This window comes from Algoriphagus marincola DSM 16067, assembly GCF_000429405.1.
GTDB lineage: Bacteria > Bacteroidota > Bacteroidia > Cytophagales > Cyclobacteriaceae > Algoriphagus > Algoriphagus marincola.
Genome location: NZ_AUBU01000003.1, coordinates 230,687 through 288,357 on the forward strand (window position 1 = coordinate 230,687; position 57,671 = coordinate 288,357).

The 57,671-nt window shown below is 42.1% G+C and carries 47 protein-coding genes (2 of these 47 running past the window's edge); 14 read left to right on the forward strand and 33 right to left on the reverse strand.

What is annotated here, in order from left to right:
• The 5 genes from G457_RS0106695 to G457_RS0106720 form a co-directional block, all read right to left on the reverse strand.
• Positions 1-2,133 carry the 5' portion of a UvrD-helicase domain-containing protein gene (locus tag G457_RS0106695; protein WP_026945783.1) on the reverse strand. The gene continues 342 nt to the left of window position 1, outside the view, so the window shows 2,133 of its 2,475 coding nt (coding positions 1-2,133); it begins with the start codon at positions 2,131-2,133; its stop codon lies beyond the left edge, outside the window.
• A gap of 6 nt (positions 2,134-2,139) precedes the next feature.
• Entirely contained in the window at positions 2,140-3,003 is an 864-nt protein-coding gene (locus G457_RS0106700; protein ID WP_051260736.1) for an SPL family radical SAM protein, read from the reverse strand.
• Positions 3,004-4,388: 1,385 nt separating this feature from the next.
• Positions 4,389-5,438, reverse strand: a complete 1,050-nt coding sequence (locus G457_RS0106710; RefSeq protein ID WP_051260737.1) for an acyloxyacyl hydrolase — start codon at positions 5,436-5,438, stop codon at positions 4,389-4,391.
• Positions 5,439-5,495: 57 nt separating this feature from the next.
• Positions 5,496-9,983 carry a T9SS type A sorting domain-containing protein gene (locus tag G457_RS22205; RefSeq protein WP_051260738.1) on the reverse strand — a complete coding sequence of 1,496 codons (4,488 nt, stop codon included), beginning with the start codon at positions 9,981-9,983 and terminating at the stop codon, positions 5,496-5,498.
• Between the two features lie 46 nt (positions 9,984-10,029).
• Complete coding sequence (locus G457_RS0106720; RefSeq protein ID WP_051260739.1) at positions 10,030-11,121, reverse strand: DUF1573 domain-containing protein; 1,092 nt, start codon at positions 11,119-11,121, stop codon at positions 10,030-10,032.
• Between the two features lie 70 nt (positions 11,122-11,191).
• Here G457_RS0106720 and trpS point away from each other — a divergent pair, with 70 nt between their 5' ends.
• From trpS to G457_RS0106745, 4 genes are all read left to right on the forward strand, one after another.
• On the forward strand, positions 11,192-12,166 hold the full coding sequence (gene trpS, locus G457_RS0106725) for a tryptophan--tRNA ligase (RefSeq protein ID WP_026945787.1): 975 nt from the start codon (positions 11,192-11,194) through the stop codon (positions 12,164-12,166).
• Positions 12,167-12,452: 286 nt separating this feature from the next.
• Positions 12,453-12,947 carry a hypothetical protein gene (locus G457_RS0106735; RefSeq protein WP_026945788.1) on the forward strand — a complete coding sequence of 165 codons (495 nt, stop codon included), beginning with the start codon at positions 12,453-12,455 and terminating at the stop codon, positions 12,945-12,947.
• A gap of 107 nt (positions 12,948-13,054) precedes the next feature.
• Complete coding sequence (locus G457_RS0106740) at positions 13,055-13,717, forward strand: DUF6090 family protein (RefSeq protein WP_155847098.1); 663 nt, start codon at positions 13,055-13,057, stop codon at positions 13,715-13,717.
• A gap of 49 nt (positions 13,718-13,766) precedes the next feature.
• Positions 13,767-14,558, forward strand: coding sequence for a hypothetical protein (locus G457_RS0106745; protein WP_026945790.1), 792 nt, complete (start codon positions 13,767-13,769; stop codon positions 14,556-14,558).
• Positions 14,559-14,634: 76 nt separating this feature from the next.
• On the opposite strand, the gene G457_RS0106750 is transcribed toward G457_RS0106745, so the two are convergent.
• Together G457_RS0106750 and G457_RS0106755 are read right to left on the reverse strand one after the other, a co-directional pair.
• Entirely contained in the window at positions 14,635-15,057 is a 423-nt protein-coding gene (locus G457_RS0106750) for a hypothetical protein (protein WP_026945791.1), read from the reverse strand.
• A gap of 83 nt (positions 15,058-15,140) precedes the next feature.
• Entirely contained in the window at positions 15,141-16,109 is a 969-nt protein-coding gene (locus tag G457_RS0106755) for a zinc-dependent alcohol dehydrogenase family protein (protein ID WP_026945792.1), read from the reverse strand.
• Between the two features lie 106 nt (positions 16,110-16,215).
• Between G457_RS0106755 and G457_RS0106765 the strand changes: the two genes are divergently transcribed.
• The 4 genes from G457_RS0106765 to G457_RS0106780 are packed head-to-tail and all read left to right on the forward strand — an operon-like array spanning position 16,216 to position 20,095.
• Positions 16,216-16,983, forward strand: a complete 768-nt coding sequence (locus tag G457_RS0106765; RefSeq protein ID WP_026945793.1) for an SDR family NAD(P)-dependent oxidoreductase — start codon at positions 16,216-16,218, stop codon at positions 16,981-16,983.
• 4 nt (positions 16,984-16,987) lie between these two features.
• Complete coding sequence (locus G457_RS0106770) at positions 16,988-18,196, forward strand: acyl-CoA dehydrogenase family protein (RefSeq protein ID WP_026945794.1); 1,209 nt, start codon at positions 16,988-16,990, stop codon at positions 18,194-18,196.
• Positions 18,193-19,218: a phosphotransferase family protein gene (locus G457_RS0106775; protein ID WP_026945795.1), complete on the forward strand. Its 1,026-nt coding sequence runs from the start codon at positions 18,193-18,195 to the stop codon at positions 19,216-19,218. The genes G457_RS0106770 and G457_RS0106775 overlap by 4 nt, the downstream gene beginning before the upstream one ends.
• A 1-nt stretch (position 19,219) precedes the next feature.
• A complete protein-coding gene (locus G457_RS0106780) occupies positions 19,220-20,095 on the forward strand; it encodes a 3-hydroxyacyl-CoA dehydrogenase (protein ID WP_026945796.1) in 876 nt (291 codons plus the stop codon).
• Here the strand turns inward: G457_RS0106780 and trmB are convergent.
• Positions 20,085-20,747, reverse strand: a complete 663-nt coding sequence (trmB, locus tag G457_RS0106785; RefSeq protein ID WP_026945797.1) for a tRNA (guanosine(46)-N7)-methyltransferase TrmB — start codon at positions 20,745-20,747, stop codon at positions 20,085-20,087. The genes G457_RS0106780 and trmB overlap by 11 nt on opposite strands.
• 278 nt (positions 20,748-21,025) lie before the next feature.
• Here trmB and G457_RS0106795 point away from each other — a divergent pair, with 278 nt between their 5' ends.
• Together G457_RS0106795 and G457_RS23150 are read left to right on the forward strand one after the other, a co-directional pair.
• Positions 21,026-21,220: a hypothetical protein gene (locus G457_RS0106795; protein ID WP_248602827.1), complete on the forward strand. Its 195-nt coding sequence runs from the start codon at positions 21,026-21,028 to the stop codon at positions 21,218-21,220.
• 2 nt (positions 21,221-21,222) lie between these two features.
• Positions 21,223-21,513, forward strand: coding sequence for a type II toxin-antitoxin system RelE/ParE family toxin (locus G457_RS23150; RefSeq protein ID WP_051260740.1), 291 nt, complete (start codon positions 21,223-21,225; stop codon positions 21,511-21,513).
• Positions 21,514-21,526: 13 nt separating this feature from the next.
• On the opposite strand, the gene G457_RS0106805 is transcribed toward G457_RS23150, so the two are convergent.
• From G457_RS0106805 to holA, 8 genes are all read right to left on the reverse strand, one after another.
• Positions 21,527-22,831 (reverse strand): bifunctional folylpolyglutamate synthase/dihydrofolate synthase, encoded by a 1,305-nt coding sequence (locus G457_RS0106805; protein ID WP_026945800.1) that lies wholly within the window; start codon positions 22,829-22,831, stop codon positions 21,527-21,529.
• Positions 22,832-22,835: 4 nt separating this feature from the next.
• Positions 22,836-23,795 (reverse strand): ribonuclease E domain-containing protein, encoded by a 960-nt coding sequence (locus G457_RS0106810; protein ID WP_026945801.1) that lies wholly within the window; start codon positions 23,793-23,795, stop codon positions 22,836-22,838.
• 1 nt (position 23,796) lies between these two features.
• Positions 23,797-24,186: an ExbD/TolR family protein gene (locus G457_RS0106815; protein WP_026945802.1), complete on the reverse strand. Its 390-nt coding sequence runs from the start codon at positions 24,184-24,186 to the stop codon at positions 23,797-23,799.
• Between the two features lie 2 nt (positions 24,187-24,188).
• Positions 24,189-24,878, reverse strand: coding sequence for a MotA/TolQ/ExbB proton channel family protein (locus tag G457_RS0106820; protein ID WP_026945803.1), 690 nt, complete (start codon positions 24,876-24,878; stop codon positions 24,189-24,191).
• A gap of 1 nt (position 24,879) precedes the next feature.
• Positions 24,880-25,767 carry an SPOR domain-containing protein gene (locus G457_RS0106825; protein ID WP_026945804.1) on the reverse strand — a complete coding sequence of 296 codons (888 nt, stop codon included), beginning with the start codon at positions 25,765-25,767 and terminating at the stop codon, positions 24,880-24,882.
• Positions 25,768-25,826: 59 nt separating this feature from the next.
• Entirely contained in the window at positions 25,827-27,509 is a 1,683-nt protein-coding gene (locus tag G457_RS0106830; protein ID WP_026945805.1) for a TonB-dependent receptor, read from the reverse strand.
• Between the two features lie 2 nt (positions 27,510-27,511).
• A complete protein-coding gene (locus tag G457_RS0106835; protein ID WP_026945806.1) occupies positions 27,512-30,499 on the reverse strand; it encodes a tetratricopeptide repeat protein in 2,988 nt (995 codons plus the stop codon).
• Positions 30,500-30,579: 80 nt separating this feature from the next.
• Positions 30,580-31,602 carry a DNA polymerase III subunit delta gene (gene holA / locus G457_RS0106840; RefSeq protein ID WP_026945807.1) on the reverse strand — a complete coding sequence of 341 codons (1,023 nt, stop codon included), beginning with the start codon at positions 31,600-31,602 and terminating at the stop codon, positions 30,580-30,582.
• 114 nt (positions 31,603-31,716) lie between these two features.
• On the opposite strand from holA, the gene G457_RS0106845 reads away from it, so the two are divergent.
• Positions 31,717-32,409: a tetratricopeptide repeat protein gene (locus tag G457_RS0106845; protein ID WP_035483348.1), complete on the forward strand. Its 693-nt coding sequence runs from the start codon at positions 31,717-31,719 to the stop codon at positions 32,407-32,409.
• 1 nt (position 32,410) lies between these two features.
• Here the strand turns inward: G457_RS0106845 and G457_RS0106850 are convergent, their stop codons facing one another.
• Together G457_RS0106850 and G457_RS0106855 are read right to left on the reverse strand one after the other, a co-directional pair.
• Positions 32,411-33,253 carry a universal stress protein gene (locus tag G457_RS0106850; RefSeq protein WP_026945809.1) on the reverse strand — a complete coding sequence of 281 codons (843 nt, stop codon included), beginning with the start codon at positions 33,251-33,253 and terminating at the stop codon, positions 32,411-32,413.
• 2 nt (positions 33,254-33,255) lie between these two features.
• A complete protein-coding gene (locus G457_RS0106855; protein WP_026945810.1) occupies positions 33,256-34,176 on the reverse strand; it encodes a 2-hydroxyacid dehydrogenase in 921 nt (306 codons plus the stop codon).
• Between the two features lie 142 nt (positions 34,177-34,318).
• On the opposite strand from G457_RS0106855, the gene G457_RS0106860 reads away from it, so the two are divergent.
• Complete coding sequence (locus G457_RS0106860) at positions 34,319-35,167, forward strand: DUF2911 domain-containing protein (RefSeq protein ID WP_026945811.1); 849 nt, start codon at positions 34,319-34,321, stop codon at positions 35,165-35,167.
• Positions 35,168-35,353: 186 nt separating this feature from the next.
• Here G457_RS0106860 and G457_RS0106865 read toward each other — a convergent pair whose 3' ends face one another.
• The 10 genes from G457_RS0106865 to G457_RS0106915 all read right to left on the reverse strand — a co-directional run bounded on the left by G457_RS0106865 (position 35,354) and on the right by G457_RS0106915 (position 49,623).
• Positions 35,354-37,054, reverse strand: a complete 1,701-nt coding sequence (locus G457_RS0106865; protein WP_026945812.1) for a sodium:solute symporter — start codon at positions 37,052-37,054, stop codon at positions 35,354-35,356.
• 107 nt (positions 37,055-37,161) lie between these two features.
• Positions 37,162-39,618 (reverse strand): PIG-L family deacetylase, encoded by a 2,457-nt coding sequence (locus G457_RS0106875; RefSeq protein WP_026945813.1) that lies wholly within the window; start codon positions 39,616-39,618, stop codon positions 37,162-37,164.
• A 177-nt stretch (positions 39,619-39,795) separates the two neighbouring features.
• The gene (locus tag G457_RS0106880) at positions 39,796-40,956 is read right to left on the reverse strand and encodes an acyloxyacyl hydrolase (protein WP_081701389.1); all 1,161 of its coding nucleotides are present in this window, start codon (positions 40,954-40,956) and stop codon (positions 39,796-39,798) included.
• A 101-nt stretch (positions 40,957-41,057) separates the two neighbouring features.
• On the reverse strand, positions 41,058-42,266 hold the full coding sequence (locus G457_RS0106885; protein ID WP_026945815.1) for a tetratricopeptide repeat protein: 1,209 nt from the start codon (positions 42,264-42,266) through the stop codon (positions 41,058-41,060).
• 27 nt (positions 42,267-42,293) lie between these two features.
• Positions 42,294-44,816, reverse strand: a complete 2,523-nt coding sequence (gene gyrA, locus G457_RS0106890; RefSeq protein ID WP_026945816.1) for a DNA gyrase subunit A — start codon at positions 44,814-44,816, stop codon at positions 42,294-42,296.
• A gap of 94 nt (positions 44,817-44,910) precedes the next feature.
• Entirely contained in the window at positions 44,911-45,927 is a 1,017-nt protein-coding gene (locus G457_RS0106895; protein WP_026945817.1) for a hypothetical protein, read from the reverse strand.
• An 88-nt stretch (positions 45,928-46,015) separates the two neighbouring features.
• Positions 46,016-46,531 carry a hypothetical protein gene (locus tag G457_RS21145; RefSeq protein WP_035483352.1) on the reverse strand — a complete coding sequence of 172 codons (516 nt, stop codon included), beginning with the start codon at positions 46,529-46,531 and terminating at the stop codon, positions 46,016-46,018.
• 104 nt (positions 46,532-46,635) lie between these two features.
• Positions 46,636-47,286 (reverse strand): ribulose-phosphate 3-epimerase, encoded by a 651-nt coding sequence (gene rpe / locus G457_RS0106905; RefSeq protein WP_026945818.1) that lies wholly within the window; start codon positions 47,284-47,286, stop codon positions 46,636-46,638.
• A 17-nt stretch (positions 47,287-47,303) separates the two neighbouring features.
• Entirely contained in the window at positions 47,304-48,962 is a 1,659-nt protein-coding gene (locus G457_RS0106910) for a S8 family serine peptidase (protein WP_026945819.1), read from the reverse strand.
• A complete protein-coding gene (locus G457_RS0106915; RefSeq protein ID WP_026945820.1) occupies positions 48,955-49,623 on the reverse strand; it encodes a hypothetical protein in 669 nt (222 codons plus the stop codon). Before G457_RS0106915 ends, G457_RS0106910 begins: the two co-directional genes overlap by 8 nt.
• A gap of 114 nt (positions 49,624-49,737) precedes the next feature.
• Between G457_RS0106915 and trpF the strand changes: the two genes are divergently transcribed.
• A complete protein-coding gene (gene trpF, locus G457_RS0106920) occupies positions 49,738-50,358 on the forward strand; it encodes a phosphoribosylanthranilate isomerase (RefSeq protein WP_026945821.1) in 621 nt (206 codons plus the stop codon).
• A gap of 9 nt (positions 50,359-50,367) precedes the next feature.
• Here the strand turns inward: trpF and G457_RS0106925 are convergent, their stop codons facing one another.
• From G457_RS0106925 to G457_RS0106950, 5 genes are all read right to left on the reverse strand, one after another.
• Positions 50,368-51,315, reverse strand: coding sequence for an aldo/keto reductase (locus G457_RS0106925; RefSeq protein ID WP_026945822.1), 948 nt, complete (start codon positions 51,313-51,315; stop codon positions 50,368-50,370).
• A gap of 60 nt (positions 51,316-51,375) precedes the next feature.
• Positions 51,376-52,779 (reverse strand): NAD-dependent epimerase/dehydratase family protein, encoded by a 1,404-nt coding sequence (locus G457_RS0106930; RefSeq protein WP_035483356.1) that lies wholly within the window; start codon positions 52,777-52,779, stop codon positions 51,376-51,378.
• A 53-nt stretch (positions 52,780-52,832) separates the two neighbouring features.
• Entirely contained in the window at positions 52,833-54,209 is a 1,377-nt protein-coding gene (locus tag G457_RS0106935) for a putative oxidoreductase C-terminal domain-containing protein (RefSeq protein WP_026945824.1), read from the reverse strand.
• 245 nt (positions 54,210-54,454) lie between these two features.
• A complete protein-coding gene (locus tag G457_RS0106945) occupies positions 54,455-55,825 on the reverse strand; it encodes a Gfo/Idh/MocA family protein (protein WP_026945825.1) in 1,371 nt (456 codons plus the stop codon).
• Between the two features lie 25 nt (positions 55,826-55,850).
• Positions 55,851-56,819, reverse strand: a complete 969-nt coding sequence (locus tag G457_RS0106950; protein ID WP_026945826.1) for a DUF6807 domain-containing protein — start codon at positions 56,817-56,819, stop codon at positions 55,851-55,853.
• A gap of 82 nt (positions 56,820-56,901) precedes the next feature.
• On the opposite strand from G457_RS0106950, the gene G457_RS0106955 reads away from it, so the two are divergent.
• Positions 56,902-57,671: the 5' portion of a ThuA domain-containing protein gene (locus G457_RS0106955; RefSeq protein ID WP_026945827.1), read on the forward strand. 166 nt of this gene lie beyond the right edge of the window; the window shows 770 of its 936 coding nt (coding positions 1-770); it begins with the start codon at positions 56,902-56,904; its stop codon lies off the right edge, out of view.

The following is a 57,671-nucleotide window of genomic DNA, read 5'->3' on the forward strand; positions in this document are numbered from 1 at the left end:
AAGTATTGTAACTCTCTCAAGGTCGTAAATTTTATAATGCTTAAAGACTTCTTTAACTTTTTCTGCCACTTCAATGTAAGTTTCACCGTAGACTACTATTGGTCTTGAACCTGGCGGAGAACCTTTGTATGGAGTTATATCTGTTACTCCTTCATCATTTCCAAATCTTTCAACTATCGCTGTAGAAAGCTGTTTAATGCACTCACTAATTCTTACAGGCAATCGATAAGAACCATCTAATCTATAGAATTGTCTTCGGGTCATTCTCTCGTCTCTCGGAATTCTTGCGGCAGTTCCCAAGTGAATTGATTGAGCCAAATCACCTGCGATTGTGAAATTGTTAGGGTCTTTAATCATTGAGTAGAAAATTTCAAAATCTGCTTCCGTACAGTCTTGAAACTCGTCAACTAATATGTAGTCATAATTTGGCTTAACTTCTCCTGACTTTAATTTTGAATATAAATATTGTCTCCTAAGGGTAAAGCTTTGAATGCCTTCATTATGCATCCTTTGAGCATATTCAGTTAAACACTTCCAAGCAAGTTTTCTTCTCTCACTATTTTTTTGCAATGAAGGGTTATTACCACGCCCTTTTCTAGTAAGATTCAAATATGTTTCTTCTCCTTTCGTTATTCCGACTTGCAATCCATAAATTACTCTGTGATATTCCTCAAATAGAAAATCAGGATTCAGAATATTATCAAATCGGTCGTTGTTTATTTTTTCCTCTCGTTTTACTTTTTCGATAATTTCTCTTAGCAAAGAAAAGTGTTGTTCGTGGTTTACAAGCCCCCTATATCTTACACCACCGAGTAATTTTGGTAGCATATCAAAGTGCAAAAGACGAATATTCGTGTGTGAAGAATTTTTAAAAGTAAAGTGACTTGATTTATCGTTAAAACCGTGGAAATTTGTATCGTACCTAATTGAATATTTTGTTGGGTCGAGTAAATCCTTAAGCCATTCTGCCAATTTTCCAATCAGTCCTTTGTTGAAAGTAGTTACAAGTATTTTTAGGTCAGGAGAATAATTTGATTCCTCGACAATGTTTTTTATTTTTTCAGTTATAACGATACTTTTACCACAACCCGCTGGTCCCACAATAATTGAAGGGGTTTCAGTATTCTTTGCCGCTCTTTTTTGCTTCTCGTTAAGGGTTACTTCTCTGCGGACTGTTATTGGTGGGTTGTAAATATCCAATGACCCTATAGACTTGGTACCAAATGTAAAAGTGATTTCTGATTGAGGTTTCTTTAAAACTAAGCCCGAATGACTTCTGTCTGTCCAAGAAGAACCTCTTTGTAGTTCTGAAATATTAAGGTTTGTGCCTAAAGCTGTTCTTATTTTATTTATGTGGGTAAGTGGCTGATTAAAAATAAGGTTTGATTCTAGGACATTAAAAGTGTCATATCCTTGTTGTTTAAACTCCCTTTCAAGTTCTTTTAAGAATTGGACTTTTTCAGGTTGGCTTGAAGTTAACAGTAAAACTGTATTTGGTTTGTATTTGTTAACCAAGGACTTAAAGTCATTTGCTATTTCAGCTTTATTATCGGAAGCATCAAATAAATAACTCGCTGCTAAAATTGGATTCGAAGTTTTTAAATCTCTTTCATTATTCCAAGAGTTCACTTCATATTCTACAATGAAGTTATTGTCAATCTCAGGGTAAACCTTAAGAAACTCTTTCCATAAATACTCTTTGTTGTAGTTGAGCATAAATGGACTTGTATCTATATTGATAACTGTAATTCTTGGCGGATTTTTACCCAATCTTTTAAGACCTGCATAAATTAATCCTAAACCCCATTGAATTGCACCTGCCCCTGCACCTAAGTCAAAAACTTCAATATGCTGTCCTTGGTGTTCAAGTACTTTGTCTAAAAAAAAGGAAAGAAATGTATTGATTCTTCGTGGGTGATACCAAAGAGAATAGGCAAAGGCGGTGTTTGGTCGGTCGTAACACAAATCCTTTCCACGAATCAAATTGTAACTTTCTATATGGCATTTTTTTAAATCATACTGAAAATTTGGTTCATTTTTATGCTCGTTATAATATTTGATTCCGGCACTTGCAATTGCTTTATCAATATTTTGTTGTTCTGATTTTAACCAATCTGTAAGTTGATTTTTCATATGCGATTAAATTGGTGCAAATCCTTGTTTTCCTTCGCCTAGCCAAGGAAGTTTTTTTCTAAATATTTCTACAACTTCAGTGTATTTTGAATCATCCCAATTCATTTTTTTCATTTGCTCAAATGCAATTTCCCTTGTACTTGCAACAAACTTTCCTTTGTCTGGGTGAAATGGCTGTACAATGAATTTTTGGACGCCTGTGCTTAACAATTCATCTGTGAATTTTTCAGCGTTTTGAATCGGTAAAAGAGGTGTCATAGTTATACAAGTTTGAATGCCTGCATCAGTAACATCTTTTATAGCCTTAAGCCTTGATTTATTAGAAGGACAAAGTGGCTCAAATGCTTTTCTCACGTCTTCACTATCAGTGGTTACGGTCATATTTACTTGTGCTACCTCAAACTGTTTAAGCAAGTCAATATCTCTTGTAACAAATGGGCTTCTTGTCTGAATGACTAGTCTAGGTTTGTGATATGTCAAAAGCTCTTTTAATATGCTTCTAGTAAGTTCTAGTTGTTTTTCTATTGGTTGATATGGGTCTGTTACACTACTAATGTAAATGGTCTTATTTAGAAGGGGCTTCTTTCGCCATTTAATTAAAAGTTGCAAGGCATTCTCTTTTACTTTCAACCAATTTCCCCAATTATCCTTTTCATCATTCGACCGTGCAAAAAATGCAGCATAGCAGTAGTTACATCCAAAAGAACAACCTGAATATGGGTTTAATGTATAGTCATATGCCCCCATAAATCCTTTCGCCTCTGTCAAAATACTTGCAGATTTTATGTACTGTATATCCGTCTGACCGATTTTTTCTTTTCGGTTTTTTGATTGCTCGTCTTCTATATTGCTAAATAAATCCAATGTCATTTTTTTAGAGCGTTGGCAAAAATTCAGGCTCTTTTGCTTGCGAAGCGGTCGCCCGTGTATTGGGGCAAGCAAATGTGCCTGAATGTGCGGTTGGCATTTTATTTCTGTCGTTCATTTTGTTCAATGTCGTTGTCTTTTTTACACTGAGCGATAACTAGTAAACACCCTCAATGATATGTAACTTTTTATCAGTTTATCCCAGGGTCTCAACTCTAAAAATCTACCTTCTTCCCCTTCCCTCTTCCCTCTTCCCAAAGAAAAGCATTTCAAACTAAGAATCTATACCATAAACAGAGTATTTTTTGATTTTTTGGGACAAGAATTGGGAAAATTTGGAAGGAATGTGGGTTTGCGGAACCTATGGTTAATCGGATTTAGACCATTAGCTATTTTTTCTATCTGAGTTTAAGTGGGAAGTTGGAAGTTGGGAGCTGGAAGAAGGAAGATGGAAGAAGGAAGTCAATTATAGCTTGATTTTAGGTTGGGTGGTTCTATTTCTTTGATTGATCCTTGGGTGGGGAGAGGAAAGGGGGAATGGAAGAGCGTGGATATGTCTAAAGGCTTTACTAGATATCGGTAGTGCCGGTTGGAAGCTGGAAGCTGGCAGCTGGAAGAAGGAAGTCGATTATGGATTGATTTTAGGCTGGGTGGTTCTATTTCTTTGATTGATCCTTGGGTGGGGAGAGGTAAGGGGAGGGAAAAAAGATGACGACTTGTGAGATTGCCTTCCCTCAATGAGGCGGGCAGTCTCACGGAAAAAAATACGACCTGTGAGATTGCTTCGGGCTTTAAAAGAAATTGGAAGGCTTGAGGTCTTCAGGTGTTTGCCCTCGCAATGACGCGGCTACCGTCACTGCGAGTGAAACGAAGCCTGCCCTCCGGGAGGCGGGCAGTCTCATTAAAAAGAAAACGACCTATGAGATTGCCTGCTCTCCGGGAAACGGGCCTGCCCTCCGATAGGTGGGCCTGCCCTCCGGTAGGCGGGCCTGCCCTCCGGGAGGCGGGCTTCGGGCTCTAAAAGGAATAGGAAGGCTTGAGGTCTTCAGGTGTTTGCCCTCGCAATGACGTCTGGACCGTCACTGCGAGGAGGAACGACGAAGCAGTCTCAAGGAAAGTTAGGAGAAGTATGAGATTGCCTGCCCTACGGGAGGCGGGCAGTCTCAAGAAAAAGAAGACAACTTGGGAGATTGCTTCGGGCTCTAAAAGAATTAGGAAGGCTTGAGGTCTTTAGGTTTTTGCCCTCGCAATGACGAGGGGACCGTCACTGCGAGTGAAGCGAAGCCTGCCCTCCGGGAGGCGGGCCTGCCCTCCGGAAGGAGGGCTTCGGGTATTGGAGGAAGCAGAATAGCTTGTAGATTTTTCGTGTTTGCCCTCGCAATGACGGACTAAAACCTCCACCCTACTCTCAAATCCATATTCTCAGCTACATGCCCGTGGGCTTTCATGCCTACGCCTAACCGGAAATTCCTTCCCAGTTGGTAGCTCAAGGTGTATCGCTGGTAGAAATTCCGATCGGCTTGATAGGTATCCGGCTTCGACGCATACCAGGCAAAGCGCTGCTGGAAATCAAAGCGCCCAAACAAAAAATGATTGGCAATAAAGGGTGCGGGCATCAGGGATTTCAGGCGGCTTTCCTTCACTGCCAAGGAAAAATCCTTGTTGAGGTCCAAGCCTGCACCTAAGCCCCATACACTCGCCAGTTTCCGATAAACTCCCGCCCCAATCGTAAAATTGGGGGATCTCCCTCCTTGACCATTCGATCGGGAGTTGATTCCCAAATCCAGGTAGAATTGAAATTCCTTCGGGATTTCGGGTTTGTCATAGTCCGGCAAGCTTTCCTTTTTTAGAAAGTAGGTTCCTCCCAGGGCAAACAGGGGGTAATTCATCCCCCGGTTCGGTTGGCGCTGTCCCCCATTGGAAATATGGTTGTAATTGAAGGAGGCGGTCAAGTCAAACTGGGAACTCAGGCTGTAAGAAATGACAGGACGAACATAGAGCAAAAAGCTTAAAGGGGCGGAAAAGAAGGTGTTTCTGGGATTTTCTACAGGATCATAGACCCTCGTCAGGTAGCTGGCACCTATGCCCATATCCAAGGCTAGTTCCAGTTTGTTTTTTCTCCATAAAATCGGCTGAAAGCTTCCATAGAAAGTCCAAGCCTGACCCAATTCCTCGGGATTCTGAAAATCCTGCACCTGCAATCCCAAACCCAAATAATGAAAACAGTTGCAAGCCTCCCAGTTTTCACGCTTGGATTTCAAAACTTGATAGCGAAAACTTAGGCCTATGGGATTGGACTGGGAAATGGGAATCAGTTCTTCATTGTGGGGAATAATCCAGCCAGTCTGAGCAGAAAAATCCAAGGCTTTCCGCGCACTTTGCCCAAAAGTCGAGGTACACAGGATTCCAAAAAAAAGAAAAGGCAAAAGTGATTTCATATTTCAATCGCTTCTGCCTTTTTTAACTGATGGGATGGCTATTGGTTACAAATCCCGCTAGTCATTTTTGATAAATCGGGCCTGGTAAACGGTCTTTTTCTCACCCAAAACCTGAATCCAATAGACTCCGGCTGCAAGTTGACTGATATCCAAATCAGCGGAACTGTTGGTTGACTGAATGAGCTGAACCTGCCCTCCTACTTCTTTTCCATCCGTCGCAAATACTTGAAGGGTTGGTTGGCTTTGTCCTATTCCCTCCGGAAATTCCAAACGGATTCGGTTAGTAGCCGGATTGGGATAAACCTTGATGACTTTCACCACAAAATCAGGTTTAGCACCCAAGCCTGAAATCGTAAGAGTCACAGATGGAAGCAGGCTGCTACATCCTGCCGAGCTCGTCAGGGAAACGGCATACTCGCCCATTAGATTGACCTGATAGCTTTGAGCGGTGGCTCCCGCGATAAGTTCCCCGTTTCGATACCACTGATAGCTAAAGTCTCCCGCCGGGGCAGTTAATAGGTCCCCATCTACCTCGATCTCGCCCGATGGAAGTGGGTTGACGATCACTTCGAGTTCGTTGGATACAGCGGTACAGGCTCCTTGATAGCGGATTCTTGCCTGATAAATTCCACTTTCGCTTACTTCCAGGGAAGCCGCATTCTCATTCGGTATCACAGTACCGTTTCTAGTCCAAGAGATCACCTCAAAATCACCTGTGGCATTGAGGCTAAGCGTAGCGCTTTCCCCTTCGCAAAAATCCGAATCCCCACTTAAAGTCACCGGATCACCCTCCAGTGAAACAATGCTGACTGTGGCATTGGCTTCGCTAACATTTCCCGCGAGATCCTCGGCCCGAACTGTAACAACGATTTCCTTTCCGATATCCTCACAGCCAAATTGACTTTGACTCAGAGAAATTTCCAGTTCGCTACAATTATCAGTGGCTGAGATGATCAGGTCATCTGCCGAAATCGATGCTTCACCTATTCGCAGATCCAACTCAAGTTCCAAATCCCGGACTTCAAGCACCGGTGCGATTTTATCCTCTACCAACACCAAGACCTCAAAGACCCAATCTGCAGCACCTTCTCCGATGATAAGCAACTGAACGGTATTTTCTCCCAAATCGGCACAGTCAAATTCAGATTTTGACAGCTCAATACTCAAACCCGAACTATCAAATGGCCAGGTTTCAAAGAGGGATTCTAGAGTCAAAGTGGCCGAACCTTGCGCATTCAATTCTAGACTCACCGCTTCCTTTACTGATGGGAAAGGAACTTCCTCTACTTCCACTACCAAGGACTCCGAACTGACCAGACAGCCATTTTCTAAGGCCAAGACAGCGGTATATCTTCCCGGACTGTCCACGATAATGGAATTCCCCTTCTCTCCCGGAAGCTGCTCCAAATCCTTTCTCCACTCCCAGACATCAAAATTCAATTCCTCTCCCAAGCGTAATTCTACAGTTCGCCCTTCGTAGAGCGGGCCTTGGGCAGTCAAGGAAACCTTGCGGGATTCGAAAAATGTCAGTTGGGCATAAGTGGGATAAATCGAGGTATTTCCAGAAGCATCCGTCACGATTACATCCAGGTCAATGGGGTAGTTTGGCCGCTCGGAATCGATATCCGCGCAGGTCACGGATGTTTTGCTCAAACTAACTTGGATCCCTTCCGAGCCACAATTATCGGTAGGTGGTGAAACGATGAAATCTTCCACATCGAAGGTGAGTTCACCAAGACTTAGATCAAAGTCATATTCAGCTGATTTCCATTCTAATACAGGCGGGATTTCATCGATTACTTGAATAAGTATTTCCAACTCTTTTTTCGCACCATTCGGTTTGGACAAGCTGACAAGTACGGTGTTCTCTCCAAGATCATTACAAGAGAATTGGCTTTGACTAAGGCTAACCTCAATGTCCTCGGCAATTGGCCATTCCGTAAAAACTTGATCATTAGTCAACTCAGCTTGGCCATTTTGGTCCAAGCCTAAGCTTAGAGAGGCTTTGACCTCTGGAAAATCATCCGCTACCTGAGTGACTTCAATGGTTTCGGATTGGACAATACAGCCTGTACTGAGTAATAATTTTGCAAAGTAAACTCCAGGCTGATCGATCGTTAATGTTTTTCCGGTTTCTCCCTCAATTGGATTGGAAGACTGGAAGAACCAGCCAACTACCTCATAATCCAATTCATCACCCAGTATCAGATCTATGCTTTGTCCTGAAACAAGCACTCCTGAGGGCTCAAGACTTACCTTAGTTGATTCTACGCTGTTTAAAATCTGAACTTTTACTTCCCGGATAAACTGATTGCCTGATGCATCTTCGACGATCAAACGAACCGGGAATTCTCCAAAAAACACTTCCGGATCCTCAAAGCTGCTACAGGTGATTTCAGGTCCTTCTACCTTGATCGGAATTGTTGAACAATTATCTGAGAAATCCACCGGGTCAAAGTCGGCGATGGAATACTCTGCTCTTCCAATGCTCGGATCAAACACGACGATAGCGTTTGCTGCATCAAAGTATGGCGCGATGGTATCCAATACGATCAAGCGAGTGGTATCCTTGAAAACCTCCCCATCAAACTGACGGGTGGAAGTGACGATCAATTCCTGCTCTCCGATTGCATCACAATTCAACTGAAAGCCTGTAGAATATTCAAAAGAAAATTCTTCATCAGGCTGCTCAACGAGTACCGCCTCAGGTGATAGAAAGGCCCTTCCTCCTTCATCGAGGAAGAGTTGCACCGAGTCCTTCAATACAGGTTCAAAGGCTTCAGATTTTAGCAAAACCTTCAGGGAGACTTCATCATTATAAACCCTTCGTTCTACATTCTGAAGGTTATAATTCTGATCCAAAACCGGAAATACATAAACCGGTGAAAAGTCGATTTTTGCGAATTCCTGCCCGTTTTCAACCACCCGGTTGATATTCACTTCCAAGTGTCCATAGTGCTTGCCGCCATCGGTGAGCAGGGGATTTCCACCTGAAGTATTCCATTGCTCGGGTTCGTTTTGATCTGCTGTCCATTGTTTGAAAGAATTGTAATTGAGAAGTTGAAGTGGATTACTGATCCAATTTCGTTTTTCGCCCCGCATACCATCTCCAGCGACTCCCACATCATAGTAAAGAACACCCGTTCCATCATTATTCAGATCTACAAAAGATCGTTCGAAAAGCTCATCATGTCCTGCCAGAACTGCGATAACGCCAAATTCCTCAAAAAGCGGATGCAGCACCCGCATCGGAACACCACCCTGTCCGGTCGCCAATTCATGGTTGATCGGTACCCCATGCTCGCCGGAACTGTAAGGAATATGATGAAACTGCACAAAAATCAATTGTCCTGAGTCTTTTGCTTCCTGCAGATTGGCCTCCAGCCACTGATACTGCGGACTGCCGGGGCCGAAACTACTCAAGTCCGTACCACCTGCGGCCTGATAGTCAGACTGCGTATAATTTTCCTGCGTATCGGTTCCATTGACGGTAAAATCCTGATTCTTGAGTTTTTGATCATCCGGAAAATCCGAACGCTTTTGATCAGGCGTACCATTGGATGAATCCAAGGTCAAAACCGTAACCGGCCCATAATCTACCCGATAGTAGCTTTGCCTGTGAAGCTGCAGGGGGTCTGAAGTAGGCGTCTCGAAATATTCATGAAAGCGCTCTCTTCCCAATTTAGGCAGAAAATCCCCCCGCTCATTCGTTCCATAGCCCCCATTTTTGGCTCCAAAGTTTTCCCAATTTCCCAATGCAGGAATGATGGGATAGTTGGATAAGCCCTGATCATATTCTCCGGCATTATGCCTCCAAAATTCATCCCAGGCGGGTTGATAGCCCGAACCCTGCACCAAATCCCCTGGCATCAGCAAGAAGTCAGGTAGGCGGGAATTTATTATTCGAAGATTATACTCATAGCCTTCCTTTTCGGTCAGGGCATAGTTGATGATATCAAAGCCCTGTTCTTGGGTGGTTCCGAATTTGGCTATCCATGCATCGAAGCCACTGCTAGGCCTGGAAGTAAGCCCAGCCGGATACCAAGCTCTGCGATTGACCCGGCCCAGTGGTTCGGTCTCACTATCGGAAAGGGCTATAAATCGGATCGAAGACCAGTTGGTAGGATCTGGGCCTGTTTGAAATCCGGAAGAGAAAGTTTCTCCTCCCATACTTACCTGATAAAAATAGGCTGCATCAGGGTCCAAACCTTCCAGAGAGATCCTAAATCGTCTTGTTTGATCAGGAAAAAGCCAAGAAGCGGGGCTTAATCCAGGGATACTTTCATTTTTTTCTATGGAAGTGTAATAAATCTCAGCTACCTCCTCCCCTGTTAGATTTTCGGTTCTGACAGGATTTCCCTGTTCATCGAAAAGCGTAAAGACCGAGCTATTTTCTCCTGTTGACCACCAGGTAAGTTGAAAATTCCCCTCACCATAGGTCTGCAAATAAGGCTTTACACGAAAAGTTGAATTTTCGCTTGCAGGCTGAAATGACAAAAAAGCCACAGCCAGCAAAAAAATCAAAGAGAAAGCGATTCTATTCATATCCAAAATTAATCGATTGCTAGAATCTAAGTTATAAAAATTAACTTTATTCGATCCTCGATTTTAAAATTACCGATTGCACCGGATTCAAAGGATCATTGGTGAAAATGTAAATATTCCGCTGATCGATTCCTCTCCTACCTTTTGGATCAAAAGTCACGATCAAATCCATGCTTTCCCCGGGTGCTAATTCGGTTTTGGGAAGCGTTAGGGAAAGACAGCCACAGTTTCCCTGCACTTTCTTAATTTCCAAAAGCTCTCTTCCCCGATTGGTCAAAGTATAAGTTAGCTCTTGGATTTCATCGGCGGAAATTTCTTTCAAATCGATTTCTGTTGGACTTATTCTCAAAGCAGGTACTGATCCAAGCTCACCCTTTGCAAAGCCCGGATAAAACTCAAAAATATTTGCAATCACATCTGTATCTGCCAGTAAGGAATCTGACCAAAAGAATTGAATAGGATCTTCAGAATATCCCAAGTCGTTTTTGGCAGCCCCGTCATAGCTGATCTCTAGAATCCCCCTTTTTCCCGGAGCAATGGAGTCTTGCATCTGTCGAATTTGAATATGGCCAGGACCAAAATATCGTAGACTATCAGCTCGAAGCACCGAGTCTGAGAAGTTGAATATTTCCAAAGCCTTGAAAGCCGGTTCGTTTGTGAACACATCTCCCATATTGGTCTTTTCCTGACGCATCCCAACCGGTCCACTGACAAAAGGATATTCAACCTCAGGGTTTCTAGGTTTGGGAACCGCCTTTCCTTCCAGATAGAGCGTGTCCATCATATTGGCAAGGTTACCTTTTACCACTACCAACCGAGAAAAATTACCTACTGCCGAACCGGGATCAAAGGCCACTTTCAACATCCCAACTTCACCTGCTACCAAGGAATCCTGAGTATATTCCACTGTAGTACATCCACAGTCTGTCCACACTTTCTCTATCCAAACGGCTGAATCCTGAGAATGGCTGAATTCAAAGGTTGCCACCTGTATTCCCTCTTCCTCCAAAATGGCTCCTAGGTCAAGTTTGTTCACTTTCCAGATAAGTCGAGAATCCTGAGTCCCTTGAGCATGAAGTACTTGCGCCTGTAGGCAACACAGAAGGATGAAAAAAGCCGAAAATCCAAATCTTTGCATAGACACAAATAACGGATAAATCCGGACGAATTATAGGTTGATTTACTTAATTTGCGCTAAAATTAGATTGATGGCAAGAGTACTGACAGGCATACAAAGCAGTGGAAGACCACACTTAGGGAATATTTTGGGAGCAATCGTTCCAGCAATTCAACTGGCTAAAGAAAACTCCGAAGAGTCCTATATTTTCATAGCAGATTTTCATTCACTCACCAGTTCTAAGGATGGAGAGCTTCGCAAAGAAAACACTCTGGCAGTGGCTGCCGCTTGGTTAGCCTTTGGCCTGGATATAGACAAAACGGTCTTTTATCGCCAAAGCCGCAGACCCGAAGTGGCTGAGTTGACTTGGTACCTCAATTGCTTCACTCCATTTCCCATGCTTGCCAATGCGCATAGTTTTAAGGATAAATCCGAACGCTTGGCCGATGTGAATGCCGGACTTTTCACCTATCCAGTCCTGATGGCTGCGGATATTTTATTGTACTCTGCGGATTTGGTGCCCGTCGGCAAGGATCAGATGCAGCACTTGGAGATGACCCGTGATATCGCTACCGCCTTTAACAGGATCGTGGAAGAGGATATTCTTACAATCCCTGAAGCCAGAATAGCAGAGTCAGTCAAGACCATTCCGGGAACTGACGGCCAAAAAATGAGCAAGTCCTACAATAATTACATTGATATCTTCCTTCCGGAAAAGCAGCTCAAGAAGAATGTCAACAGCATTGTCACTGACAGCACCCCTCTTGAGGAGCCCAAAGATCCGGATACCTGCAATGTCTTCAAGCTTTACAGTCTGATCGCAGAGGAAAGCCAAACAGCCGAACTTCGCAAAAAGTACCTAGGGGGCAATTTTGGCTACGGACATGCCAAGAAGGAGTTTTTGGAATTGATCTTGGAAAAATATGCTGAAGAGCGAAAAGCTTTTGATTTCTACATGAACAATCCGGAGGAAATTGAGAAAAAATTAGCTGCCGGAGAAGAAAAGGCTAAATTAGAAGGAGAAAAGATTCTTAACCGAGTAAGAGATAAGTTGGGTTTTAGATAATGCTTATAGGATAATGCAATTTGGATCTCAGGAAAAAAAGTACCTTAAAATTTATCCTGATTATCCGCAATGATACCAGTAGATCAAAATGGCCTCGACTTCGCTCGGCCTCCGGGTTTGGAGTTAGTTATGGGAGGGGAGAAAAAAGGTGCGCAGCCCCTTTTTTCTCCCCTCCCCAACCTAGAAAACAAACGATCACCGAGCGAAGTCGAGGTGAAACCATATAAAATTCGGTAACTGGCAGGAATGCGAATAATCATAAAATTTATTACTAAAAGAGAACCAAATGCAGCACTTCGATTTCAAAGAACGTAATTTAATATCCGGCCCCCACCTACTTGGTCTCTTACTGGTCATCACAGGTATTTTTGTGTTAATCAGTCCGGCTTTTCTTTCAAGCGGAAGTTCGATAGAAAAAGTGTTGGCCGTAGGTATAGTGTCGATAATTATAGGGCTTTTGATTATCCTCACTTACAAAGGGACCCTAATAGACTTTGAGGAGAAGAGATTCAAAAAGTATTCTTCCATTGCAGGATTCAAGTTTGGAGAGTGGAAACCCTTGCCACATTTATCCAAAATCAAAGTAGCATCCAAAACTTATATCAGTAGAAACACCCCAAACGGAATAAGTCCAACACTATCTGGCAAGGTGACCGAATTCAATACCCTTATTTATTCCATCGATTCCGAACCTATTTTTTTATTCACCTATCCAAATCAGAAAGAGTCACTTAAGCAAGCCAAGCGCCTAGCCAAGGGTTTGGAGATTGATCTGGATTAAGCCTTCCCTTTTTGGCTTCTCTTTTTTCTTGGAAAATTGCTTCTAACCAATCCTTTAGATATATTCAGACTGCTTGGGGAAATTTTAATCATCAATCCAACAGTACCATGGCTAAAAAGATCGATTGGACCAATCAGTTTTTTAATTTTTTGGGAGTGATTCTGGGGGTCTTATTGGCCTTTTTCATCAATGAACGCGCTAACTCAAATAAGGACAGAAAAGAAAGCCTCATCCTTATGGAATCTTTGATTGGTGACCTTCAAGAGGATGTCCAAGCTTATGAAAACTTCCTAATCCCTCAAAACAAACTGATCCTTCAAAATCTAGAAAAGCTCCTAGAATTGATCAGTGAAGGGGATTATGAAAACATAGATGAACCATTTAGCATGGCTCTGCAGGTAGAAAACTATGGGCCAACAAGCGCAACTTATACTTCTACCAAGAGTTCCGGAAAACTAGCCCTCTTTGAGGATTTAGAACTACAAAAGCTATTAAGCAACTACTATGAGTCCATTTCGGAGGAAAGTGTCAAAAAAGGAGAATATCAAGTTCAGTACTTTACCAATGAACTGCTCGCCTGGTTGAGCAACAACATGGACTTGACCAGCAATCAGCTTTATAGACCAAGTGATTCAGGCATATTGTTGAACAAACTACTAATCTATTCCTCTCTGATCGACCAGAAAATCGTTTCCTATGAAATCAGCTTAGAAAAAGCTAAAATTTTGAAGGAGGAGTTGGAAAAGTCCCTAGAAGAAAACCGGAGGTAATCTTTGAAAAAATCTACTATTCACCTTTGCATGAACAATCTAATTCTACATGAATCTCTTTAAATTCTACTCTCTTTTTATTTTGTTTTTTCTCTTTAATGGGAAGAATGCCAATGCATGTGTGTGCTCCATGCCCATTCTTTTAGAGCAAATCCCAGAAAAGGATTTTATAGCCAGAGCCAAGATAATTTCTCTAAGCCCAGATCCAGAAGATTCGGAATATCATAAAGCAGAGATTGAAATTCTAAAATTATACAAGGGTAAGCCAATCAAACAAATAAGGGTATGGAGTGTTTTGAATAGTAGTTGTTCTTTTTTGCCTGATGAAGGTAGCGAATGGCTGATCTTTGCTAGCAAAAACAATGAAGGGCAGCTCGGTTTTGGTTTTTGTTCGGGATCCCTTCTAATAGACCGAAAATTTGATGAAAAACGATACCCCGGAATCACTGAAAAATATCTTCGTAAAATTAACCTCAAAATTCAGGTATTGGATTTCCTTGTGAGTTCTAAACTAGAACCAAAAAATGAAGCAGGTTTGAATATTTCCTCTTCAATTAACTTTTTATCCGAATACAAAGGATCTGAGATAAAGGGTGATCGCTTTGCTCTCTATGAACTTAGCATTGATACAAACCTATCAATTGAGGCAATCGAGCCTATCAAAGAATTTACTTTCAGTTCGTCCAATGGAAGTTTGATTTCCCATTTAAAACAGGATCTTAAAGTGTGGTCTAAAGATCAAGAAAAAACTATTGCTAAGCCTCAAAAAATGATCATTGCCATTTACTACTATCCAGCTGAAGGTGAGTATGAAAGCTTTTTGAGCCTTTTTGATCTTTAGAATAAATTTGTTGGCTTTAAAAATCAACTTCTTGTAACCAAAAAAATCCCCGCTCCTTCAGAAGCGGGGATCAATTTTATCGGCTTCGCCACAGATCTTTGAGTGGCTGTCCATTGATGAGCATTACAAATCTCGCCGGATTGGGAATCAGCACGATTCTGACATCCTGACGGTCAAACTGATCGGACTCGATCGGCACTCCCTCCTGCCCTTTCACTTCATAGCTTATGATTCCACGTGCATCCGGAAGCAAAGGTTTATACTTATTGGCAACATAGGCTGTGGGAAGCAAAATATCCGTATCTGACTTCAAAAGGCTGTAGATCTTCTCTAATTCCTTTTCAAGGATATCCTCATAATCCTCATTGAAATCATCTTCCAAGTCATGAAGTTCCTCCTCGATATCATCGTAATTCTCGTCGTTGTAATCCATTCCAGCGAGTTGAATCCGCTTTTCTACAATTTCGGTTAGCTCCTGATCCAGCTTATCCCAATTCATGCTTTCTGTTTTTGATGTTGGTTTTTGTTTGAAAACACAAAGATGAGGATAATGTCCTGCAAAGCATGGAATTTTGGCGGAAATTAACTCATCAGCAGAATTTTTCCGTTTCTACCGGGCTTTTCATAAGCCTCGATCGCCTCCCGGAAGGATTCCAAAGGATACTTGGCTTCGATATCAATCTTCGAAGTCTCAGCCATCAAAAAGCCGAAAACCTCGCCAAAAGCTTTTTTGCGGGAATCCTTATCCAGACTTTCGATCCAGGTACTCAGCCAAAAACCTTCGATCGTTAAGCCCTTGAAAATCAATAGTCCACTATTTACAGGCATGTTCTCAATACTAAGCGCACCGAAGGCCATCATCTTACCATTTTGGCGCAGACAGCTAAGTGCTTTGGCTCCCAAAATTCCCGATACCGCATCGAAGATAATATGAACGCCCCCATCAGTCTTTTCGGGAATGACTTTCTGAATCTTTTCCTTTTCCGAATTCACGACCAAGTCCGCGCCTAAAGATTGAAGCAATTCGATCTGCTCATCATGACGGACCGTTGCTGCTACTTTGATGCCTTTCTTCTTTGCCAATTGGATTGCAAACTTCCCAAAAGCCGAAGCCCCCGCTGTGATAAGCAACCACTCACCCGCCTGAAGACCTGACTTTTCGATCATTCCATAGGCTGTCAGGGGATTCACAAAAGCCTGACAAGCTACCTCATAAGGCATTGGCTCGGGAATGGGAATCACAGCCTGAACCGGTACGCAGACATATTCACGCCAAGTGCCAATTGCTGAAAACATGACTCGTGTTCCGGCTGAAATATGACCTGCTTCATCTCCTTGCTCCACCACCCCTGCTGCTTCAAATCCTGCGCTACTCGGAAGCTGAGGAGTAATTCCATACATCCCTTGTGCAAACATGATGTCTGAGGGATTGATATTTCTAGCCTTTACGCGAATGAGTACTTCGTGTGCTTTTGGCTTGGGAATTTCTGACTCTACGAGTTGTAAAACATCAAGTGGCTTACCTATTTTTTCAAAAATGATCTCTTTCATGAAATTTGGATTTAATGTTGGATAAAACTATGGATATATTTTAAGTCTATCCTTCTCCAAGGCCTTTTTTTTTATATCTTGAAAAGAAAAAATCAACCTACAAAACATGGACTTATCTTCGGTTTTTTCTCTGGATGGAAAAGTAGCGCTGATCACCGGTGCTAGTAAAGGAATCGGCTTCAGCATAGCGGAAATTTTTGCAGCTGCAGGTGCCAAAGTTGTCATAAGCAGCCGAAAGCAGGATGCGCTTGATGAAATGGCAGGAAAGCTTCGTGCCAAGGGCTATGAAGTCAGCGGCTTTGCCTGTAACGTGGGCAATATGGATGAATTGCCAAAGCTAGTGGATCAAACCGTTGAGAAATATGGTACCATTGATATTTTGGTGAATAATGCCGCATCCAATCCGGTATTTGGCCCGGTGCATGAGACAAGCTTGGAGGCCTTTGACAAAATCATGGATGTGAATGTCAAAGCTCCATTTGAATTGACCCGGCTTTGTTTCCCCCACTTAAGAAAATCTGCCGAAGCATCGGTCATCAATATCAGTTCGATCGGTGGACTTTCTCCGGAGGCCGGATTGGGTATCTACTCCGTGAGTAAAGCTGCTTTGATTTCCCTCACAAAAGTCTATGCCAAGGAATGGGGTGATGCTGGCATTCGAGTCAATGCCATCTGTCCGGGACTGATCCAAACCAAATTTTCGGAAGCACTCTGGACCAATGATAAAATCATGGGAATGATCATGAAGCAACTTTCTATCAAAAGAGCCGGAACTTCTGAGGAAATCGGAGCCATGGCCTTATTTCTAGCCTCAGCGGCATCTTCCTACACCACAGGAGGCGTTTTTACAGCGGATGGAGGTTTCACAATCTAAAGCTATGCATATAACCCAAAATCTACCAAGCTCTGAATTAAGCAAGCTACTTGATTCTTACCGAGAATTTGTAGAGACAGAACTCTATCCCATAGACCTTAAAGTAGTCCAAGGGCCGTTTAGATCCTATTTGCCACAATTGAATAAGCTTCGGGAAAAAGTCAAAGACCTAGGACTTTTCGCACCTCATCTTGCCAAGGAATCGGGTGGATTAGGCTTAAGCTTAAGTGATTTTGCCAAGGTTTCGGAAATCCTAGGTACAAGCCCTTTGGGACACTATGTCTGCAACTGTCAGGCACCTGATATCGGAAACATGGAATTGTTGGAGCTTTTTGGATCGGACTGGCAAAAAGAGACTTTTCTCCACCCGCTACAAAAAGGAAAGATCCGAAGCTGCTTTGCCATGACCGAACCTGCCAATGCAGGTAGCAATCCAGTTGTCTTAAGCACTACAGCATTCAAAGATGGGGATTGCTATGTCATCAATGGGCATAAATGGTTTACCACAGCTGCAGATGGGGCCACATTCACCATCGTCATGGCTGTCACCAATCCTGAGGCTGAATCACCCTATCAGCGTGCAAGTATGATTTTGATTCCACTGGATAATCCGGGCTTTTCACTGATTAGAAATATCCCCATCATGGGAGAAGAGGGTGAGGATTACCTGTCTCATGCGGAGGTGAAATTCGACAATTGCCGGGTTCCTATTAATCATCTCATTGGAAAAGAAGGACAAGGGTTTGCCTTAGCGCAAGAGCGACTCGGTCCAGGGAGAATTCACCATTGTATGCGTTGGATAGGGATCTGCGAGCGTGTCTTCGATATGATGTGCCGTCGGGCTGTATCACGTGAGTTGCTACCTGGAAAGCCTTTGGCAGAAAAGCAAAGTGTCCAAAACTGGATTGCAGAAAGCCGGGCGGAAATAAATGCCAGTCGCCTGATGGTTTTGAATGTAGCTTCCAGAATGCAGGTATTAGGCAGTAAAGCTGTTAAAGAAGAAATTTCCACCATCAAATTTTATGTGGCTGACGTATTGATGAAGGTGATCGATCGCGCTATTCAGGTTCATGGAGCTCTTGGAGTCACAGACGACACCTTGCTTTCATTTTGGTACAGACATGAGCGGGGAGCCAGAATCTATGATGGACCGGATGAAGTTCACAAAGCATCTTTAGCCAAAAGCATTCTAAAAAAATACCGACAGCCATGAATGAAATGAATTTTGACAGGCTTAAGGCTTTTTTGGAGGAGCGGTTTTACTGGGATCCTGCATCGATCAAAATCAGTCCACTCAATGGTGGCTTTTCCAATCTTACTTTTCTGGTGGAAACACCCAAAGGAAAATTTGCCCTACGCAGACCTCCTTTTGGCTACAAAATCAACACTGCCCATGATATGGCCCGGGAAAGTGGAATTCAGGAGGCCTTGCATCGAGCCGGTTACACCAAAGCCCCAAAATCCATTTTACTATATGAGGATGACCGAATTTTAGGTGCTCCTTTTTTCGTCATGGAATATATCGAGGGAACTGTCATTCGAAACCGAAGGCCCTCAGGGATAATCCCGAATAAAGAAGAATTCGAAAAACTAGCTTGGAATACCATAGATGCACTCTTGGAACTTCATCACCTTGAACTCAGAGAATCAGGTCTTCTGCTCCTAGGAAAGCCCGAGGGATATGTGGAGCGTCAGATACTTGGCTGGACCGACCGATATCTTCGAGCCAAAACGGATGAAATTGCGGAAATGGAAAAGGTGGCTGAATGGCTAAAGTCCAACATACCCAAAAAGGAGAATTACGCATTCATCCACAATGATTTTAAGTATGATAACCTTATCCTGGAACCTGAGGATATCAGCGAAATTAAAGCTGTTTTAGATTGGGAAATGTCCACTGTCGGAGAACCTTTGATGGATTTGGGGACCAGCTTGGCGTATTGGGCACAGGAAGACGATGAAGACATCCTGAAAATGTTCAATCTGACTCATTTACCAGGAAATCCTACCCGGCAGGAAGTCATCGAGTACTACGATCGAAAATCTGGTCTAGACTTGAGCAATATGCTTTACTACTATGTCTATGGGTTATTTAAGGTTGCGGTAATTGCTCAGCAAATTTATAAACGCTATAAGCTTGGACAGGCAGAAGATCCGCGTTTTGCAGCACTTATCGAAGTGGTAAAAGCTGCAGGTAGAAAAGCAGAAAAAAGTATACTCACAGAAAAAATCTAATATGACCATCCAAAAAGTTTGCATTCTTGGTGCTGGAACCTTGGGTTCTCGCGTTGCGCTTCAAGCAGCCATTTCAGGCTACACCGTCTCTGTCTATGACATTCATGAAAAAGCGCTGGATTTCGGGTTTCAGACCATGAAAAAGATCTTGGCTCAGTTGGAAAAAGGCAAGCTCCTGAAGGAAGCACCCGAGAAGATTCTTTCCAGGATCTATTTCACCACCGATGCCGAAAAGGCGATTCAGGATGCCGACATTGTCAATGAAAGTGTGACTGAGGAGGTCGAAATAAAGAAGGAGGTTTGGAAAAAGTTTGGGAAAATTGCTCCTCAGAAGACCTTTTTCACCACCAACACATCCTACATGCTTCCATCTATGTTTGCTGAGGAGTCCGGAAGGCCTGAGATGTTTTGTGCTTTTCACTTCCATGATGTCTTTTATTCGCGAGTGGTAGATATTATGCCTCATCCAGGTACAGATCCTGCCATGATTCCCATGCTAGAGGACTTCGGGAGAAAACTCAATCAGGTTCCTGTCCTAGTTCAAAAAGAAAATCCAGGCTACATTTTCAATACCATGCTTTTGGCCTTGATCGGTGCTGCTGGAAAGTTGCTGACAGGTGAGGTAGCAAGTGTAGAAGACATTGACCGGTCTTGGATGGTCAACTTTCATATGCCGATGGGACCCTTTGGAATTTTGGATTCGATTGGATTGGATACGGCTTGGCATGTCACCAAAAACCGAACCGATTCTGCTTCGCAGGCTTTTGCAAAGCTTCTCAAATCTTATATCGATGAGGGGAAGCTAGGTGAGAAATCAGGTGAGGGTTTTTATTCCTATCCTAATCCTGCTTATAAAAATCCGGATTTCATCCAATAAAGCGAAACTTCAGGTATTTGATTTTCTCTCCCTTTTCAGAAAACATCTTCTCATAGCGGGTTTGAATACCAAAGTGATCATCCTTCCATTCACTTTGATAAAAATCATGCGTGTGACCCAAAACCTGTATGTCTCTTCTGGATTGAACCAAGTTCAAAGAGAAGTCAAATAAGCCAGTGTTATCGGTTTTGAAATGCACGGTTCCCCCGGATTTCAAAAGAGGTTTATACATGTCCAAAAAACGATCAGAAGTTAATCTTCGCTTTTCGTCTCCATCCCTCGGAAAAGGATCAGGAAAGGTAATCCACAGCTCATCGATCTCTCCTTGATCAAAAAACTTATCCAAAAGCTGAATCTGAGTTCGTAGAAATGCTACATTTTCCAATCCTTCTTCGGTAGCGGTAGAACTCCCCTTCCAGATGCGGCTTCCTTTGATATCTACCCCGATGAAGTTTTGATGAGGGAATACCCGAGCCAAGCCAACTGTGAATTCGCCTCTCCCACATGCCAATTCAACGACCAAAGGATTTTGGTTTTGAAATTGCCTTGCTCGCCACTGACCTTTGATTTCCTCAAAAATGGGCTTACCCTCTTGTACTACATTGGGGTTTTCTTCATTCGCCTTGAAGCGAACCAGTTTTTTCCTACTCATTTACAGCTCTTCGATTTCTGCGACCACAAAAGTACTGCCTCCGATAAATATCAGGTAATCTTTACCCATTTTTTTCGGGAATGAATTTGGCAGTTCGAGAGTCATAACTTTGCTATCCTATAGACTGCTCAAAATGGTATTTAAACCCAACCACCTAATTTAAAGGAATAAGAAATAGATTTAGAAAACCAGCTCTGTATAAAAATCCTTACCTTTAATTATCACGTTAAGACAATCAAATGGATATTTCGGTAAAATATAAAATCATATCTGAAATCATGAAAAGCAATGATGAAGAGAGGCTGAATGCAGTCAAAACGATTTTAAATATCGAGGACAAAGCTGATTTTTGGGAAGAGATAAGCGAGGAAGATCAAGTGGCTATCGACCAAACCTTGGAGCAACTTGATAGAGGAAATTTCATCTCAAGGGAGTCCCTTAATGCAGAAATTAAAGAGAAATATAATTTTTAGAATTGAGCCATCCCATTCGATATTCACTCCGAGCTAGACATGAGATTTTGGATATATTGGACTATATCGATCAAAATTTTGGTCGAAAAAAAGCCAAAGAGATTTATCAAAGGTTAGAAAGGGCTATTGATTTGATTTCAGAAGTACCAGAAATGTTTCCTGAATCCAAGAAAAGAAAAGGATTAAGAAGATATGTTTTCAGTAAACAAACCAGTATTTACTATCGTGTAAATTCAGACTCTATTGAAATAGTAAGTCTCCGACCAAACCGAAAAGACCCAAAGAATTTTTAATCCTTATTTACCACTACAGCTCTTCGATTTCTGCGACCACAAAAGTACTGCCTCCGATAAATATCAGGTCATTCGCTTTAGCTTTTTTTCTGGCAAATCGAACTGCCTCTGAAATAGAAGGAATGGTTTCGCCTTTTAAGCCCTGCATAGCAGCTTTTTCCGCCAGTTCTTTTGCTGGCATGGCTCTCGGGATGCTTGCTTCGCAAAAAATATAGTGGGCATTTTTAGGCATCAAACTTAGTACTTTTGAAATATCCTTATCACTGACCATTCCCAAAACTAACCACAGTTGATCAAATTGGTAGGTTTTCAATTGCTCCAGTATTGCCTTTATCCCGGGTTCATTATGCCCTGTATCCGTGATGACCCAGGGATTTTTACCCAAAATCTGCCAGCGACCTTTCAACCCGGTAAGTTGAGAGACTTTCAAAAGCCCTTCGTGAACTGATTCATCGCTCAGCTTCCAACCCATTTTTCGCAGTTGCTCAATACTTTCCAAGATTCCTGGCAAATTGAAAACCTGATAATCGCCCAAAAGACCGAACTCAAGTTCTGTTTTCTTCAAATCATGAACTACCTCGTAGGATGCCGATAACAAAATGTCACTTTTAGCCTGGCCTTTATTTGTCTTTTTCACCTTCCAGTAATCATCAGCAAATACCAGTGGAGCACTTCTTTCAATTGCGAGTTGACGAAATACAGGCTCACATTCCTCCTGTGTTTGACTGATCACCACAGGAGTTTCAGCTTTGATAATTCCGGCCTTTTCTGCCGCGATTTTCGGCAAAGTGTCCCCTAAGTACTGCATGTGATCCCAGCCAATATTGGTAATCAGGGATAGTTCAGGCTCAATGACATTAGTGCTATCCAACCTTCCTCCCATTCCAACTTCTATGATGGCTATATCTACCGCTTCCTCAGCGAAGTACCAAAAAGCCATTCCAACGGTCATCTCAAAAAAACTAGGCTTAAGTTCCAGCAGAAACTCACGATTAGCCTCAACAAAGCGGACAACTTCCTCCTCCGGAATTTCTATTCCGTTGATGCGAATTCGCTCAGTAAAAGACTTGAGATGAGGGGAAGTATAAAGTCCTGTTTTGTATCCTGCAGCTTGGAAAACAGCTGCCAGAGAATGAGAGGAACTCCCCTTTCCATTAGTTCCGGCTACATGAACGGATTTAAACTTCTTCTCCGGATTCCCAAGATGATTGCAAAGAGCGATCGTGTTAGACAGGTCTTTTTTGAAAGCTGCAGCCCCGACACGCTGGAACATCGGCAAAGCACCATATAAAAAATCTAAGGCCTCCTGATAGGTCATGGATTTAATCAACCTTAATAATAAATGTGATTTTTCCGCTAGAGAAATCGGCAACGGCGGTACCACCCTGTCGCTTAAAAGAAACTTTATTCACTACTTGACGATAGTATGCAAGCACCTCATTGGAGACATTGTATTCCAATGGAACTGCTTGGACCACGCGTCCGGAATCATCCACAGTGATTTTAAAAACGATACGACCACTTCGAGTGGACACTTGGTCATTGATATTGGGTTTAGCGGCAAAATCCCATCCAGCCAAGTCAAGACTGTAGCCAGCACCTGAATTGGTACCCTGACCTGAACCCTGCCCCATAATAGCGCGACCATCCACAGTACCTTTCGGGTCTCCGGCATCCCCTTTTTCCTTGGAATCACCTTGTGCTCCACCAGCTGCAGGTTGGTTTCCTTTTCCTTTGGTACCACCTGCACCCATCAGCGCTCTTTCATTGATTTTAGGTTGTTCAGGTGCTTTCTGGACCGTTTCTTCTGCTTTTGATTCTGCGGGAGTAGTAACAATTTTTGCTGGCTCAGTAGGTTTAGGATCCGGTTGTTTGACTGTTTCAGTAGCTTTCTCTTCTCCCTTCAAAGGAGATGGCTTGGCCGATACCGCCTGATTTGTATTGGGCTGAGGGTTTGACTTTGGTTTTGCCTGCTCGGTCTTCGGAGCGGGAGTTGGCGTAGCTTCGGGGCTGACTTTTTGGGCAATTTCACCCGGGGCAGCAGCTTCTACTACTGGAGTTTGAGCTTCAGAAGGCGGGTTAGAGCTATTGATATTACCAGAACCTGTCGGAGTAAAACCCAAATTCAACTCCAAACCAAAAGTGGGAAGCGGTGGAATAGGTTGTTTCCAAACGACAATAAAATAGATCGCAATCAGCAGTAGAATATTCACCAGGAGGGTAATGATACCCGCCCGCTTCTTGTTTTGGCTTACTACTTTGTCTGCGTTCCAATATTCCATCTTAATACGGTTTTGTGGCAATGGAAACATTTGCTTCCAAGCCTGCTGCTATACCGCCAATCTCCACCAAGTATTCCACAGGTACTTCTTTATCAATATGAAGGACCACTTGGCTATCCTTTCCTTTGAGCAAGGAAGTCAATTCAGCCTTAATTTGATCCCGATTGACCACCTTATCATTTACGGCATATTTGAGGTCTTTGGTGACCGAAACGGTTACTTCCTGCAGGGCTATATCTGATGTCTCACTCGATGGGAGATTGACAGGAAGACCTGAGGGAGTAATAAATGAGGAGGTCAACATGAAGAATATCAAGAGAAGAAAAATGATATCCGTCATGGAGGACATACTGAAAGCTGACTCTACTTTATGTTTGGATTGAAGTGCCATGCTTATTTTTCTTGTAGGAGTTCGATAAATTCGATAGAGGCATATTCCATTCTATGTACGAGTTTGGAAACCTGGGTAACCAAATAATTGTATCCCAAATATGCCAGGATACCTACTACCAGACCTGTGGCGGTAGTAATCATTGCCTCATAGATTCCTTCGGAAAGGAGCTTCGGCGAAACCATGCCCTCTTCTTGGGCAATGGCAATAAAAGCCTGAATCATCCCTGCGACCGTACCCAAAAACCCAATCATAGGGGCTGCACCGGATACCGTTGCCAAAAGACTCAAATTCTTTTCGAGTTTGTAAATCTCTATTTTCCCTACGTTCTCAATCGAAACTTCGATGTTTTTCAAGGGAGAACCAATTCGCTCCACTCCTTTTGCGATCATATTGGCAATGGGAGTTTTTTCATCTGCACAGAGCATTTTGGCTTTTTCCACTTGTCCACTTGCGACCAAGACTTTCACCTGATCCAATAAATGAGCAGGAGTTTTAGAAGCTTTCTTCAAAGTCATCAATCGCTCAATGAAAATGTAAATGGCCAAAATAAACAATAGGTAGAGCGGGATCATCATATACCCACCTTTGATTAAAAGATCAAGCAAACCGATTTGCTCGGCCGCACCATTCATAGCCAGACTATCGGCTGCCGCCGAGGAATCTGTAGAGAGCGTTTGTAATAAGATCATATTAATATTTCAAAATCCACAATGCTTCGGTGTAATCGTCTTTGATCTCAGCGAGTGCATTATTTGCCTGTGTGAAGGAATTGTACTTTCCTAAAGCCAAACGATAATTAGGTGAATCTTCGTATGGTTCAATCAAATAAAGCTCCGGAACACGGGATTGATACTCAGCTGATTTTTCAAGAGCAAGTCGCTCGGTACGAAGGCTTCCCACAATGATAAAATAGGTAGCTCTTTCACCTCTTGACTCAATTCTCGTCAAAGAACCTAGCTCTTTACGATCAATTGTTGTACCAGATTCCGCTGTTGGAGCAGGTGGATTTGGATTATTGGAGATAAGATTTGTAGAATCCTGATTATCAATACTTTCAGATTCTTGGTTTTGAGTTTCACTTGGAATAATTTCAGGCTCTGTCGCTGGAGAAATCGTGCTTTCAGCCACAGTCACTGAAGATTGCTCGTTATTCGGTGCAGGAGATGGATTTTCTTCCTTCATCAACTGCCAAACAATTGTAGAAATCAGAAGCAATCCGATAAAGGCTGCAACCATCACCCAAGAACTCGACTTCTTTGCAGGAAGCTCAGGGGACTTTTCAGGTATCGTCTTCTTCGCTTCAGCTTTTGGCTCCTTAATATCCTCAACTTCCTTAGGTTCGAAGCTTTCGGATAGTTCATCAAGAGGCTCCTGCTCCTGAACAGGTTTTGGTGGAATTTGAGAAAGAACCTTAGAACGTAGCTCAGAGGCAGATACCACTTTTTCTTCTGAGCCTTCTTTAGGCAATTCAGAATTGGACTTGATATTTTCCTCAAATTCTTTGAGTTTTTTGACTTCAACAAAAGGTAACCCAAAGTCTTTGGGATCGGTCCAGGTTTCTTTTTCTCTTTTCTTCACAGTCTAATGAAATTGCCTTGTTACGAAGCTAGTTGATTTGATCAAAAAGCACAAAAATATTAAAACTTCAACCAAGCTCCACCGATCAACTGCACGCCTCGAACAGGATAATTCAACCAACGCACATTTTGGCCATTGAGAAGGTTATTTCCTTCCACAAAAACACCAATCTTTTCTGTAATCTGGTAATCAGCTTTCAATTGAAGGTCTGCAATGGTCTTTAGCTTTTCAGAAGAAAATGGGACTTCTGGGTTTGAAGTAATCGTGCGGGCCTTGATTCCTCCCATAAAATTCAGATTTGCCTGAATCAATAAACCATCCAAAGGTAATAACTGATTATTGATACCTACCTGCCAAGTAGGCCGATGCCAAGCTTCTTCCTGAAGATTCATATCGTATTGAAAAAGGTCAAGCCTTGAAGAGAGTCGATAAAACTCATTGACACGAACCCCCAATTCGGCATTGATGTTAAACACCGTCACTCGATCATCATACACCAATTCAAAGCGGGAAGTATCCGCTCCAGAATTCACAAAAAAGTGCATTTGATTAAATCGACTGACATCTATTCCGGCCCGGTAATCAACCGAATTTTGAACCGTCCCTTCGATTCCTCCTGCTACCTTGTAATTATTAATCGTATTTAGCAATTGTGCAGATGGCCCGATGAAGGGATTTTCCATGGCAAAACTGTAATAGGTATTTCGAATTACATCGCCAGAAAACTCCCCGAAGAATCCAAATTCATCAGCAAATTGATAAGAAGCTTTCAAAAGAGGGAAAATTCTGAAATCACTGGATTTTCCCGGAACAGAATCATTTTCTGAAATCAAATTTAAGCCTGCGGTAAACTGAAAAGCATCTAAGCGATAAACCACTCGAGGACGGATGGCAAAATAATTTCTGCTTACATCATAGTCCCTATCCTCAGGATTGGTGTTGAAGAATGATAAATTGACAGAACCTGTCCAGTCATCAGAAGGCCTGAAAACCGCTTCTCCTTGCAAAGCTATTTCTGTTTCTTTTGCGAGATAGCTATCCTGGAAGTTTTGAAAGTGGACTTTTCCTTGATAAGAGATCGGCCCGACCTTTTCTATGTCCCGGATACCCGCATGAAGACGAATGGTTTGGAATACATTTCCCTGAATTCCGGTAAATTCCAAGTTAGGGTCATTGATTACTGAAGTATCAATTCCGTAAAAAGAGTAAGAATCCTGTGCCCATTCCAAGCCTCCGAATACTTCTATTTGATCCAAAAAGTAGCTGGCATTCCCTCCGAGATTGGTGTGGGATTCTTTTGACTCTTCCCCCAAAATGGGGCCTTTGCCAAAGCTTTGATGCTTCAGATTGAAGGAGTAATTCCAATCATAGACCTCAGTTGCCATCAATCGAGCCTCCAAAAGAGGGCTGGCAAAATTCCCATAACCAGCTTTCAAAAAACCCGGGTATCGATCAGCAATATCACGTCGATAGGTCTTTTGTACCGGCTCTGCCTTTAATTGAACTGGGGGTAAATCCAACTCATAGAAATTGACCGTGTAATTGAAATCACTGAGCCCTTTCGGTTGAGGCAAAACGGGTAGCTTCTCATAAACCCGAGGTTGATTCGGAAGAGTCAAAACCCGGTCTTTTCGGATAACAAACTCCTGGTCTTGAACTTCCCCTCTATTTTGTATTTGTGCCGAAGCAATTCCAGGAGTTCCTAGAATCAATGCCGCGAAGAATATTTTTAATTTTCTCATGGTTAGTTCAAGGTTTGGAGTTTGTCCTGAGCAAGTTTCTTAATTTCCTCATTCGTGGAGTTTTCTACGATAGACTCAAGCGTGGCTTTAGCCTGAAAATCCTCTCCCGAGAGCAAATAGTTTTCAGCCAGAAGTAGGAACATCCGACCATACCAATAATCGAAATCGGCAAAAGGACCGGACATTTCAAAAATACTGTCATTTGAAAGGTCGATCTGACCTTGCTTTTGATAGGATTCTGCTAAAAGAAACAAGCCCTCGGCCCCTTCTATCGTCTTATACTCATCTACCAAAACCGCCAATGTGACCCCTGCAGCCTGATCTTGCTTTAAGGCAAATTGTGCTTTGGCCTTGTTGAGTAGAGCCCTTGGAGTCGATTCCGGTAAAATACCATCCAAGCTTTCCAATTTTTCCGCAGTGGTGATGACTTCCTGATAGCGTTGCGTTTCATTGTAAGCTTTCAATAAAGCCATCAGTGACTCGGCCTCTTCTACCTTACTTCGGGCATTTTGAACGGCAGTTTCCAAGTAAGGAATAGACTCTGAATAATTTCCTTGCGCTGATAAAATCTCCCCTATTCGCTGCATTGCCTTTAAGCGTTGCGGAGAGGCGGGTTCGCTTTCTAGCTGACGGAATACTCGCAAAGCATCATCTTGATTACCTGACTGGAAATAAGAGTCACCCATAAAATACAGGGCGTCCACTCGCTGACTGCTTTCTGGATAGCTACTCAGATAGCCCTCAAAAGCTTGGCTCGCCTGAGCAAAATTTCGCTCAAAATACAGACTCTTCGCTGATTCAAACTCCAAAGCTTGCACAGAACCATTTTCTGGATTGGATCGCTTGTAGCTATCCAAATAACCTGAAAACTCCCCTGCCCTTCCTTGCAGTGCCAGTGTCTCTTGCAGACCCTTTAGGGCTGTTTCAGCATTTCCTGAATTTGGGAATTCATCCAAAATGGTTTGATAGTCCCGAACCGTCTGATCGTAGTTTTGCTGAGAGAAGTTCGCAACTGCTCTGCCTTCCAAGGCAAAGGGAACAAATGGACTATTCGGCCGCTTTGAAATCAAATCCGAAAATGCAAAAGTGGCATCGCTATACTGGGTCTCTTCCATGAGGATTTGACCTTTTTGGAAAAGTGCGTCTTCCAGATATAGTGAATTTGGATAGCCTGCGATCAATTGATCCAAGCTTCTCAATGCTGCACTATTTTTTGATTGAAAATTTTGTACAACACCTAAACGGTAGTAGGCATAATCAATACCTGCATTTCGCTCCGAAATCGCTTGCTGAAAAGTACTTTCTGCTTCAGCAAAGCGCTTTTGCACGTAGTAGCAATCTCCTAATCGAAGTAAGGCATCATCGTAATTTTCCTTGTTTTGACGAGTGCGCAGACGGTCTGTGTAAGTCTTGAACTGTGCCTCAGCCTCGCGGTATCGCTTGGAGTTAAAATAAGCATAACCCAAACCGTACAAACTTTTGGTCAGATAAGCACTAGAGGTAGTTCTACCCAACTGAAGCGCTTCCTGGTAGGAGGCTATGGCTTTATCCAATTCTCCATTGGCAGAATAAATCTCGCCCTTCCAGAAGTGTGATTCCAAAATCAAGTCTTTATTGACTGGATAATCCAAGGATTTATCTAGATAGGAAATGGCCGCTGGATATCTTTTGTCTCGGAAATAGACCATTGCTTGGTAAAAAGCAACTCGCTGGTACGCTTCACGAATACGCGGGGACTTATTTTGGATTTGATCCATCTGCTGAATCGCCCGGAGATAATCGCTGGTATTGATCAAGGCTTCAGAAAGCAAGGTCTCGGCCTCCGAGCGAAAAGCCCCCGAGGGATATTCATTCAGGTATTGATCCAATCCGGAAATCCCTTCTTGAAAGCTGCCTTTCTGAAGATTTGACTTGGCATAGTTAAAAAGTGCCTCCTCTTGGATTTTTGGATTGAAATCCGCAGAGGCAGCCGCTTTGAATGAGGTGCTGGCAAACTGATAATTATCCAACTTCAAATAAGCATGCCCCAAATAATAAGATGAAGCTTGCCCCTTTTCATCAGCTGTGGAAGCCGAAACTTTCAAATAGTCTGAGGCTCTCTGGTAATTTTCTATCTCAAACTGGGCAATTCCACCTTTATAGACTTGCTCAGGGGTAAGTTCTCCCTTTCGGGCATTGATGAAAGCGTCATAGTTTTCTGCTGCTTTCGCAAAGTTCTTTTGCTCGAAATACGCCTCGGCCAAGTAGAGATTTATCATTTCCTTGCGCTCAAGATTAGCTCCACCTTTAAGCTTTTCTTCTGCATAGCTGATCAACTGAGGAAAGCTTCTCTCCTGAAAATACAGGGAAGCAAGAAGGTAAGGGACTTTATCTCTGTAGAAGGGAGACTTTTCAGCGTTTTGAAGATCTTGAATCGCTTTGGCACTATTTCCATTCTGCAGTGCAATAAAACCGCTGTAGTAGTAAGCATCAAAGCTTACCTCCTGTCCAAGTACTTTTGCCTGATCAAAATAAGGCGCAGCCGAATCATAGTTTTTCAATTGAAAATGTGCATAACCCTGCTTAAAAAGCAAATCTGCCCGCTTAGAAACTTCCAAATTTTCTGGACTTACCAAGGCATAACCATCAATTGCTTCCCGGTAGTTACGCTTAAAAAAGAAATGATCCCCTAGGTACAAGCCTGCTGTCGCAACACTTGGATGCTTGCCATTGTCCAAAATATAGGACTTCATCAGACCCACCCCATCAGGACTTTCTAATTCCAAGGCAGACTGTGCAGCTAAAAGACGAGCTGCTCGGGATTGATCGAGGTAATTATCTTTGGAAGTTACTTTTTCAGATTCATACAGGCTGGCTGAAAAAAGTTGCTTTTCAAAGAAAGCGGTTTGATCATCCAGGAATCGCTGTTCTCCAGTTTGGTAAAGGGTGGACTGAGCCAGCACCTGAACACTGAAGCCTAAAACAGCAAAAAGCACAAGGCAGTATTTCATGGGCAAATGATTAATTATAATGCTTCCGTACAATCCCAAAAGCACAGGTTCAGCCTTGGGATTTCAAGAAAAGAAGCGTTTCAATGCAAAATTTTATACACGAGATCTCTGAGAATTTCACCTTCGCTCATATTTCCGGAGTCTACTCCTTTAGAACGAAGATCTGCTTCCCGAATGTGTGCGAACACCTCAATTATCTTGCCCAATTTATAGTTGCGGGAAGCAGTGAAGTATTCTCTTGCAATGAATGCATTCATCCCTAAAGCCGCAGCGGCTTGGTCAGCATTTTGAGCCTTGTGCTCATGAATGATCGCTAACTTACTGAAATAGAAGTAGATCAATGAAAAAATCGGAATGATGGGATGATTTTTTGGGTTCTGAGAAAAGTATTGGATGATTTGATTGGCTTTGACCACATTTCTAAAACCCAAAGCCTTGGTCAGCTCAAAATTGTTGTAATCCTTATGGATCCCGATGTATTTGGAGATATGGTCTACAGTGATTTTCGTACCTGCAGGAAGATTGATAAACATCTTTCCAATCTCATTGGTCATCACCTCCAGATTATTTCCGATCGAGTCAGCCAATAGATTGATGGCATTTTGATCAATGCCATAGCCAGTTTCTTTAAAATAGCCCTCGAGCCATTGCTTGAGCTTGTATTCAGGCACTTTCTCCGACCTCACATAGACTGTATGCTTGTTCAGGGCTTTGGCCAAGGTCGTTTTTCCGTCGATCTTTTTATGCTTGTATGCAAAAACCAAAATCGTACTGGGTAGCGGGTTTTCTACATATTTGATCAGCAGATCGGCAACACCTTCATTGCTCCAATCGGGTAAGCTTTGGGCTTCTTTTACCACTACCAACTGACGCTCAGCCATCATCGGAAATTTGCGGGCATTATTCAGCACCACCCCCATGTTAGCGTCTTTTCCGTATAGCGCCAACTGATTGAAACTTCGCTCATGCTCCGGAATCGCATTGTCCTCAATTATCTTTGTAATGAGATCGATGTAATAGGGCTCATCTCCTTCTAAAAAATAAACTGGAGAAAATTTCCCCGCTTTCAAATCCTTGATGACGTCCGTCGGTTGTTTAGGCATGGTTTGCAATTTGAGACTTAAAGATAAGAGTAGCTATCAAAAGCTGCCAAAAGCAAATTGATAATTGTGAAAACTATTCTCCTGTTAATTTTGTAATAATTAAAAAGCATTCAAATGGACTTTCAGACAGGTATCTCTTATTATAAATCCGGCAAATTCGAAGAAGCATTGGTGATTTTCAACCAATTGATCACAGAAAATCAAAGCGAAAGCAATTATTTTCTCTTTCGCGGCAGAATACTTTCCCGTATGGGTCAAACTGAATCTGCCTTGGAAGATTTCGATAAAATAGTAGCTCTTGAGCCATATAACACCGATTTTATCTCTGATAGAGCGGTAGTTTTGCACTTACTAGGTAAAAATGAAGAGGCTCTGACGGAATTTGATCGAGCTGCCAATCTTGATCCAAATAACCCTTACCGCTATAGCAGCAGGGCATTTTTCAAGGATAGAATCGGGGATTTGATGGGTGCTATTCAAGATTATAAAAAAGCAATCGAATTGGACCCTGAAGATGCTGTCGCTTACAACAATAAAGGCTTGGTCGAGGAAAAACTCGGCTATCAGAAAAAATCGAAGAAAAGCTTTGAAAAGGCTGATGACTTGGTTGGATATAAAGCTCCTGAGAAAAAAGAACCAAATCCGCCTGCCAACGAAAAGCCAGCACCCCTACCGGAAATTCCCAAAAATGGAAATAATAATGAGGCTTTGACGCTGGAAAATTACTTTCAGATTGTGAAAAAGGTTTTTACAGATTCTAAAACCCGATCTGAGTTTTTCCAATTTCTGAAAAAGCCTTTTTCTTAATCTAAAAATTCTTGATTACCCACAGGGGTTTCGTGATGAAGTAGGCCATTTTCTTGGATAGGCTTTTATTGAAGATTTTATCAAAGAAATCGCGCTGCCTACTTAAAGTAATGAGCATATCCCCCTTGGCGGAGGCTAGATAGCTTTCCATGCCTAGAGCCAGGTTGTCCCGAAAAGACTTCAGAACAAAATTCACCTTATCGTACCTCACAAAGGGTGTAATCTCTTCCACCATCGATTGATGTAAGGGTCTATCCAGTTTGTTTTTGCCATCAGAGGCATGAACAATATCTATTTCAGCATCAAAAAACTTTGCAAACTCAACTACCTTCTGTATAGCGATTTTATCTTCTTCTCTATAGTCTGTACCAAAGACCAATTTCCTCGGTTTCTTATAAAAAACCTTCCTAGGCACCACCAAAACGTCCACGGGGGACTTCCCTACTATCTGACTTGTGCGACTACCAATAATATTTTTTCGTAGGTCATTCATCCCTTCTGTTCCCATCACCACCAGCTGACAATCCGTTTCATCGATTGCATTTAGCATGACTTCGATCACATCTCCCTCTAAAATCATCCCTTCACAAGATTCCAGCCCTAAAGGGATTGATTCCGCTTGTACTGTTTTTTTAAGATTATTCAGTTTTTCTTTTAAAAAATCACGCTGATAATCATTGTCTTCCCGGCCTGGATTCAGCTTTAAAAAGTCCTCTTTGTTGCTAACATGAATTAAAATCAGCTTTGCACCATATTGCTCCCCGATTCGGCTTGCATACTCAATTGCATTGAGTGAACACTCAGAGAAATCGGTAGGGCAAAGAATAGTCCCGTTTTTTTCCATAATTAATAGCCTCGAGATCGGTTTACGAGATTCATCAAAGGTTCGTTGGATTCAAGTCGACGGATATTTTCCACTACCTGAGGAGAAGCCGCCTCTGGATTAGTGACACTCGCAATGTGCGGAGTCATAAAAATGCCTTCATTTTGCCAAAAAGGATGATCCTCTGGGAGAGGTTCCTTCCGATAGACATCCAACATAGCTCCTGACAGCTGCCCTTTTGAAATTGCATCTATCAAGTCCTCTTCGACTAGATGTCTTCCACGGGCGACATTGATCAAATATGTCCCGGGATTGACTTTTTCAAAAAGCGATTTATTCAGAATATTTTCAGTATCTGAAGTCAGCGGCAGCAAACAAACCAAAACATTCACCTCCTTCAAAAACTCATCTAATTTTTCCTTTGGAAAGTAAGGAAAAGGAAAATCGTCTTTATCAGAAAAACCAAAGCCTACTACCGGAAATCCCATAAAATCGAGTTTTTCCAATACATCAAAACCTAAAGCTCCCACTCCCATCACTCCTATGGTGACAGAAATCTCGGGTTCAGACATATCCCAATTTCGATCTTCTTTTAGTTGCTGATATCGAGTGACCTGCCTATGAAAATTCAATACCCCCATCACCACATAATTGGTCATGGACCAGGTCAACTTTTCATCTACAATTCGGACAATCGGAAGCTCCTCAGGGATGGAATCATCACTTAGAATATGATCTACTCCAGCACCCATAGAGCTAATCATTTTTAGATTTGGGAAATCTGCAAGAATTCCTTTTGGATGCTGCCAAAGAAGGGCAACCTCAACCTTTTCGGGATATTGGATATTCGGAAATACTTCGATTTCCAATTGATCGTTTTGCTTTCGGATAGCGTCGATCCAAGGTTGAGGATCTCTTCCAGGACTGATGATTGCAAGGCTCATAATACAAAGGTCGACATTTGTAAATATCTACTCAATCTCGGTATAAAACGATACATCCATTGATCAAAAATTTGACGAAAAAACACAAATTCTTGGTCAAAAATTAAGCAAATTGCACTCAATTAACTGAAACGATATAACCATGAAAAAATTTAGCTTGATATTCTTTTTGGCAGTTTTTGCTGCTTTAGGGAGTTCTTTCGCCCAACAACTTCAAATGCCTCAGGCCTCCCCTTCGGCAAGTATTTCCCAAAAGGTAGGTCTCACTGACGTACAGGTCATCTATTCAAGACCTAGTACAAGAGGAAGAAAGATATTCGGTGAGTTGGTGCCTTACGGCCAAGTATGGCGCACAGGAGCCAATTCGGCTACCACTTTGGATTTTTCTACGGATGTCATGATTGATGGCAAGACTGTACCAGCTGGGAAATATGCACTTTACACGATCCCCGGGAAAAATGAATGGACCATTGTCCTATCTAAAAACACAGAACTTTGGGGTGCTCTCGGTTATTCGGATGCCGATGATTTGATGCGATTTACGGTCTCGCCCAATAAGCTGAGCCGAAAGTACGAAACCTTCGAAATCAGCTTCAATAATATGACTGACAATGCAGCTGACCTTTCGATGAAATGGGAAAACACCCGAGTGGATTTCCGGATCTCTACAGAAGTAGATCCAATTGTGATGGCTCAGATTCAGGAAATGGTCATCGATACGAAGACGGAAAATCCAAGCTTACTTTACGCTTCCGCCAATTATTACTTCAACAATAACAAGGATCTTAATCAAGCTTATGAGTGGATCAAAGCTTCCACAACTTCTGATCCGAAGTACTGGACTATGCACCTGAAAGCTAAAATCGAAGTGGCTTTGGGCAAAAATTCAGAAGCACTAGCCTCAGCTAAAGAATCTATGAAACTAGCGGAAGAAGCTAAAAATCCAGATTACATTACTTTGAATGAAAGATTGATGAAGTCGATCAAATAATTTGAAGAATTCTGCCAAGAGCTAATTTTTCATTGATTATCTAATTGGAAATTGGAAGTATGAAGACCGAAGCTCCCTGAACCTGAACTTCAGGCTTTCTTATAGGTCAAAAGCTTCTAATACTGAGAGAAAAGTAGATAATCAAAAAATATAAAGAATCATGGCCCTTTCAATTTGGAAGGGCCTTTATTTTTTCAAGACCTGAAGCAGCATTGCAAAGAGCATGACGGAAAGACAACCGATGGCATTGTACCAAAGAAAACCGATTTCCCATACGATTCCGAATAAGCCTTCCCCATTTTGAAAATGGATTACTAAAATCAAAGCCTGAGAAAGAAGTGCTGCTAAAAACACAGCAAAACCTTTTACCCATTTCATAAAGAAACCTACCAGGAATATTCCCAAAATAGTTCCGTAGAAGAGTGATCCCAATAAGTTAACTGCCTGGATCAGATTCTCGAAAAGTGAGGCATAGATGGCAAAGAAGATCGCAAGAGCACCCCACAAGGCGGTAAAAAGCTTCGAAGAAATTACATAGTGACCATCTGAAGCTTCCTTTTTGATCGAACGCTTATACAGATCAATCGTGGTAGTGGAACCTAGCGAATTCAACTCAGAAGCGCTGGAAGACATAGCGGCCGAAAATATCACCGCAAACAATAACCCGACTATCCCTACGGGTAAATGATCCATCACAAAGCGCATAAAAACATAATCCGTATCTCGAGTTTCCGCCACTGGGTCATTCTTGACGATTAAAGCCTTCACCTCATCCCTGACGGCTTCCTGCTTTTGCTTGATCTGCCCAAGTGAGGCTTTGACTTGATTTTTCACGACATCATCTTCCGCATCCACGGCTACCAAAAGCTCCTGATATGCTTGCTTTCCTTCCTCAAACAAGGCGTCAAATTCTCCCTGAAGGGATTGAAATTCAGAGGCATACTCACTTTCTTGAAGTTTTTCAGTCTGTACCGTATTGAATACTACAGGAGGCTGGTAGAATTGGTAGAATACAAAGACCATGACTCCTATAAAAAGAATAATGAACTGCATCGGGACTTTCAGAAAGCCATTCATAATGAGCCCCATGCGGCTTTGACTTAAAGTTTGACCGGAGAGGTAGCGCTGCACTTGACTTTGATCAGCTCCAAAATAGGACAGAAATAAGAAGACCGCTGCAGTCATTCCTGACCATACATTGTAGCGGTCGGATGGATCAAACTCCAGATTGACCAAGTTCAGCTTTTCCATACTCCCTGCCAAATGCAAAGCTTCTGTAAATGAGACCGGAAGCATCCGAATGACAATAATACCTGCCAAAATCATCCCTCCCATCATCACTGCCATTTGCTGTTTTTGCGTGATGGATACGGCAGCGGTACCTCCTGAAACAGTGTAAATAATCACTACTACCCCAATGAATACAACGGTCCAAGTCAGATTCCAACCCAAAAGAGTCGAAAGAATAATGGCAGGCGCATAAATAGTAATCCCCGAAGCCAAACCGCGTTGAATTATGAAAAGCAAGGCAGCTAGGGTCCTGGTCTTTAAGTCAAAGCGATTTTCCAAATATTCATATGCGGTATAGACTTTCAGCCGATAATAGATAGGGATAAACGCGACGGAGATAATAATCATGGCTATGGGCAAGCCAAAGTAAAATTGGATGAAACCCATCCCGCTTTCATAAGCTTGCCCAGGCGTACTAAGGAAAGTAATGGCAGAGGCTTGAGTGGCCATGATAGAAAGCCCAATGGTCCACCAATTCATGGAATTCCTTCCTCGAAGGTAAGAATCTAGGCTATTTTGACCCCTTGTTTTATAGATACCATAGCTTGCAATGGCACCCAGGGTTCCGAATAGTACAATCCAGTCTAGGCTAGTCATGAAAAGTGCTGCATCAGGAAGTAGAAAAAGAAAATCAATACTGCCAGATTAAGCATGAGTCCCCAGTAGAGGCGCTTCCATTTGATATCTTTTTCTTCCATTTGGGTTCATTGTTCGATTAAGTTTACGAATAATTTTACGGCTCCGGGTACTCCAGCAGGCAATTGTCTAAAAAAGGAAAGACCGGTGTACACATAGTTGCCTTTTCCATAAGCAGCATGAATGAGCGAGCCTGTCTGGGTGTCTTCTCCGGGATCATTCATATACAATGGAGTCGAGTATTCCTCATCAAGGCTTCCGGCAAAATATAATCCACGTTCCTGCACCCATCCTTCAAAGTCGCTCGGGGAAATCTTATTCGGGCCAGCCAGAATTGGATGTGTATAGTCGGCTTCAACCGGTGCAGTTTCTACTGAAACCCGATCTCTGGTCAGCGAGAAAGGATAGGGACCAAGTTGATTGGTCAGTAACCTACCCGTTGTGTTGTATTGCACAATCATATTTCCGCCTGAAAGTACGTAACCCATCAATGCTTGCTGGTTTGCTGCAGCCTGAGCATTGGTATTGTAGGCACGAATTCCCATAATTATAGCCTTAAACTGAGCTAAATTATCCAAATCAAAATCACTGTCTCCAAGCATGGTCACTTCATAACCTAGGGCTTCCAGGACCTCAGGTACTTCATCTCCAGCGCCAGGAACATAACCAATTTTACCGCCTGATATTTCCCAATCCGCTTGAATCCAATCAATAGAAGCCGAAGTGAAAAATGTAAGATTAGGGATATGCTTATAGGTGATTCGGTTTAAAGTCTGATCAAAACTTCCTGATGAAGTTGTGTAAGTAGCCAGAATTCTTCGTTTTCCAACTTGATCAGAAACAAATTCAACTTGATATCTTCGCTGCTTTCTTCCCACAAGGTCTTCTGATTCTAAGATTCGATATTCGCTAGAATCAAGGCCGGCAAAACTCAAAACGCCATCTACGATTTTATCTCTAAAATTGACAAAAACCGTTACCTGTGGTCTTTTTTCATTGATTCCAAAAAGCACTTTCTTCGACAGTTCCAAGTCTATCGATGGAGTAATGATAAATGGCTGATTTACCTCCCCATCTACGGGATCATTAAATTTATAGACTAAAGGAGTGCTAATTGTCAACAACTGCCCCTCAATCTCCAAATTCAGTGTGGCTTGTATACTCGCATCATTAAATGGCTTTCCGATCATTTGCTGATCGTCAACCGGATACATGGGGCCATCTTCGTAATTTTCAAGCCAGTAAGGCTGGGTAAAGTCAAAACCTTCAGGAATGGTCAAATTAATATCCTGACGGAAAGGCTCATTTGCTGAACTACCACCCCCTTCTACCTCAACTTTTTCTCCCAAAACTTCCACGCCCAATATATTTATGGCTGTATTTCCGGGAGAATTAATCACCAAGTTTGTACTGACTGATGCCCCGGGAAAGGCCACTTCCTGATTGGTGACAAATTCTATTTTTGATCCAATTACTTTTAAAACAATATCATTAATCGACTCTTTTTTCTCTTTAAGCCAGAGATCGCTTCCTTCCATTTGATTGATTTGCTCTCTGATTTTTAATAAAGCAGAAAGATTGTTCGCTGGGGACCGAAAATCAAAATTTTGTACCAGATCGTTTATTAACAGTTCTGTTGTTTTACCATTTTCAAAATGATCCCATCTGTTTTTCACACCCTCAAAGGGACTTTGCTCAAACTTTTCTCCTGCAATAAATTGAATATGATCATTTGAAGCCCCAGTGTAAGCAGTCGATCCAAAGCCTTGAGACTTATGCATGGTTCGGCTATTCGCTGCCATTTGATTGTAGGTTTGACCCAATACGGGATTGTATTCCCCAGTGGGAAACTCATGGTAAACCTCGCCTTCCTGAGCTTCAAACTCTCCTCGAAAATTATATGCATTCCAAAATATCCGCTTCGCTGACCAAGGTTTCACATACTCAAGTTGCTCAGGGAAAGCGTTTGGATCTCCTGAGATTGCAAAAGCCTCCTCTGCTAAAATTGCTGAGGTGGTATGATGACCGTGAGTTACGCCGGGAATGGTATTGAATCTGGTAATGATAATATCAGGTTGAAATTTTCTAATCACCCATACCACATCTGAAAGGATTGTTTCTTTATTCCAGTTTTGGAGGGTTTCACTAGGATTTTTACTGTATCCAAAATCCTTTGCTCGGGTAAAATACTGAACTCCCCCATCTGTCATTCTAGCTTGCAAAAGCTCCTGGGTCCTGATTTGACCCAAACCGATTCCTAGTTCTGGCCCAATGAGATTTTGCCCACCATCACCTCGAGTCAGACTCAAGTAAGCTACTCGGGCTTTTGTCTCGTTAGCCAAATAGGCAATCAGCCGGGTATTTTCGTCATCCGGATGAGCTGCGACATAAAGCACTCGCTTGGTCTCTTCCAATTTCAAGAGCTCATGATATAACTCTGAGGAAGACAAGGACTGAGCGAACAATGGAAAATTAAGCCCTAAAAAAACCAATATAATTGGCAGAAAGAAACGTAGTTTTTTCATCTGTTTACTTTTCGACTTCAAATTGCCAGATGGAATCTTTGACGATTAAAATAACCATATCAATATGTCTTTAATGATGATTTTAATCGTGTAGATTTCATGTATTTTCTTAAATCAAATTCCAAACTAGCATTAGCTAAGTGTAATAAAAAACAAAATTTGATAGGTGGGTCTCTTTTATTGTTTTCTTAAAAATCGGTAGCCCAAAGTAAATTCAAAAAAGTCAGCCTTGATTCTATGGGCCTTGATTTGAACTCCAAATTGTAAATTTTCAGACATCAAGTATCTGAGTCCTACCCGCTCATAATAGACTGTTGATTCTTGGTTTTCCCTGTTTCTATGGATATAAAATCCCAATCCAACCGGGGCATACAGCCTTTCGGTAAGTTTCCACTCCCAAGCCCCTGCAATTGCTACACTGGTTTGATCCCAAAATCCCACATCAGTATTACCTGTTCGTTCTGACAGACCTGGAGCAAAAAAGACATCTAAGCCTACCCCATATCGATATTTGTAATTTTTGTCCCAAATATAGCTCAGATTAAAACCACCTCGAAAGTAGGTCCCCTCTCCGATTTCGTAATTCTTAGAGCCGGTGTAAAGCATAAAATTCCAGTACCCTTCTTCGAAAAGAATGGGGCGGTCTCGTAGAAAAGCTTCTTCGGGTTTTACTTGGCTTGGTTGAAAATTATATCGCAAACCTACTGAAACCGGGACCAAATTAATCCCAGCGTTAGGCTTTCTGGTAGAGCCATTTGAAAAGTGCTTTAATCCAAGCATTGAAAAAAGCTGAAATCGATCTGAGAGTGTATAATTGGCTTTTGCACCAAAATGGATGTAGCTGTTTAATTCGGAGCCTATAAATTGATTGATAGGGTTATCCAAAGAGTCATATGGATTGAGATTGAAGCCTAAACCCAAATGAGCAAAGTAGGAAAAATTTAACCTATTATCCTGAGAAAAAGGTCTAAATGGAATATCAAAAAACCAATAGACTCCCATTGGTCTACCGATTTCAGATTGATAGGGTAGTGTGGAAGATACCCCAATCCCGAAAATTGGGTTTCTGTATAGATCTCCCATAAAGGTTTTGTTTTGACGCCATCCAAAACGAAAATCAAAAGCAGTGTAAGAAACTAAATCGATCAAATCATCAGCCCAAGGGTCCCCATTGCTAATAAAAGGACCGGATTCGACGGATAGCTCAATAATCTTATCATATTTTTCCTGAGAAAAAGCTTGAAAAGAGACCAAACTTAGGTTCAAAAAAACAATCATTATCAGACAAGCATGCCTAATATTCAAAAACAGACTACTGAAAAAATAAACTAGTCTCATAAAGTGAAGAGTTAACGAAATGTCAAATCATTAAAACGAATATAATGAAAACAAAAAAGCTGCCAAATGGCAGCTTTTTTAGGTACTTGAATAAGTTCAAATTATCCTTCCATCCAGTTAGGACCGAGAAGTTCAATTAGTTTTTTGTTATACTCTTCAGCTTTCGCGTCATTTTTCAATCGAGTGTGAATCTGGAAAAGAATTTCCATGATTCCTGTATCCTCAGGCTTGATTTCAAGAGCGCTTTCGAAGTAAGTTACTGCGTCAGCATAGTATTCGTTTGCTTCTTTGCCCATAGACTCAGAACGCTTCTCCCATTCTTCATCGGACAGACCATTTAACTCATTGAGAATTTCACGTGCTTTTTCGATAAGCAATGCAGCAGCATAGTAGTTACCTTCGAAAAACTGAGGATCAACCTCAACTGACTTTTTATAGTCGGCAAGTGCACCTTCCATATCACCTGCTTGCTCTTTTAGATAGCCGGATCTTAGCAATAAAGCAGTATTGTTTGGATCGCTTTCAAGAGCTGTTTTGATTTGAGCCATTGCTTCATCCATTTTGTTTAGCTGAAGCAAAAGTTGGATTTCGTAAGTAGAAAGGTCCTTATCTGAAGGATACTCTTCTTTTGCTCTTGTTACCATTGCATAAGCAGCTTCAGGGTCTTTGTCTTCAGTAGACAAAATCTGAATCATGAAATAGTATGCATTTAGCTTGTTGTATCCTTCGATATCAAGTAGAGTAGAGAAGTGTCTTTTAGCATCTTCAGTTCTTCCAAGATCATTTGCAAGGAATCCTGCATTGTAATGGATAGTGGTGTCTGTTGGATCAATTTCACCAGCCAAGTTGAAAAACTCATAAGCCATTTCATAGTCTTCCTCATTGTATTGAACAATTGCCTTATCAAATGCTACGTTTTTCAATTTGTTAACTGAATTAGGACGCAAATTCTCAGGAGCTCCGGGGATATCTTCTTCGAAAATATCTTTTCCTACACCTGAAGTTTTATCTCCATCGCCCATTTCGAAGGCTTTCATAAAAGACTCATAGGAGTTGTTACCTACCTCAAGATTCTCCATGGTATTAGAAGAATCGGTAGCGAACATTCCTAATTGAATCTGAGCTTTCAACAAAGTGGTCTCAGGATCTGAACCAGTCTCTGGATCCTGAAGAGCTGTTTCTACTTCAGATAGAGCAGTGGCATAGTCTCCATTTTTAAAGTTTTTTTCAGCTGAACGTACTACCTTTTTTTGTCCAAAGGCTAGGGTCGTTGCGCCGACCAAAACCATTGATAGAATTAGCTTTTTCATTCTTGGCGTTTATCTTATTTTGGTTGATTATTCTTTTGTTTCATTTGGATTCTCTTCAGAATCTGGTGCAATTTCTGAAGAATTTAGATTTTCTTCATCTTCTTCTTTGGAAATTTTTTCAACGGATGAAATCTCGTCTCCTTCAGAAATTTTGATCAATCTCACTCCCTGTGTGGCTCTTCCCATAATTCGAAGTCCATCCACTGAGATTCGGATGGTAATACCAGACTTATTGATAATCATCAAATCATCAGTATCGACAACTTGTTTTATTGCAACAAGCGCTCCGGTTTTATCGGTGGTGTTCATGGCTTTCACACCTTTTCCACCTCGATTTGTGATGCGATATTCCTCAAGGAATGACCTTTTGCCGTATCCTTTTTCCGAAACTACAAGTAGCGTCGCATTTTCCTCAGGTGCACATACCATGCCAACGACATAGTCATTCACATCATTTAAGGTTATGGCTTTTACTCCCGTGGCAGTTCGGCCCATTGGCCTTACCGCAGACTCATGGAAGTGAATGGCACGACCTGATTTAGCAGCTATTACAATATGCTGATCACCATTCGTCATGTCTACATTTACCAGTTGATCATCCTCCCGAATGTTCAGGGCTATGATTCCATTGGTACGAGGTCTACTATATTGTTCCAGAGTAGTCTTCTTGATGATTCCATTCTTGGTAACCATCACGAGGAAGTGATTATTAATATAATCTTGATCATTAAGATCATCAACTTGAATGATGGCTCTAATTCGATCATCCGATGCAATATTGATCAAGTTTTGGATCGGTCTTCCCTTGGAAGTCTTCCCCCCCTCGGGAATTGCATAGGTCTTTAACCAGAATAATTTACCCTGATCAGTGAAAATCAGCAAGTAATTGTGTGTGGAAGCGGTGAAAAGATACTCGGTAAAATCGTCTTCTTTGGTGCTGACTCCTCTTGAGCCTACTCCTCCTCTACCCTGAGTTCTGTATTCGGTCAAAGCCGTTCGCTTGATATATCCTTGATGAGAAACCGTGATTATCACTTCCTCATTTGGGATCATATCTTCATAGCTGAAATCTTCAGCATTATGCTCTATTTCTGTACGACGGTCATCACCATATCGATCTCGCATTTCGGTGAGTTCGGTTTTGATGATTTCCATTCGCTTATCTTCATTAGCAAGGATATCCTTTAGCTCTTCGATCAATGCCATGATCTCCTGATATTCCTGAACGATCTTATCACGTTCCATTCCAGTAAGACGCTGCAGACGCATGTCGAGAATGGCTCTCGCCTGAATCTCAGTCAATTCAAAACGCTCCATCAAGCCATTTCTAGCAGTCTCAGGATCTACTGAGTTACGGATTAGAGCAATTACTTCGTCCAAATTATCCAAAGCAATCAGATAACCTTGTAAAATATGAGCTCGCTTTTCAGCTTCTTTAAGTTCATATTCCGTTCTTCTCACCACTACTTCATGTCTGTGACTGACATAGTGTACGATGAGATCTTTCAAATTAAGCGTCTGTGGCCTACCTTTTACTAGTGCCACATTATTGACTGAGAATGAGGTTTGTAGCTGTGTATGCTTATATAAGTTGTTTAGAACAACATTTGATATGGCATCCCGCTTCAATTCATACACAATGCGCATCCCGGATCGGTCGGACTCATCCCGGATCGCGGAAATACCATCAATCTTTTTCTCATTGATCAAGGCAGCAGTTTTTTCTACCATGCTAGCCTTATTGACCATGTATGGAATCTCCGTAATGACAATCATCTCCCGGTTTCCATTATCCTTCGTTTCAATACTGGCCTTTCCTCTGACAACTACTCTTCCACGCCCGGTTTCGAAAGCAGCTTTGACTCCATTGTACCCATAGATAATTCCTCCTGTAGGAAAATCAGGAGCGGTAATGTGTTCCATCAATTCAGGAATGGTAATCTCTCTATTATCAATGTAGGCGATTATACCATTTATCACCTCTGTCAGGTTGTGAGGAGCCATGTTTGTGGCCATACCTACAGCAATTCCAGATGCACCATTCAAGAGCAATGCAGGAACCTTGGCAGGTAACACTACCGGCTCTTTCAAAGAGTCATCAAAGTTGAATTGGAAATCAACAGTGTCTTTGTTGATATCAACAAGAAGCTCTTCGGCTATTCTTTTAAGCCTGGCCTCTGTATATCGCATAGCCGCGGGGTTGTCACCATCGATGGATCCAAAGTTACCCTGACCATCTACCAATTGGTATCGAAGTGACCAAGGCTGCGCCATTCGAACCATGGTATCATAGACAGCAGAGTCACCGTGAGGGTGATATTTACCAAGAACCTCACCGACAATTCTAGCGGACTTTTTATAGGGTTTATTATGAAGAACTCCGAGCTCTTGCATTCCGTAAAGAATACGGCGATGAACTGGCTTCATTCCGTCTCGGACATCTGGCAACGCTCTTGAAACAATAACCGACATCGAATAATCGATGTAGGCACCACGCATTTCCTCCTCAATATTGATAGGAATAATATTCTCGTTTTCTCCTTGGGCCATATAATGCTAATTCACGGGATAAATTAAGGCTGCAAGATAGTAAAAAGGCCCTGCTTTTGAAAAGTTAATTCCAAAGTCAATCAGGTTCGATCAATCAATACCATTGACCTATTTTTCGGTTTTGGAGATTAAATATGGAGCTACCTCTGTACTCGACTCCATTGTGCATGTGTTTCATCACCACTCCGCATCCTGCGATTTTGCATCGCTTGGTCCCCGGGATCCGAATTGCTAGACCTACTTGCATGCCATAGACACGTTGGTCAAGCTCCTGAAATTCAGAAAAATCGGAGGCAGAATATGTAAAACTCCGAATATCCATGGAGCCTTTAATGAAAAGTTTGGTGTACTCTGAAAAGTCCCTTTCCAGCCGGAGCCCAATCCCAAATGCAGGCTGATCTGCCACTGCCAATCGAGGGGTATAATTGGGGTTTTGAGTCAAGCTGGGATTGACAAAATTTTTGATATTTAAATTACCAAAGTCGGCCTCAGCGATCAATCGCCAAGGATAAATCTGCCGAACTCGCTGTCTAAGCTCAGATTGCATATACAGATTGGCAGATGCATATCTTCTATATCGCCATTGTAAATACTTCGCCCGACGATTTGCATCCCAAAGGACTAAACCCACCGTGCCATAAAAGCGGGTGGCTTGGTAGCTTGCCCCTTCAAAGGGAAATTCAAAATTTCCGCCCACCATAGGTTTTATATTCCCCCACTCCATACCATATCCCCCTCCGATTGTAAGAAGATTGAACAAATTTACTCGCACTCCTGCATTTAAAACAGGAAAAACCCAATCTGAGCCTTTCATAGCTAATGGGTTTTCTTCGGAAATATCCAGCGGCTCATCAAAATTTTGAAACTGAGTGAGTGGATATAAGTCTGGATTTGGTGAGAAAAAATCGGTTGAAAACTGCTGATATCCGGCTCCTGTAGATATTTCCAGTGCAAACTGCTCCAATACGTTTCTAAAAGCGTTTCCTGCTGCAGATTCACTTTTTGGGTTCTTGGCTTTACGGGTAATTCCAAAAATATCTTCCTCTTGGGCAAAGGCAGACCCAAAAACCAAAATTAGAAAGCATAATAGTAGCGTCTTCTTTTGCATCATAAGGCAATAACGAATAGAATCAAAGAATGGTGTGAATATATAAAAAAAGCCTCCCAGAAGGAGGCTTTAAATCAATTATGAAATTGAATTATTTTCCGTCTTCAACTGCTTCACCGTCCTCGGCAGGAGCTGCTGCAGCTTTCATCTCTTCGATCATTGTATCTAGTTTCTCTTTTACAGCCGGATCTTCTTTAATAGCTCCTAGCACTTTGTTGTAAACAGAAACAGAGATTACATCGCTGTCAGTGATCAGGTTAGTCTTATAATCAACAACACTTTGCTGAAGACCGCCTTGAAAATCCAAAATAGCTTGGTAAGCGGTTTTTTCTTCGTCTGTGACATTCGCCTCAGCCATTTTCGCCTCATCTCCCCAAGCAGCTTTGATTTCATTGTATCGAGCACCGCCGTCAATCACCTCATTATTGAGAATCATATTACGAAGCTCTTCCGTTTTTTGCTCTACATACTGTGAAGTCATTACTTCTACAGTTGCATATTGTGTTAATTCCTCATCAGTCACGGGTCCTTCAGTTGCCTCTTGTCCGAAGGACATAAAAGCAACAAACGCTACAAAAAACGTAGAAAGCAGAGTCTTTTTAATCATGATTAGTCGTTTGGTTAGTTACAAGTTTGCAAAAAAACAGTCAAGGCTCAAAAAATCAAGGAAACCGTTGATATTTTAGAATTTTTATGACAAATGGTCAATTATTAAGCTCTTTTGAGCATAGCAATTGTTTCTTTCGGAGATTCTGAGTTGAAAACAAAACTACCGGCTACTAAAATATCAGCTCCTGCATCTTTCAGTTTTTGGGCATTATTTAAAGAAACACCTCCATCTATCTCAATTTGGGTTTTACTCCCCTTCTTTATTATCAATTCCTTTAATTTACTCACCTTGGAGTAGGTGTTTTCTATAAATTTTTGTCCACCGAAACCAGGGTTGACGGACATCACACAAACCAAATCTATCAAATCCAAGGTATCAGTCAGTAATTCCACTGAGGTATGCGGGTTTATTGCCACCCCTGCTTTAGCACCAAGATCATGAATAGCCTGAAGTGTTCGATGTAGATGATCGCAGGCCTCGTAGTGCACAGATATGTTTGCGGCGCCGGCATTTCTAAAAGCCTCCAAGTATCGGTCTGGCTCTACAATCATCAAATGTACATCCAGTGGCTTTTTGGCATGACGATGAATGGCTTCAGTCACAGGAAGTCCAAAGGAAATATTGGGAACGAAAACACCGTCCATAATATCGACATGGATATAGTCTGCTTCCGAGTCATTGAGCATTTCTACGGCAGACTGAATATTTGCAAAATCAGCAGCTAGAATGGATGGGGCAATTTCTAAAGACATTGAGAAGGGTAATTTGATTAGAGGCGGATTAACTTTTGCTGTTTGATAAGCTTTCCGTCCTGCATTTGGATAATATACATACCGGGTCTAATCCCTTCTAGCTGAAACTCATAAGGGTCTTTTGCAGTATTGCGAGATAGACTCTGGTTTTGAAGAGTTTTTCCGTTGAGATCAATCAATGAAAACTCAGCTGATAAACTTGACCCAAAATAAATGGTCAACTTGTTTCCTTCCATGGGATTTGGAAAGACTTTCCAAGGGATAACTTCACCATTTTCTTCTACTGAAAGAATTTCTCCGTAAAGAGCTTCCCGGAAGTTTGGAATTCCATACCCTAAAAGATTATCCGGGTTTTCATATTGGGAGGCACTTCGAAGAAGATTTTCTATTAGTTCCGCCCGAGTCCATTCAGGCTTTGCCTGCCACAAACCTGCTGCTAAGGCCGTGATTTGTGGAGCAGAAAAAGATGTACCATTAGCAAAGCCCACGTTTCCATTACTTCTCAAAAGCGCTACTCCATTTCCAAAAGCTGCCAGGTCCGGTTTGATTCTTCCATCACCTGTAGGACCTCTAGAACTGAAATTTGAAACCTCCAAGCTTTGATTGACCGATCCAATAGCCAATACATTTGGAGAATCCGCAGGAGCCACAATGGAAGGTTCATTTGGCCCATAATTCCCAACGCTATTCACCACCAAGATTCCTTTGCTGGAGGCAATATTCGCTGCTTGAGTGATTACAGCAGTTTTCCCATCCAATTGTCCTGAACTGTAATTCATCTCCGGATCATCAAAGTCATAATAACCCAAAGAGCTATTGATAATATCTACTCCAATGGAATCCGCATATTCGGCAGCTCGAAGCCAGTTATACTCTTCAATTCTGTACTCGGTTGCTACCTCCTCCGTCATGGCCAAGAAGTATTCTGCCTCCGGAGCGCCGGCGATAAAACTTTCAGTTTCTACCGCGGCTATTAAAGAAAGGACATTCGTACCATGCTGATTGTCGGTAAAGACATTTTGATTCCAAGGCCTGACAAAGTCTTTCTGCGCAACAAGTTGATTATTGCTCAGCAAGTGAGATAAGGGACTGGCGTTATCTGTACCCGGAAAACCTGCATCAAATACAGCAATCCTAATTCCTTTTCCTTTAAAACCTTCCTCATGCATAAAATCAATTCCCAAGAGGCTATTTTGAAAATCTGAAGGCAATTCCTGTGCAGCAAGTGTCCGCTCAGCTTTGCCTCCTGGAGGGCAAACCTTTGCGATAGTACTCACAAAAAGCCTTCTTCCAATTCGCGCATTTGGATTTGGAATGTATCCCTTTCCCACCAACTCCACTTTTTCTACAAATGGAAGTTCAGATATTGACTTTGCTCCCTCCATATCTGTCACAATCAAGGAGGCATTAAGCCATTTTGATTGATAAAGAATGTAATGCGAAAGCTGGTAAACTTCATCGACATAGCGCTGAGTTACCGGGAGATCAGTACTGTCTACAGCAACGTCTTCTTTCGCTCTTCGAAGCAAAGCCCGATCTGTCAAAAAATCTTGTGGCTGATCTAGATTTAAGCCATCCTGAGGCTTGTATTTATAAAAAACAGCATAGCGATCTTGTGCCTCCACCAAAAATGGTAAAAGACAAAGCGTGACCGCACAGATTAATACCCTATTCATTACCGTAAGTTATTAATTTCATATTCAAAAATCTACCAGAATCTATTAGCTGTTCTCCAAGACAATCGTTTCTTGAACAATAAGTTAACACTTCGGAATATCTTTCTGTTAAACCAATCCCCCTTTGAAAAACATCGTAACGAATATCCCGAAAGGTAATCAGGTCATCTTCGTTTTCTTGTAGCACCCGGATTTGCTCAGTGCTAGACCCGGATGATTCCTGAATCAACTCAAATTCATCCTGCTCAGCCCCACGATATAAATTTCCATTCCAGGTCAATCCTTCTTTAGGCGGAAAGGCAAGGATGACAATTGGCTGATTGTTAAGATTCATAACCAAATTATTATTCCTGTTTACCAGTGTATAGTCAACTTCTACCTGCCAGTTTATCTGATCAAGAGATCGTTCCCTTTGGACAATGAAAACCTGTTCACCTGCATCATTTACGAATAAACTGCGGATGCGATCCTTCAAAAAATACTGACTATCCTCGAAGTCATTCTCACCAAAATACATTCGCTCTGAAACTTCATAAACCCAGAAATTTCCAATCAACAAAGGAAAATAATCCAAGCCTGGATCAACTTGCGGGTTTTCTACCTCTCTTTCACAGGAGAGTAGAATTAAAAAAAGAAAAACAAATGGTAGTTTTTTCATCATTATCAGAACCCTAAATTACTGGTTTTACTTCAATTTCATCCAAAATCAAATTTGAAAGGCAGAAATGAAAGCAAAACTGTCATCATTGGTTAACTTAGCCAAAAATTTTATTTAATGGCTCTTAGTACTTTCGTAAAGATCAGCGGCGTAACCAACTTAAGTGATGCAAGGTATTGCGCAGGAATGTTTGTAGATCTCTTAGGTTTTGATTTACAGGAAACCTCAGATAAGTTCGTTTCACCAACTCAATTTCAGGAGATTTCAGGATGGGTTTCAGGTGTTGATTTTTGCGGGGAGTTTGGTAATGATTCTTTGGAAACCCTACAGGAAAAACTCAAAAAATACCCCGAGATTTCGTGGATTCAACACAATAAGTTGGAGACTTTACTTCAATTTGATTCTGAAAAATATCAGTTGATCTTTCAGGCAGATCTCAGTGAAGTCAGACATATCGAAGAGGAACTTGCAGAAAAAATTTCTAATCAAAATCTTCACTTATTGCTTTCAGTTGATCAAACTGAATTGAATACTGATCAGAAGGAATCCATCAGATCCATTTCTAAAAACGCTAAGGTCATCCTAGCAGGAGGAATAAGCCCATTTAATGTAAAATCAACCGTTTCTGAATTGGGTATATATGGTATTGCTCTTGAAGGTGGGGAAGAAATAAAGCCAGGGCTCAAAGATTTTGATACCCTGGCAGAGATTCTAGAGGAGTTGGAATTAGAAGATTAAAATTCTCGATTACTCCCAAAGATCTGAAAGATTGTAAGGGCTACTTCCCTGAGTGAAGAAAGTACCATCAACAAATCGGTGACTGATTCCGATATCTTTTAGCTCCATCATATCATGATTATCTAGTTTGATATCAGTAGCCTTCAGATTTTCTGTAATTCGGGATTGATTTACTGATTTTGGGATCACTACAATATTTCGAGCAATCGACCATGCGATCAGCACCTGTCCCTCTGAAACTCCATGCTTTTTAGCAATTTCCTTTACTACCGGATTTGAAAGCAATTTCGGGTCATTTTTATGCTTTTCTGCTCTCGAATCAGGCGAGCCTAAAGGACTATATGCCGTCAATAGGATATGATTTTCCCTGCAAAACTGAACCAATTTGTCCTGAGGTAAAAAAGGATGCATCTCAATTTGATTCATTTCAGGTGATTCACCCCCCATATCCAGAAGCTCCTGAAGCTTGCGGCTATTAAAGTTGGACACACCAATATGCTTGGTTTTGCCAAGTGCTTTTTGCTCCTGCATAGCTGACCAAGTCTGGGTAAGCGGCACATCCTTATAGGTAAAGAACTCTTCTCTAAGCGTCGCAAAACCAACTCCATGTTTGAAAGCAATTGGCCAATGAACTAGATATAAATCAAGGTGATCAAGCCCAAGGTCTTGAAGGGTTTTGTCCAAAGCAGGCCCTACATCCTCAAGTCTATGTGAATCATTCCATAATTTAGATGTGATAAATACCTCCGACCGAGTGACAATTTTATCAGCAATGGCATCTGCCAAACCCTCTCCAACTTCTTTCTCATTTCCATAAATAGCCGCACAGTCAATGTGTCGGTAACCTGCTTCAAGAGCCCAGTAAACCGCCTGACGTACTTCTCCTGGTTTGCTTTTCCAAGTACCAAGACCAAGAATAGGCATGGTATCTCCGTTTTTAAAAGTGACTTTTTGCATTTGATGTTGTTTGATGGAGTTCAAAATTTGAATAATCGTAATTTACTAAAAAAACGAAGGTCAATCGGTCCTTGTTTCCAGATATCTTTTGAATTGGTTCATTACCCAAAGATGAAAGCGTGCCTGTGTATTCAGGTAAAGTATCCAAGGAAGACGGGGAACGAACTCATGGATAGCTGATAGAATATAATTTCCGCCAAGAACACCTCTAAACTCCAACCAACCATAATCAAAGCGCTTCACTAGCCAGCCTCCAGTAATGTAAAACAACTGACGCTCTTGATCACTTCGATCCGGAATCATGGTAAGCTGAAGCATGGGTTTCTTTCCCCATAGCAAATGAAATCCGATATCACCTCGCTCAGTCCTTTTTCCATTGATGAGAAATTTAAAAAAGCTAGGCAACCATAGATTATATCGATTTGCAACCCAAGCAGCAGAATGACCATTTTTATTACTCATTCGTTGAATGCTTCTGACCGTGTTTTTCATCCCCTTCTTGGGGTAAAACTTGGGTAGATTTGGCCTTTGATCGGATTCCAAAGCCTCTTTGACAGACTCTTCATAGGAGATATACTGAAGCTCTTTTAAATCAAATGCCTTTTTGGGATCAACCTTTAAGGTATGTACCAAGCTTTCTACCAAAGGAGACACCAGCTGTGGCGGGCTATCCCCAAACAAGCCAACCCAAAACTTGGATAGCCCCAAGGAAAAAACAGGAACAGAGAAAATTATTCGCTTTTTCCCCAAAGCCGTGGCGGTTTTTGCCAGCATGGATTTGTAAGTTAAAACTTCAGCACCTCCAATATCTATAGCCCGGCCATAAGCATCCTCATTGCCAATGCATGTATCGATAATTTGAAGTGTATTTCGCAGGGAAATTGGCTGTGTCTCCGATTCAGTCCATTGTGGACACATCAATACAGGCAATCGAGTAACCAAGTTTTTGATCATATCAAAACTTGAGCCTCCCGGCCCTACAATAATGGATGCCCTCAAGGCCGTGAGAGCAGCTGACCTAGAACCTAATGTATGCTCAACTTCGAGACGGCTTCTTAAGTGTCTTGATAAGGTACTTTCTGGTTCATCGGGTATCAGTCCACCTAAATAAATGATTTGCTTTACATGGTTGATATCTGCAGCTCTGCTGAAATTATCAGCTAAAAGCAGGTCTGTATCCTCGAAACTGCCCTGATTGAGCCTTGTGGAAGCATTCATCGAATGCACCAAATAAATGGCGACATCCACTCCTTTCAGAGCCTCCACCGTGGATGAAATCGAATAGAGCTCTACTTGTCTCCATTCTACTTCCATGTAAGGGTTCTTTTTTACTTTCCGACGGCTTAAACCGATGATTTTGTACTTGTGCTTGTATTTTTCGATAAACCAACTCCCAATGTAACCTCCTGCTCCTGCTATGGCGACGGTAATTCGAGTATCTGATTGGGAGCTGTCTTCTTGCATAAAAGTAGATTTGATTATAAAACTAATTCAAATCCAGTCTGTTTTCGATTTTTTTATTTCGATGCATATTCCTTGGCTAAGGTGGTTGTATGGTACTTGGTAATCATATTTGGCACCTCCCAATCTGGCAAATTTCCGTTTTGATAGTATTCCAAAAATCGTTCGGTAACCTGAGCAAAGTGGGCCTCATGCCCATTGTGATAGCGATCAGGAATAATTACCCGATATTCACCATTGCTTGATTCTTCCAAATCAATTCCTGGATAAGTGCTTTGAAGCGTCGTATTGACGGCATTTTCCAACTCAGTAAAATTTTCTCCCAAAAGTTGGACATAGAGTTCCGGACGGTAATTCTGCTCTTTTCCCTGTCGGATGACCAAATTGGCCTTGGTCCCACGCATCATACTGTAATGCGTATCCCCTGCCCCTTCAGGTGCCTGATAATTCCATATTACACTGACTTTGGCATGGATTCCTTTAAGTGTATAATTCATCTCTCCATTTGAATAGACCTCTAAGGATTCATTTTTGATATCCTTTTGGAGAAAATCCGGAAAATCAGCTTTCCCAGTCACTTGACGAAATTGCTCCAAGCTAAGCGGCGTAGCCCATCTTTTGGCCGAAAGCATGGTGACATCGGTGATATCTACGATTTGATTGGGAAAAGCTTCCCATTGAATCAGGTCCACTAGGTGCGTAGTCACGTCAACAATTCCCTCACCCTCGATTTCCACATCAAAAAACCAGTCAGGTCGGACCAAAGGAACTCCAGAAACATACTTGAAAAAGTGATGTACGGACTCCTTGGTAATTGCAGGCTTGTCTGGACTTCCCTTCTCCAACTCCCCAAAAACTTCCGGGATTTGAGAAAGCTCTTTTTGAAGCAGGGTGGTGATTTCAAAACGCTCGGTCATGATATCATAAACCAGCAAATCTTTCTCCTTGGCAATGGCAAAAGCCTGCTTCAGCTTTTCAAAACCTTCGCGATTAATGACCAAGGGCTTATCAGCATACACATGAATCCCATTTTGAACGGCTTCGAGGATGTAGTCTATTTTTTTATCATTTTTACCCGCTACCATCATCACATTGCCGGGTTTTTGGGAGATCATCTTTTTCAAGTAATCATCCCCTGCGTAAACTTCCAGATTCCAAGCGGTGGGATTTTCTGACCTTGTATTGTAAGACTCCAATCTGTTCAGATGATCTTTCAACTCATCTCCGGGAGGTGCAAAAATGTAAACCGTCGAATCCACCTGCGGATACATGGTCTTATGGATCAAGCCGGCATGAAAATGCCCAGGATCCAAAGTCATAATGGTTACATTTTGGATGGTGGATTCACTCATATTGCTTTCAGGTTCTGTCGAGCTACAAGCCCCGAACAAAAGGGCCGCAAAGGCCCAGATTGTATAACTTCTTAAATTCATCGATAAATTTTTGAATGAATAGACATCATAGAAAAGCAAACTAAATTGCCCTCGAAAGCATCCCAATTTCACTATATTTTAGGTTTTAGGATTTTCATTAATTGATTCCTGACTTGCCAAAGCCGAGAATGAGTAGGGCATGAATTCCCGCACAAAAACCAAAATAAGCATGCTTCTAGCTTCTAGCTTCAAACTTCCTACCCTATGAGAAATAAAGGGAATTCAAAATTAGAAAAGATCAAAGATTAAGCCTTCACATAATCCGTTCCCCAGGGTCTTCGCTGAGGTCTACTAAGATGGGTGTTGGCTTCCGGGTCATTGATAAACTCTTCTTTCACCGGGTCCCAAGCCAGTTTTCTTCCCAATTTCATAGCGATATGGCTAATCAAACAAACTGAACAAGCTCGATGTCCAATCTCTACTGGAGAAAGCAATTCGGCATTGCCCTGAATAGCTTCCAGCCAATTGCCATGATGCTCATCACTTCGGGTCAGTCGAATTTCATTTTCTCCGATCTGAGAAGTCAGGATTTTTGGGTCTGATGCATCCAAAGCTTTAGCATTGTTGTTTTGGGAAACGGGATCAGAAGAGGAAGCCACATAATTTCCCCGGGAAACCCAAATCCATCCTTCAGTTCCTTCGTATCGAATTCCGTTTGGATAGCCTCCGGAAGTAAACATCATGACACCATTGTCGTATTCGGCCTTGACCATAAAGTCTCCATGCACATTCCAAAAACCTGAGCGTGGAAATTCTGCCACTGCCTCAATATACCTTGGCCCTGTAAATTCGGTATCCATTCCCCAAGCTGCTGAGTCAAAATGATGCTGACCCCAGCCTGTGATCATTCCCGCACCATAGTTTTCATGCCGCAACCACCCCGGACGGCTGTAGTCGTTTTGCGGATGGACACCGATTTCAGTGTATGGAATCTCAGGCGTAGAACCCAACCACATCTCGAAATTCAAATTGGAAGGAATCGGCATGGGCGGAGCATCTGGACCCGATGGATCGCCGGGAAGTCCTATTCGCACGGTATGAAGCTTTCCGATTCGGCCATTTCTAACCAGTTCTGCCGCAATTCTGAATTGCTCGCTCGATCGCTGTTGTGTACCCAGTTGGAGTACTACACCAGTTTTGTTGACCACTTCAACCAATTGTCGACCTTCCTTGATGGTCAGAGAGGTGGGTTTCTGCACATAAATATGCTTTCCTGCCAAAGCGGCTTCCATGGCAGGCTGAGAATGCCAATGGTCAGGAGTGGAAATGATTACCGCATCGATGTCCTTATCGAGCAGCATTTCCCGGTAATCCCCGTATTGCTTCACATCCATGTATTTTTCGCCCAGCTTTTTGCTGTAGTAGTCTTCCACCAATTTTTTCCCATCTGCCATCCGCTTGCTGTCTACATCCGACACAGCCACAATTCGGGCTACATCATGCCTCCAAGTGCCGGGCAAATCATGGTCTCGGGCAATTCTTCCGCAACCAATCTGACCGATATTGATTTTATTGCTTGGGGCATTTTTTCCGAAAACGGAAGCCGGAACGATCGTGGGGAAACCGAAAGCTGCCCCTACCATGGCGGTTTTTTTCATAAAATCTCTTCTTTCCATATTCTTAGTGATTTATTACTTGGGTTTATTTTACAAATGCTCTCCAGTAAGCCTCGGCTTCTTCTGCCGTAAGATCCCCGTCAAAGACAATCATCCGATACTTAAGGGAGTATCGCTTTTCTGGCTGAATTTCCCAGGATTCATGACGGATGGGACAAAATTCGATGAATACATTTCCTTTTCCATCATATTGACCCACAGGCCAAACACGCAAGGGTTCGGGATGGGCTTTGTTGGTATTGTGGCTCAGAAAAAGAATCCCACTTTGCCCTTCGGGTGAGTCGGTTTTTCCCTTGACAATAATCCACTTAGCCTCAATGCCGTCGGCAGTTTTTCGATCGTGACCTTCTGAAGTCAAAATAATGCTGTTGTCATCTCCCCATACTTCCGTAGCTCTGAAACCTATTCCTCCTCCGTATCGGTAATCATCCAAAAGGATGCCTCCGGGGATTTTGGTGGAAATAGTCGTGGTATAATCGACCATGTATCGGCCTTTGTCAGCTGGCTTCAATTTGATTCGCAAATCTTCCTCGATCGCCAATCTTTCTGACTCGGGAGCCTTCAAATCAATATGATTCTGCCGCACATTCAACTCTGCTGCACCGCCGGCTACTTTTTTGGAAAGAATATGGGAGAAATCCACTCGGCCCTTTTCATCTCCCAAATTCCAAAAATCCACCTCTCTCCCACTGATGGTAGCCCGGGTCCAAGGTCCCCAAATGCCATAGTGATGGTAATGATCTTTTGGTTGAATCCGACTGAGAACTTGTCCACTAGGAGAACTAATGGGGTGGATAAAACCGGATTTGCTAAAGGCTTCTTTGACACCCTCAGGAACAGGTTCTTTGACCGTCTGATAGCTTAGAACTTTCTTTCCTTCAAAATAAAAGTCCACTCCCTTTTCGGATTCCTTAAGCTCAACTTCTTGCGCAAACGATCCCGTAGAAAAAAGGGCGAAAAATAGCACGGAGGTCAAAATTCTTTTGAAAGACATAGAAATTTCAGGTTATTGGGATTGTGTTTTTGAAGTTATTAAAATCTCTTAAAAAGCCCCGAACTACTAACCCAATATACCTATGATCAGAGCTATTATCTACGGAATCGTTTTCTTGTTTTCGCTCCAGCCTTCCTTTGGTCAAAGCCTTCCCGAAGTCACTTTGGATGAGGATTGGAGGCAGAAAATCAAGGATTTGGCTCCCGAAAAACCCACCTTTCCATCTTCAAAAAAGAAGAAGGTTTTGGTCTTTTCCCTTCATACCGGCTTCAATCACTGGGTAAGACCTCACACTGAAGAGGTGGTTAAAATCCTCGGAGAAAAAAGCGAAGCATTTGAAGTCATCGGTACCAGAGATATTGATTACATGGAATTGAAGAACCTGAAAAAATTCGATGTATTAGTGTTGAATAATACCAATTCCAAACCCGACAAACGCAATCTTTTTTGGGATGAGCTAAAAATTCAATCCTACGGCGATTCAGTAGCCATCATGCAAAAAGCGCTGGAATTGGAAGAAAATATCCGCAAATATGTGTCAGATGGAGGAGGTCTCTTGGTCCTCCATGGAGGAAATACCATCCTCAACAACTCTATGGACTTCAGTCGCCTTTTGGGAGGAAGCTTTGATTATCACCCGCCACAACAAGCTTTTCAAGTAAGGTTGGAAAACCCAAATCATCCCTTGGTTCAGGCTTTTTCACCTGAAGGATTCAATCACGTAGACGAACCCTATTTTTACAAAAATGCCTATGAGGAAGGTGATTTCACTCCACTTCTATATTTCAACAATTCAGAAATCACGGGGCAACGTAAGGGACAGGAAAAATCCGAAGGAAAAACCTACGTAGC

Bases quoted from the DNA above. Each gene is read 5' to 3' on its own strand.
- G457_RS0106700 (WP_051260736.1), bottom strand. From the start codon at position 3,003: ATGACATTGGATTTATTTAGCAATATAGAAGACGAGCAATCAAAAAAC.
- G457_RS0106710 (WP_051260737.1), bottom strand. From the start codon at position 5,438: ATGAAATCACTTTTGCCTTTTCTTTTTTTTGGAATCCTGTGTACCTCG.
- G457_RS22205 (WP_051260738.1), bottom strand. From the start codon at position 9,983: ATGAATAGAATCGCTTTCTCTTTGATTTTTTTGCTGGCTGTGGCTTTT.
- G457_RS0106720 (WP_051260739.1), bottom strand. From the start codon at position 11,121: ATGCAAAGATTTGGATTTTCGGCTTTTTTCATCCTTCTGTGTTGCCTA.
- trpS (WP_026945787.1), top strand. From the start codon at position 11,192: ATGGCAAGAGTACTGACAGGCATACAAAGCAGTGGAAGACCACACTTA.
- G457_RS0106735 (WP_026945788.1), top strand. From the start codon at position 12,453: ATGCAGCACTTCGATTTCAAAGAACGTAATTTAATATCCGGCCCCCAC.
- G457_RS0106740 (WP_155847098.1), top strand. From the start codon at position 13,055: ATGGCTAAAAAGATCGATTGGACCAATCAGTTTTTTAATTTTTTGGGA.
- G457_RS0106745 (WP_026945790.1), top strand. From the start codon at position 13,767: ATGAATCTCTTTAAATTCTACTCTCTTTTTATTTTGTTTTTTCTCTTT.
- G457_RS0106750 (WP_026945791.1), bottom strand. From the start codon at position 15,057: ATGAATTGGGATAAGCTGGATCAGGAGCTAACCGAAATTGTAGAAAAG.
- G457_RS0106755 (WP_026945792.1), bottom strand. From the start codon at position 16,109: ATGAAAGAGATCATTTTTGAAAAAATAGGTAAGCCACTTGATGTTTTA.
- G457_RS0106765 (WP_026945793.1), top strand. From the start codon at position 16,216: ATGGACTTATCTTCGGTTTTTTCTCTGGATGGAAAAGTAGCGCTGATC.
- G457_RS0106770 (WP_026945794.1), top strand. From the start codon at position 16,988: ATGCATATAACCCAAAATCTACCAAGCTCTGAATTAAGCAAGCTACTT.
- G457_RS0106775 (WP_026945795.1), top strand. From the start codon at position 18,193: ATGAATGAAATGAATTTTGACAGGCTTAAGGCTTTTTTGGAGGAGCGG.
- G457_RS0106780 (WP_026945796.1), top strand. From the start codon at position 19,220: ATGACCATCCAAAAAGTTTGCATTCTTGGTGCTGGAACCTTGGGTTCT.
- trmB (WP_026945797.1), bottom strand. From the start codon at position 20,747: ATGAGTAGGAAAAAACTGGTTCGCTTCAAGGCGAATGAAGAAAACCCC.
- G457_RS0106795 (WP_248602827.1), top strand. From the start codon at position 21,026: ATGAAAAGCAATGATGAAGAGAGGCTGAATGCAGTCAAAACGATTTTA.
- G457_RS0106805 (WP_026945800.1), bottom strand. From the start codon at position 22,831: ATGACCTATCAGGAGGCCTTAGATTTTTTATATGGTGCTTTGCCGATG.
- G457_RS0106810 (WP_026945801.1), bottom strand. From the start codon at position 23,795: ATGGAATATTGGAACGCAGACAAAGTAGTAAGCCAAAACAAGAAGCGG.
- G457_RS0106815 (WP_026945802.1), bottom strand. From the start codon at position 24,186: ATGGCACTTCAATCCAAACATAAAGTAGAGTCAGCTTTCAGTATGTCC.
- G457_RS0106820 (WP_026945803.1), bottom strand. From the start codon at position 24,878: ATGATCTTATTACAAACGCTCTCTACAGATTCCTCGGCGGCAGCCGAT.
- G457_RS0106830 (WP_026945805.1), bottom strand. From the start codon at position 27,509: ATGAGAAAATTAAAAATATTCTTCGCGGCATTGATTCTAGGAACTCCT.
- G457_RS0106835 (WP_026945806.1), bottom strand. From the start codon at position 30,499: ATGAAATACTGCCTTGTGCTTTTTGCTGTTTTAGGCTTCAGTGTTCAG.
- holA (WP_026945807.1), bottom strand. From the start codon at position 31,602: ATGCCTAAACAACCGACGGACGTCATCAAGGATTTGAAAGCGGGGAAA.
- G457_RS0106845 (WP_035483348.1), top strand. From the start codon at position 31,717: ATGGACTTTCAGACAGGTATCTCTTATTATAAATCCGGCAAATTCGAA.
- G457_RS0106850 (WP_026945809.1), bottom strand. From the start codon at position 33,253: ATGGAAAAAAACGGGACTATTCTTTGCCCTACCGATTTCTCTGAGTGT.
- G457_RS0106855 (WP_026945810.1), bottom strand. From the start codon at position 34,176: ATGAGCCTTGCAATCATCAGTCCTGGAAGAGATCCTCAACCTTGGATC.
- G457_RS0106860 (WP_026945811.1), top strand. From the start codon at position 34,319: ATGAAAAAATTTAGCTTGATATTCTTTTTGGCAGTTTTTGCTGCTTTA.
- G457_RS0106865 (WP_026945812.1), bottom strand. From the start codon at position 37,054: ATGACTAGCCTAGACTGGATTGTACTATTCGGAACCCTGGGTGCCATT.
- G457_RS0106875 (WP_026945813.1), bottom strand. From the start codon at position 39,618: ATGAAAAAACTACGTTTCTTTCTGCCAATTATATTGGTTTTTTTAGGG.
- G457_RS0106880 (WP_081701389.1), bottom strand. From the start codon at position 40,956: ATGAGACTAGTTTATTTTTTCAGTAGTCTGTTTTTGAATATTAGGCAT.
- G457_RS0106885 (WP_026945815.1), bottom strand. From the start codon at position 42,266: ATGAAAAAGCTAATTCTATCAATGGTTTTGGTCGGCGCAACGACCCTA.
- gyrA (WP_026945816.1), bottom strand. From the start codon at position 44,816: ATGGCCCAAGGAGAAAACGAGAATATTATTCCTATCAATATTGAGGAG.
- G457_RS0106895 (WP_026945817.1), bottom strand. From the start codon at position 45,927: ATGATGCAAAAGAAGACGCTACTATTATGCTTTCTAATTTTGGTTTTT.
- G457_RS21145 (WP_035483352.1), bottom strand. From the start codon at position 46,531: ATGATTAAAAAGACTCTGCTTTCTACGTTTTTTGTAGCGTTTGTTGCT.
- rpe (WP_026945818.1), bottom strand. From the start codon at position 47,286: ATGTCTTTAGAAATTGCCCCATCCATTCTAGCTGCTGATTTTGCAAAT.
- G457_RS0106910 (WP_026945819.1), bottom strand. From the start codon at position 48,962: ATGAATAGGGTATTAATCTGTGCGGTCACGCTTTGTCTTTTACCATTT.
- G457_RS0106915 (WP_026945820.1), bottom strand. From the start codon at position 49,623: ATGATGAAAAAACTACCATTTGTTTTTCTTTTTTTAATTCTACTCTCC.
- trpF (WP_026945821.1), top strand. From the start codon at position 49,738: ATGGCTCTTAGTACTTTCGTAAAGATCAGCGGCGTAACCAACTTAAGT.
- G457_RS0106925 (WP_026945822.1), bottom strand. From the start codon at position 51,315: ATGCAAAAAGTCACTTTTAAAAACGGAGATACCATGCCTATTCTTGGT.
- G457_RS0106930 (WP_035483356.1), bottom strand. From the start codon at position 52,779: ATGCAAGAAGACAGCTCCCAATCAGATACTCGAATTACCGTCGCCATA.
- G457_RS0106935 (WP_026945824.1), bottom strand. From the start codon at position 54,209: ATGAATTTAAGAAGTTATACAATCTGGGCCTTTGCGGCCCTTTTGTTC.
- G457_RS0106945 (WP_026945825.1), bottom strand. From the start codon at position 55,825: ATGGAAAGAAGAGATTTTATGAAAAAAACCGCCATGGTAGGGGCAGCT.
- G457_RS0106950 (WP_026945826.1), bottom strand. From the start codon at position 56,819: ATGTCTTTCAAAAGAATTTTGACCTCCGTGCTATTTTTCGCCCTTTTT.